The organism is Bacteroidota bacterium (assembly GCA_035506275.1).
Classification (GTDB): domain Bacteria; phylum Bacteroidota; class Ignavibacteria; order UBA10030; family UBA8401; genus JAGVPT01.
In genome coordinates this window covers 230,687-288,357 of record DATJPT010000008.1, presented here as the reverse complement: position 1 = coordinate 288,357, position 57,671 = coordinate 230,687, and the positions used below count along the sequence as shown (strand labels likewise).

At 53.0% G+C, this 57,671-nt stretch carries 41 protein-coding genes (2 of these 41 running past the window's edge); 37 read left to right on the top strand and 4 right to left on the bottom strand.

Going from position 1 to position 57,671, the window contains the following annotated elements; translation table 11 throughout:
* Positions 1 to 589: the 5' portion of an HAD family hydrolase gene (locus VMF88_06610; GenBank protein ID HTY10727.1), read on the bottom strand. The gene continues 17 nt to the left of window position 1, outside the view; the window shows 589 of its 606 coding nt (coding positions 1-589); the start codon lies at positions 587 to 589; its stop codon lies beyond the left edge, outside the window.
* A gap of 6 nt (positions 590 to 595) precedes the next feature.
* Positions 596 to 2,074, bottom strand: a complete 1,479-nt coding sequence (gene glgA, locus VMF88_06605; GenBank protein ID HTY10726.1) for a glycogen synthase GlgA — start codon at positions 2,072 to 2,074, stop codon at positions 596 to 598.
* Between the two features lie 419 nt (positions 2,075 to 2,493).
* Between glgA and porU the strand changes: the two genes are divergently transcribed.
* From porU to VMF88_06580, 5 genes are all read left to right on the top strand, one after another.
* Positions 2,494 to 6,543 (top strand): type IX secretion system sortase PorU, encoded by a 4,050-nt coding sequence (gene porU / locus VMF88_06600; GenBank protein ID HTY10725.1) that lies wholly within the window; start codon positions 2,494 to 2,496, stop codon positions 6,541 to 6,543.
* 81 nt (positions 6,544 to 6,624) lie between these two features.
* Positions 6,625 to 7,734 carry a PorV/PorQ family protein gene (locus tag VMF88_06595; GenBank protein ID HTY10724.1) on the top strand — a complete coding sequence of 370 codons (1,110 nt, stop codon included), beginning with the start codon at positions 6,625 to 6,627 and terminating at the stop codon, positions 7,732 to 7,734.
* A 55-nt stretch (positions 7,735 to 7,789) separates the two neighbouring features.
* The gene (locus tag VMF88_06590; GenBank protein ID HTY10723.1) at positions 7,790 to 10,876 is read left to right on the top strand and encodes a T9SS type A sorting domain-containing protein; all 3,087 of its coding nucleotides are present in this window, start codon (positions 7,790 to 7,792) and stop codon (positions 10,874 to 10,876) included.
* Positions 10,877 to 10,956: 80 nt separating this feature from the next.
* A complete protein-coding gene (locus VMF88_06585) occupies positions 10,957 to 14,052 on the top strand; it encodes a biopolymer transporter Tol (GenBank protein HTY10722.1) in 3,096 nt (1,031 codons plus the stop codon).
* A 53-nt stretch (positions 14,053 to 14,105) separates the two neighbouring features.
* Positions 14,106 to 14,996 (top strand): hypothetical protein, encoded by an 891-nt coding sequence (locus VMF88_06580; protein ID HTY10721.1) that lies wholly within the window; start codon positions 14,106 to 14,108, stop codon positions 14,994 to 14,996.
* A gap of 23 nt (positions 14,997 to 15,019) precedes the next feature.
* Here VMF88_06580 and lptG read toward each other — a convergent pair whose 3' ends face one another.
* Together lptG and VMF88_06570 are read right to left on the bottom strand one after the other, a co-directional pair.
* The gene (lptG, locus tag VMF88_06575; protein ID HTY10720.1) at positions 15,020 to 16,105 is read right to left on the bottom strand and encodes an LPS export ABC transporter permease LptG; all 1,086 of its coding nucleotides are present in this window, start codon (positions 16,103 to 16,105) and stop codon (positions 15,020 to 15,022) included.
* Between the two features lie 24 nt (positions 16,106 to 16,129).
* Positions 16,130 to 17,494 (bottom strand): LptF/LptG family permease, encoded by a 1,365-nt coding sequence (locus VMF88_06570; protein HTY10719.1) that lies wholly within the window; start codon positions 17,492 to 17,494, stop codon positions 16,130 to 16,132.
* A 257-nt stretch (positions 17,495 to 17,751) separates the two neighbouring features.
* Between VMF88_06570 and sprA the strand changes: the two genes are divergently transcribed.
* From sprA to VMF88_06410, 32 genes are all read left to right on the top strand, one after another.
* Positions 17,752 to 25,167: a cell surface protein SprA gene (gene sprA / locus VMF88_06565; protein ID HTY10718.1), complete on the top strand. Its 7,416-nt coding sequence runs from the start codon at positions 17,752 to 17,754 to the stop codon at positions 25,165 to 25,167.
* Between the two features lie 193 nt (positions 25,168 to 25,360).
* Positions 25,361 to 26,932, top strand: coding sequence for a bifunctional response regulator/alkaline phosphatase family protein (locus VMF88_06560; protein HTY10717.1), 1,572 nt, complete (start codon positions 25,361 to 25,363; stop codon positions 26,930 to 26,932).
* Positions 26,929 to 27,375, top strand: coding sequence for a tRNA (adenosine(37)-N6)-threonylcarbamoyltransferase complex ATPase subunit type 1 TsaE (gene tsaE / locus VMF88_06555; protein ID HTY10716.1), 447 nt, complete (start codon positions 26,929 to 26,931; stop codon positions 27,373 to 27,375). Before VMF88_06560 ends, tsaE begins: the two co-directional genes overlap by 4 nt.
* Positions 27,372 to 28,124 (top strand): tRNA (adenosine(37)-N6)-threonylcarbamoyltransferase complex dimerization subunit type 1 TsaB, encoded by a 753-nt coding sequence (tsaB, locus tag VMF88_06550; GenBank protein ID HTY10715.1) that lies wholly within the window; start codon positions 27,372 to 27,374, stop codon positions 28,122 to 28,124. The genes tsaE and tsaB overlap by 4 nt, the downstream gene beginning before the upstream one ends.
* A 3-nt stretch (positions 28,125 to 28,127) precedes the next feature.
* On the top strand, positions 28,128 to 28,970 hold the full coding sequence (gene accD / locus VMF88_06545) for an acetyl-CoA carboxylase, carboxyltransferase subunit beta (protein ID HTY10714.1): 843 nt from the start codon (positions 28,128 to 28,130) through the stop codon (positions 28,968 to 28,970).
* Entirely contained in the window at positions 28,967 to 29,821 is an 855-nt protein-coding gene (gene panC, locus VMF88_06540) for a pantoate--beta-alanine ligase (protein ID HTY10713.1), read from the top strand. Before accD ends, panC begins: the two co-directional genes overlap by 4 nt.
* A gap of 6 nt (positions 29,822 to 29,827) precedes the next feature.
* Positions 29,828 to 30,598, top strand: a complete 771-nt coding sequence (locus tag VMF88_06535) for a sugar phosphate nucleotidyltransferase (GenBank protein ID HTY10712.1) — start codon at positions 29,828 to 29,830, stop codon at positions 30,596 to 30,598.
* Between the two features lie 70 nt (positions 30,599 to 30,668).
* The gene (locus VMF88_06530; protein ID HTY10711.1) at positions 30,669 to 31,178 is read left to right on the top strand and encodes a hypothetical protein; all 510 of its coding nucleotides are present in this window, start codon (positions 30,669 to 30,671) and stop codon (positions 31,176 to 31,178) included.
* A 96-nt stretch (positions 31,179 to 31,274) separates the two neighbouring features.
* Positions 31,275 to 31,736 carry a LytR C-terminal domain-containing protein gene (locus VMF88_06525; GenBank protein ID HTY10710.1) on the top strand — a complete coding sequence of 154 codons (462 nt, stop codon included), beginning with the start codon at positions 31,275 to 31,277 and terminating at the stop codon, positions 31,734 to 31,736.
* Positions 31,737 to 31,769: 33 nt separating this feature from the next.
* Positions 31,770 to 32,174, top strand: a complete 405-nt coding sequence (gene rsfS / locus VMF88_06520; GenBank protein HTY10709.1) for a ribosome silencing factor — start codon at positions 31,770 to 31,772, stop codon at positions 32,172 to 32,174.
* Positions 32,171 to 33,820 carry an arginine--tRNA ligase gene (argS, locus tag VMF88_06515; protein HTY10708.1) on the top strand — a complete coding sequence of 550 codons (1,650 nt, stop codon included), beginning with the start codon at positions 32,171 to 32,173 and terminating at the stop codon, positions 33,818 to 33,820. Before rsfS ends, argS begins: the two co-directional genes overlap by 4 nt.
* Positions 33,821 to 34,079: 259 nt before the next feature.
* Entirely contained in the window at positions 34,080 to 34,556 is a 477-nt protein-coding gene (locus tag VMF88_06510; protein HTY10707.1) for a dTDP-4-dehydrorhamnose 3,5-epimerase family protein, read from the top strand.
* Positions 34,557 to 34,564: 8 nt separating this feature from the next.
* Positions 34,565 to 35,596 carry a dTDP-glucose 4,6-dehydratase gene (rfbB, locus tag VMF88_06505; GenBank protein HTY10706.1) on the top strand — a complete coding sequence of 344 codons (1,032 nt, stop codon included), beginning with the start codon at positions 34,565 to 34,567 and terminating at the stop codon, positions 35,594 to 35,596.
* A gap of 1 nt (position 35,597) precedes the next feature.
* Entirely contained in the window at positions 35,598 to 36,734 is a 1,137-nt protein-coding gene (gene wecB / locus VMF88_06500; protein HTY10705.1) for a UDP-N-acetylglucosamine 2-epimerase (non-hydrolyzing), read from the top strand.
* 11 nt (positions 36,735 to 36,745) lie between these two features.
* A complete protein-coding gene (locus VMF88_06495; protein HTY10704.1) occupies positions 36,746 to 38,437 on the top strand; it encodes a polysaccharide biosynthesis/export family protein in 1,692 nt (563 codons plus the stop codon).
* Positions 38,438 to 38,484: 47 nt separating this feature from the next.
* A complete protein-coding gene (locus tag VMF88_06490) occupies positions 38,485 to 39,645 on the top strand; it encodes a DegT/DnrJ/EryC1/StrS aminotransferase family protein (GenBank protein HTY10703.1) in 1,161 nt (386 codons plus the stop codon).
* Between the two features lie 60 nt (positions 39,646 to 39,705).
* Positions 39,706 to 40,869, top strand: a complete 1,164-nt coding sequence (locus VMF88_06485; protein ID HTY10702.1) for a Wzz/FepE/Etk N-terminal domain-containing protein — start codon at positions 39,706 to 39,708, stop codon at positions 40,867 to 40,869.
* Positions 40,870 to 40,898: 29 nt separating this feature from the next.
* Positions 40,899 to 41,564, top strand: a complete 666-nt coding sequence (locus VMF88_06480; GenBank protein ID HTY10701.1) for a class I SAM-dependent methyltransferase — start codon at positions 40,899 to 40,901, stop codon at positions 41,562 to 41,564.
* A 229-nt stretch (positions 41,565 to 41,793) separates the two neighbouring features.
* The gene (locus VMF88_06475; protein HTY10700.1) at positions 41,794 to 43,233 is read left to right on the top strand and encodes an MOP flippase family protein; all 1,440 of its coding nucleotides are present in this window, start codon (positions 41,794 to 41,796) and stop codon (positions 43,231 to 43,233) included.
* Positions 43,230 to 44,615, top strand: coding sequence for an O-antigen ligase family protein (locus tag VMF88_06470; protein ID HTY10699.1), 1,386 nt, complete (start codon positions 43,230 to 43,232; stop codon positions 44,613 to 44,615). Before VMF88_06475 ends, VMF88_06470 begins: the two co-directional genes overlap by 4 nt.
* Positions 44,608 to 45,759: a glycosyltransferase gene (locus VMF88_06465; protein HTY10698.1), complete on the top strand. Its 1,152-nt coding sequence runs from the start codon at positions 44,608 to 44,610 to the stop codon at positions 45,757 to 45,759. Before VMF88_06470 ends, VMF88_06465 begins: the two co-directional genes overlap by 8 nt.
* A 57-nt stretch (positions 45,760 to 45,816) precedes the next feature.
* On the top strand, positions 45,817 to 47,073 hold the full coding sequence (locus tag VMF88_06460) for a glycosyltransferase (GenBank protein ID HTY10697.1): 1,257 nt from the start codon (positions 45,817 to 45,819) through the stop codon (positions 47,071 to 47,073).
* A 39-nt stretch (positions 47,074 to 47,112) separates the two neighbouring features.
* Positions 47,113 to 48,006: a glycosyltransferase family 2 protein gene (locus tag VMF88_06455; protein ID HTY10696.1), complete on the top strand. Its 894-nt coding sequence runs from the start codon at positions 47,113 to 47,115 to the stop codon at positions 48,004 to 48,006.
* 15 nt (positions 48,007 to 48,021) lie between these two features.
* The gene (locus VMF88_06450; protein ID HTY10695.1) at positions 48,022 to 49,014 is read left to right on the top strand and encodes a glycosyltransferase family 2 protein; all 993 of its coding nucleotides are present in this window, start codon (positions 48,022 to 48,024) and stop codon (positions 49,012 to 49,014) included.
* On the top strand, positions 49,011 to 50,594 hold the full coding sequence (locus VMF88_06445) for a radical SAM protein (GenBank protein ID HTY10694.1): 1,584 nt from the start codon (positions 49,011 to 49,013) through the stop codon (positions 50,592 to 50,594). The genes VMF88_06450 and VMF88_06445 overlap by 4 nt, the downstream gene beginning before the upstream one ends.
* A gap of 156 nt (positions 50,595 to 50,750) precedes the next feature.
* Positions 50,751 to 51,914: a glycosyltransferase family 2 protein gene (locus VMF88_06440; protein ID HTY10693.1), complete on the top strand. Its 1,164-nt coding sequence runs from the start codon at positions 50,751 to 50,753 to the stop codon at positions 51,912 to 51,914.
* 28 nt (positions 51,915 to 51,942) lie between these two features.
* Positions 51,943 to 53,367: a sugar transferase gene (locus VMF88_06435; GenBank protein HTY10692.1), complete on the top strand. Its 1,425-nt coding sequence runs from the start codon at positions 51,943 to 51,945 to the stop codon at positions 53,365 to 53,367.
* Positions 53,368 to 53,383: 16 nt separating this feature from the next.
* Positions 53,384 to 54,100 (top strand): polyprenol monophosphomannose synthase, encoded by a 717-nt coding sequence (locus VMF88_06430; protein ID HTY10691.1) that lies wholly within the window; start codon positions 53,384 to 53,386, stop codon positions 54,098 to 54,100.
* 9 nt (positions 54,101 to 54,109) lie between these two features.
* Positions 54,110 to 56,122, top strand: coding sequence for a glycosyltransferase (locus VMF88_06425; protein ID HTY10690.1), 2,013 nt, complete (start codon positions 54,110 to 54,112; stop codon positions 56,120 to 56,122).
* Between the two features lie 16 nt (positions 56,123 to 56,138).
* Positions 56,139 to 57,089, top strand: a complete 951-nt coding sequence (locus VMF88_06420; GenBank protein HTY10689.1) for an acetyl-CoA carboxylase carboxyltransferase subunit alpha — start codon at positions 56,139 to 56,141, stop codon at positions 57,087 to 57,089.
* Between the two features lies 1 nt (position 57,090).
* Positions 57,091 to 57,549 (top strand): thioesterase family protein, encoded by a 459-nt coding sequence (locus tag VMF88_06415; protein HTY10688.1) that lies wholly within the window; start codon positions 57,091 to 57,093, stop codon positions 57,547 to 57,549.
* Positions 57,527 to 57,671, top strand: the 5' portion of a protein-coding gene (locus VMF88_06410) for a Trm112 family protein (GenBank protein HTY10687.1). 17 nt of this gene lie beyond the right edge of the window; 145 of the gene's 162 nt are visible here — the first part of the coding sequence; its start codon is at positions 57,527 to 57,529; its stop codon lies off the right edge, out of view. Before VMF88_06415 ends, VMF88_06410 begins: the two co-directional genes overlap by 23 nt.

The window sequence follows — 57,671 nt, the reverse complement described above, 5'->3', positions numbered from 1 at the left end:
GAGTGAATGAGCGGCTCCTGGCCGCAATTGTTTCCTTGACGTACTGGACGCCGTCAAACAGGTCGGGTGCGACGAAATCCGGCAGGTTTCGGCAGTTGGGAATGTCCTCGGCTCCGTATCCCGTCATCACCATCACGGTCCCGGCGCCGACCGCTTTACCGGCTCCGACGTCGACGCACCGGTCGCCGATGACAAAAGATCGGCGAAGGTCGATGCCGTACCTGTCGCGGGCTTGATGGAGCATTCCCGGTTTCGGCTTCCGGCAGTCGCAGACGACGTCGTATCGTTTGTCCGCTGCTCCCGGAAGGTGAGGGCAGTAAAAAAAATCGTCGACGGCCGCGCCTTCCTTCTTCAACAGCGCCTTGAGCGCTTCGTTGACCTCGTGCACCGCATCCTCGGAGAAGTATCCGCGCGCCACGCCCGACTGATTGGTAATGATGAAAACCTTCGCTCCCAGATCGTTGAGTTCTCGGATGGCTCGTGCGCTGCGGGGAATGAGGCGGAGCTGTTCTGCCGATGCGATGAATTTCTCTTCCACGTTGACGGTTCCGTCGCGATCGAGGAACACCGCAATATCGGATTGGGTCATCGGCGTTTATTGCTTGACAAGATTTCTATAGAGATTCGTATATTTCTTCGCCGACGATTCCCACGAAAAATCCTGCTGCATGCCGGTCCTCATAATCTTTTTCCACGCGGCGTCGTCCTGGTACACTTTCAATGCGCGATGGATCGTCTTGAGGAGCTCTTTCGAATCGTATTTTTTGAATTTGAACCCTGTGCCGCTGTTGCCGTCGAAATCCTGGATGGTATCCTCCAGGCCTCCGGTCGCGCGCACGACGGGGACCGTGCCGTATTTAAGGCTGTAGAGCTGGTTCAGCCCGCACGGCTCGTACCGTGAAGGCATCAGGTACATGTCGCAACCGGCCTCGATGAGATGCGCCAGCTCGTCGTTGTAGCCGATGTAAATTCCCATTTTCGACGAGAATTTCTTGTGCATCGATTCGAAGTAGTCCTGGTAACGTTTCTCACCGGCGGCCAGCATCACGAACTGAAGGTCGAGCTTCATCATCTCGTCGGCTATTTCTTTGATCAGGTCGAGCCCTTTTTGGTCGACGAGCCGGGAGATGATGCCGATGAGGGGGACATTCTCCTTGTAGCCGAGGCCGAATTTCGAAAGCAGCTCCCTCTTGTTGTCCGCCTTTCCTTCGAGCGTCCTGACGTCGAAACGCTTGACGATGTGCTCGTCGGTTTCGGGGTTCCAGATCGTGTAGTCGATGCCGTTGATGATGCCGTGCAGATGCGACTTTTTCTTCTGCAGGACCCCTTCGAGTCCGCAGCCGTATTCTTCGGAGGTGCAGATCTCTTCCGCGTACTTCTCGCTCACGGTGGTGATGACGTCGGAGTAGACCAGCCCCGCCTTCATGAAATTCAACTTCCCGTAAAACTCCACCCCCTCTTTCGTGAATTCCGATGCGGGGAGGCCCGTCTTATCGAACGACGGCGCTGGGAATGTTCCCTGGTAGGCGAGGTTGTGAATGGTGAACACGGTCTTCATGTGCTTGAAGAACGGGTCGTTGCTGTAGATCGTTTTGATGTATGCCGGAATAAGGCCGGTCTGCCAGTCGTTGCAGTGAATGATGTCCGGCTGCCATCCGAGGCGCTTCAATGTCTCAAGAACTCCCCGGCAAAAAAAGATGAAACGGACATCGTTGTCGGCATAGTCCTTTTTGCTGTCCGGGCTGGTGTAGATGCCGGGACGTTCGTATAATTCCTTGTTGGCTAGAAAATATACCTGGACTTTTGATTTGACGTTCGCGATGAACGACGAGTTGACGTTTGCGGCTTTGTATTCGCTCCCGATGGGGACTTCGATGTCTTTGAGGCGAATGACGTCGTGCAGCTTGAATTTCCGTTCGCTGATGGAACCGTACCGCGGCATGATGATGCGGATTTCGTGCCCCGAATCTTTGATGACCTGAGGAAGGGTCCCGGAGACGTCCGCCAGTCCCCCTGTTTTGGCAAATGGTTCGACTTCACTCGAGACGAAAAGAATATTGAGGGGTTTCGACATAGCTTCTTTGCTTGGGGATGAAACTGTGATCAATGCCTCCTAATTTACTAAAAATCCGGGCGATAAGCAATTCAAAATCCGGCGTTGCTCGCCTGGCGCAGTTCAATCGGGAATCTCATTCTCTTTTTGAAGAATGGTACAATTCGGGAACTTTTTCATTTCGTCCTTGCGAGTCGCTCTTTCACGATCAAATTTCTCCTTGACAATAGAGCGCGTCTTGGGTATATTTTACCAAACAAATAGCAGGAGCAGCTCGTATCGCAATTGTTAAGGGTTAGTAAAGAGTTTTAACGAAGTTTTTTGTTCCAAACCTTTGACGTTGAATACGGAGTTGCTTTTTTATTGTACCGAACGTCATTGGTGTGGACGAAAACCATGAGGTTCGGTTTTTTATTATAGGCCCGGAAGTGAAAAGGACGTTGCGAAAAATTCTCCTCTCGGTTGCGGCTTGTATGCCGATTGCGGCGCTGCAGGCAAACGGTGCATCCGGAATTTTTTCGGATGTGCGCGTCATCGAGTCGACGGCAGGGGGGATCACGCTGGAGTTTGTTCCCCGCTATACGGCGGGAGAGAAGATCCTCAGCGAGGGGAAGACGTTCCAAACGATCGAATTCCGGCAAAACTCCCGGCAGAGTTACGCCGATGCCGGCAAGCCGGACATCCGTTTCCGGACCATCGCGATCGGTCTTCCGGGCCGGAGGAATAACCGCGTGTCCGTTCTTAGTTCGGAATTCCAGAATGTCGCCGGCCTTTCGCTGGCGCCGGTGCCGGCGCTCTCACCTTCCCAGTCGAACCCGGCCGGAAAGAGCTACAAGCAGTCCGCTTCAGCGTTTGCATCCTATTCACCGCCGGCGCTCGCTCTCCTCGACAAGGTAGGGATGGTCAAAGGGACGTATGTCGGATACCTGAAAATATATCCCGTTCAGTACAGCGGCGAAGCGGGGACGATAAAGAAATATTCGCGGATCGTGGTGCGCGTGGAGTTCGGACCGCGGGAACGGACCACCGCTCCGGCGGCCGATGACGATTGGATGCGAGCTTCTCTATTGAACTATCCAGTGGTGAAACGCTCGCTCCAGGCAAGCGCTGCAGGAAAGATGAATGCGGCTTCAAACAGCGTGTTGTCGTCGGGGACATGGTATAAGCTCCAGATCTCAGGCGACGGAATGTACAAGATCGACGCGACATACCTGGCAGCGCTTGGCATCGACCGTACGGGCATTCCGTCGATACGGGATATCAAGATCTACGGCGGCAATGGTGTGACGCTCCCCGCCGACTTAACACAGCCGCGGGCGGCCGATCTGACACAGCTCCCGGTTCTTTACGTTGATGCTAACGGCAATGCGAAGTTCGATGCTGAGGATTACATTCTTTTTTACGGCCAGGGGGTGACCGGATGGACCTATGATCCGGTGGCGAAACAGTTTTCTCATTACATCAACCATTACACCAACAACAATGTCTACTTTCTTCAATACGCTCCCGGCACGGGGAACGGTCTGCAAATGGCGAACGAAGCCGAGCCAAGTTCCGGGACTCCCGTAACAACAGCAGTCGGGAAAGTGTTTTTTCAGGAAGAAAAGACCAATGTTGACGATTCAGGGCTTGAATGGTACAGCGCTCCGATGAACCCGAATGACTCGCGCGTCATCATCAACAAACTGGATGGCTACATCCCCGGCTCGATCATCAACTATAAGTATGAATTGCTTTCTCACGCGGATGTCACCGCTGTTTTTTCGATCCAGGAATCGGGAAACCAGATCGCTTCGGTGGTTATACCAGGCCAGGACGATGCAACGCTCGCTCTCGATATTTATGACTATGCTTTGAAAGGGGATGGAACGGGCTCGGCTGTGCTCCCCTCACCTTCGGCAGGAACAAGCAACCTCAAGATCGGCTATAGCGCCGCGGGAGCGGTAGCTACGGGATATATCAACTGGATTGAGTTGACGTATCAGCAGCAGCTCGCCGCAGTAGGCGATGCTCTTCTTTTTACGTCGCCCGATAATTCTGGTTCCGTGGAGTATGATCTCTCGGGGTATTCGTCAGCGCCATTTTCAGTTTTTGACATTACCGATTCTGTAAAACTGATGTCATCGCAGGCTCAGCAGATAGCCGGCACGTACCTTTTCAGGGATAATCTTACCGCGGGAAAAGTGAAACGGTACTGGGCAGGAACGACCGCCGCCTATAAGACTCCGTCCAGCTTCGTCCGGATTCCCAATACAAACCTTCGGGGCAATGTCGCAGGCGCCGATTTTGTCATCGTCACTCATCATGATTTCGTCTCTGAAGCCTTGAGGCTGAAGGCTCACAAAGAAGGCCTTCCGGGAGCCGACGCGCTGAAGACGTTCGTCGTCGAAGTCGATACTCTCTATAATGAGTTTGGAAACGGATTGCCCGATCCGGTTGCCATACGGGATTTTTTGGAATACGCAGTGAACAACTGGCAGCTGCCGCCGCGCTACGTCCTTTTTTTCGGAGATGCCTGCTTCGACTACAAGAATATTTTGAATCTTGACAGAAATTGGGTGCCGACGTACGAGACTCCGGAAACAGATTATCAGATCTATACCTACGGGTACGATGATTTTTATACGTACCTCGAGCCCGGGAATACGGCGACCGCCAGTATGCCGAGCGGGCGGCTTGCCGTGCGCAGTCTCGACGAGGCCCGGCTCACGGTCGATCGGATCATCCAATACGAATCCGCCCCCCCGCCCGGGACATGGAAGAATCTCATTACGATCGTGTCGGACGACCGGAACGTCGACGGCGCCCTCGATGATGCTCCGAACCCCGAGCAGGCGGATATCATCGCAGAAAACGATGTGCCAAAATCGTATGACCTGAAAAAGATCTATGAAGAGGCATATCCGACCGTGATCGCATCGACCGGGAGGACCAAGCCTGCAGTCCGCCAGGCTATCATTGATCAGATCAACCGCGGAACGCTCGTGATGAACTATACGGGGCACGGCAACCCGAAAGTATGGTCGCACGAGACCATCCTGACACGGGACGATGTCGGCACGCAGTTTTTCAACGCAAACATGCCGACCCTCTTTGTTGCGGCGACTTGCGATTGGGCCCGGTATGATGACGCCGCTTCGCAGAGCTCCGCCGAAGTGGCGATCGTGAATCCCAACGGGGGGGCGATCGGCGTGGTTGCTCCGGACAGGGAGGTATATTCTACTGAAAATTTCGAATTGAACGATCAGCTTTACCAGTATTATTTCCCCGCCGACCAGTACGCACGAACTCCCCGTTTGGGAGACGGGCTGTTGATGGCCAAAAACAATATTTTCAGCGATCTCGACAATTCCCGCAAGTACCATCTACTCGGCGACCCGACGCTTCGCCTGGCTGTCCCGCAGCTGGTGATGCAGATCGATTCGATCAACGGAAAGCCCGTTTCCGGCGCCGCCTTCGACACGCTCCAGGCGCTCAGCAAGGTGACCGTCACGGCGTCCGTGCGTGATGTCAACGGCATCATTCAGAATATCAACAGCGATTCTGCGCTTGTGAACATTTACGATGCGGAAGTATTGGATTCGGTCTTCGATAGCGGCGTTGTGGGCGGAGCATGGACACATAGTTTTGAGTTTCTGGTGCCGGGGCCGACAATCTATAAAGGGGAAAACACGATCCATAACGGGAGAGTGTCGGCAACGTTCATCATCCCCAAGGATATTTCGTACGAGAACAAGCAGGGAAAGGTTGCGGTCTATTTTTCCGGAAACGGAACTGACGGCCGCGGATATACAACACAGGTGATCGTCGGCGGCACGGCGGCCTCCGTTGCGAACGATACGCAGGGACCGACCGTCACTATTTATTTTGATACGCGCTCCTTCCGCTCCGGCGACCTCGTGACCGAGAGTCCGACGCTGATCGTCGATCTTTCCGACAGCAGCGGCATCAACGATGCGGGTAGCGGTGTCGGCCACGGTTTGGAGGCATGGCTTGACGGCGATACGAAAGGACTCGACCTGACCGACTACTACACCGGTGCGAGGGACAATTATCAGGCGGGCACGATCGTCTACCAGTTCAACGGGCTGGCGCCAGGAAAGCACACCCTTGCCGTCCGGGCCTGGGATGTCTATAATAATCCGACGACGAGCCAGGTGGATTTCTCTGTAGCCGCGAGCACATCCCTGGCGCTGGAGAATGTGTACAATATACCCGATCCCGTCCGGTCGACGACGACCTTTACGTTCCAGCATAATCAACTGACGCCGATCAACGTTGAAATAAAAATTTACACCGTGGCGGGACGGTTGATTCAAACGCTCTCGAGCAGCAACTATCCCGATCGGTTTGTCCAGATACCATGGGATTGCCGCGATCACGACGGCTCGAGAATTGCCAACGGAACGTACCTCTATAAAGTTGTCGCAAAAACCGTGGACGGAAAATTCGCGAGCGAGGCCCTCGGCAAAATGGCGATCGTGCGATAAACGTCGTGTGTTCCGAAAACGTTGAACCTCAGAGATAATTAGCGTACATTGCATTATTAAATTTTTGGAGGCTGTTCGAGCATGAAAACATTGGTGTTTGTATTGGCGGGAATTGCAATAGCTGCCGCGGGATCAGATATTGCGCGCGCTCAGGGGGGAACATCAGCAGTTCCGTTTCTTCTGATCTCTCCTAATTCCCGCGCGAGCGGGATGGGGGAAGCAGGTGCTGGGTTGGCGGACGATGCCGGCTCGGTGTACTGGAATCCGGCCGGGCTAGGGTTCCTTACCGGGAGCGAAGTCAGCATCACGCATGCGAACTGGCTTCCGCAATTCCATCTGGCCGACCTGTTCTACGACTATCTGAATTTCAGGCAGGACGTTCCGGAGTGGGGAGGGACGGTTGCAGCCAGCGTCACGTACTTGAATTTGGGAACATTCACGGTGACGAGCGAAGGAGGACCGACGCCTATCGGACAATTTAAGGCGTTTGAAGTTGCCGGAACGGTCGGATACGGTACCCTGCTTACCGACAATTGGGGGATCGGCCTGAACCTGAGGTTCATTAACAGCAGCCTCTCTCCGATCGGAGCAGGGTCCGAATCGGGGAACGGTGTTGCGTACGATATGAGCTTTGACATTGCAACGCTCTACAAGCCGCAGACGCTCGTCATTCCGTTCACGAACATCGACCTCGGCAGTGTCTTCAGCGTTGGAGCCAATCTCTCGAACCTCGGTCCGAAGGTGACCTACATCGACGCCGCCCAGGCCGACCCGCTGCCGACAACGCTCCGCCTCGGCTTCGGCATCACTCCGATCAAGGATGAGTTCAACAGCTTTGAGATCGCGATTGACTTCAGCAGGCTTCTTGTCCAACGGAACGGCATCTATTCGGACCCTCTTCCGAAATCCCTCATCACATCGTGGACGGTTCCCGGGTTGAGCGGCGTACTGCGCTCGACGCAAACCTCCGCCGGTTTTGAATACTGGTACAATAAACTCATCGCCCTGCGCATGGGGTACTTTTATGAGGATCCGGCTTACGGCAACAGAAAATTCATGACCTTCGGCGCCGGCATCCGCTACGACATCTACGGATTCGATTTCAGCTACGATTCCGCGTCCGATGCCGACAGCCCGCTCTCCGATACCTTGCGGTTTACTCTGCTCATTATTTGGGGGGCCGGGGATTAGTCTTGGTATAGCGTTGTCGCATGTTGTGCACATTTATTCTACGGACTAATCCATCATGGCGAAGTTCTGTCTCACCCTTGTCCTCGTAGTCACCGCTCTGTTTGAAAGTGTTGCTGCGCCCCGTCACGCCGTGCAGAAGATCACGCATCCGCTTCGCGCGGACGGAGGCGTTGTTCCCCAAGGGCGCGTTGCCGCTTTGAGATCTTTTCCCGATACGCTGAGAATTCTTGCCATCATGGTGCAGTTTCAGCAGGACAGCGATACGCTCACGACCGGGAACGGCCGGTTTGACCTCACGGCTGCGCCGCAGCGCATCATCGACGCCCCTCCGCGCGATTCATCGTATTTTGCGGACCACCTCCTCTTTGCGAAGAATTATTTTCCAAAAGCATCGAACGGCAGACAGAATGTCTCTACTACGGTCCTCGGAACGGTGCTGACCCTTTCGAAGCAGATGAAACAGTATGCCCCTCTGGCTTCGGGGGGATCGGGCGCAGATCTCCCCATGGGGGAGATGATCCAGGAGGCATGGGCCCTCGCCGATTCGGCGAACCCGGCGTTCCCGTTCGAAGAGTACGATCTGTTCGTGATCTTTCATGCCGGCGCCGGGCACGATGTCGATCTCCAATCGTCCATCGGTTATGACCCGACACCGTACGACCTTCCGTCGTTGTACTTCAGCCTCAGCGGACTGCAAAATCTCTTCGGCGCTTCTTTTGCGGGAGTGCCCTTGAAGAATCATCCCGCGTTTTTTATCACCAACTCGATCGTTCTTCCGGAGACGGAGAATAGAGTTCTGCCCGCTTCGACCGGCGGAAATTTCTTATACCAGCTCAGCATCAACGGATTGATCGTCGCAAATATTGCCAGCTACCTCGGGTTGCCCGACCTTTTCGATACGCAAACCGGCGGAACGGCGATCGGCCGTTTCGGCCTGATGGACGGTCAGGCGATTTTCAGTTTCTCGGGATTGTTCCCTCCCGAACCGTGCGCATGGGAGAAGATCTTTTTGGGATGGACCTCGCCGATCACGGTTCCCGCCGGGAGTTCGGCGCTTCGGGCTCCGGCAGGAGGACTATATCAGGCAGCCGAGGATACCATCTACAAGGTTCCGATCAGCGCTCAGGAATACTTTCTCGTCGAGAACCGGGACCGCGATGCGCATAAGAACGGGGAGACGCTGACGATCCGGTGGAACGGACAACAGTTCACGAAGACGTATTTGCAGGACGACGACGATTTCAACGCCTTCAACGTCGATTCTATTTACGGGACCGTGGTGGATGTCGATGAACTCGATTGGAGTCTTCCCGGGGCGGTCGGCTATCTCGGCGGAATCCTCATCTGGCACATCGACGAGACGGTCATCGACGCGAACCTTGCGACGAATACGATCAATGCCAACCCAACGCACCGGGGGGTCAATCTCGAAGAAGCGGACGGCTCGCAGGACATCGGCCAGTCATACGGGCTGCTGGACCCGGGAAGCGGCACCGAGGACGGCTCACCGATCGACTATTGGTTCAAAGGAAACAGCTCGCCGGTCTATACGAATCAATTCGGTGAAGCGACCCATCCGAATTCCCTCAGCAATTCGGGGGCGCGTTCTCACGTCACCCTGAATAATTTCAGCGACAACGGTCCGGTGATGACGTTCCAGTCGAATGTCGGAGACGCCGGAGTCTCGCTCCAGAAAATCATCAAGCGAAAGAATATCAACGCAGGTCAAAATGATGCTCCTTTTTTTGCCGACATCGATGGGAGCGGCTCTAACGAGTTGATCTATACCTCCGGCGATTCGGTTTATGTGCTCAAGAGCGATCTGACGCCGTACTTGAACAATCTTACAGGGCTTTATTTTCCGTCCGGCGGAAAATTTCAGCCTGCGCTCTCCCGAAGTTCTTCCGTGATCTCTTCGATCAGGGGGCTTGCGGTGAGCAGCGATAGCCTGTTCGCCGTTGTGGGAAGTCTCCATCCGAGTACGGACAGCATCGCCGCGATCTTGGAAAGCTTCTCGGCAAACAGTTTGATCTCGGCGCCGGTCAGCGTATCGTCGTCGAACGATGTCCACTTTTACGCGGGAGACCGAAGCGGGCAGTTTTATGATTTTTCGGCATTGGGCGGATTGGTCGAGCATCGCGTTGGATTCTCCCCGGTGGCATCCTTGTCGATCGCCCCGGGCCAGGCCTGGACGATCTCGTTGGGGGATTCGTTAATTGACGAGAGCGCCTCATCCCCCGTCCGCGGAAAAAATGTCGTCGCGCTCGGAAGCTGCAAATTGAACTCCGCATCTGCTGGCGTCTCAACCGTTGCCGTGTTTGATGACAACACATTTTCCGTCTTCGACGCTTCGACGCTGACGGCCTCCGGACCGTATCACGTCGGCGGGAATGTGACCGGCTCGTTTGCGATCGCCGACGTTAACGGCGATGGACAGGAAGACCTCCTGATCGGAGCCGACAACGGATTGTACGTCTACAATTGGAACGGCGTTCTTCTCGACAATTTTCCGCTGAAGGTGCTGGACGGTGGAAAAGTTTCAGGAAGTCCGATCGTTGCCGGTTTAGCCGGAAGCAGTTCTGTCGGAATTATTTTCGGAAGCTCGAACGGACAAATTTATGGATACGACGGGAGCGGAAAAGCCCTCAACGGATTTCCGCTGCAGGCCGGCGGGATCGTTTCCTCTCTCGCATCGTCCGGCAGCATGCTTGCCGCGGCCTCGGCCGATTCTTCCGTGTATGTATGGCGGGTTAACGGTGTTTTCGATTCCACGAAAGTCTTGTGGAAAGGATTCCTCGCCGACGAGCATCACTCGAACTATGCTCAAACCAATGCATCGCTTGTTTCACGGTCGGCTGAACTTCTTCCGGCGTCGCTGGCATACAATTGGCCCAATCCGGTCTACGACAAGACGACCAACATCCGCTATTACCTGAGCAAGCCCGCGGTCGTGGGAATAAAGATTTACAACATGGCCGGCGAGCTGGTGGACCAATTCTCCGGACCCGGCGCCGGCAACGTCGACAACGAGATTCAATGGAATGTGTCGAAGGTGCAGAGCGGAGTGTACTTTGCGCAGATCCGCGCGAATGCTTCGGGAGAACAAAAAAGCGTCGTCATTAAAATCGCCGTTGTGAAGTGATGATGACTAAAGCCCGAATCGAGGGAGCCGGAAAACAGCATGCGATCATCCATCTGCAAAATTCACGGAAGGCAAATCCCTTGCGACGAGACCTGCTGCGCCTCCTCCTCGCTGCCCTTGTCGCCGCTTCAATGCTTTCGATACCGCTCTCGGCTCAAGACGATTATTTCAATCACACAGAATTAAATTGGTACACGATCGAAACGCCCCATTTTTTTGTCCACTTTCACAACGGTGAGGAACGGAGCGCGCGGGTCGTCGCAAAGGTTGCGGAAGACATCTACGGACCGGTCACCAGCCTCTATCATCACGAACCGGACCAAAAGGTCAGCATCATTTTGAAAGACTACGACGATTATTCGAACGGCGAGTCGTATTTTTACGACAATAAGATCGAGCTTTGGGCGCCGCCGCTTGACTTCGATCTGCGGGGAACCCACAATTGGTTCCGCAACGTCGTCGCGCACGAGTTTACGCATATCGTCCAGATCCAGACGTCGATGAAGTTCGGGAGGCACGTTCCGGGAATCTATTTTCAGTGGCTCGGCTATGAAGCGGAGCGGCGGCAGGACGTTCTTTACGGATATCCGAACGTCATCGTCTCGTATCCTGTATCCGGCTTTATCGTTCCGAGCTGGTTTGCCGAAGGGGTGGCGCAATACAACCGTCCGGAATTGAGCTACGATTACTGGGATTCGCACCGCGACATGATCCTTCGCATGTACGCGCTGGACGGCAATATGCTCACATGGAGCGAGATGAGCGTGTTCGGAAAGACAAGTCTCGGCAACGAATCGTCCTACAATGCCGGCTTTTCGCTCGTAAAATATATATCGGAAACATACGGTCCCGATGCGATAGCGAGGATCGCCAAGAATCTTTCCAACCTTACGACAATGACGATCGACGGCGCCATCGAACGGGCGATCGGAAAAAGCGGCCAGGAACTTTACAACGAATGGCAGCGGCACGTCGTCTCCGACTATAAACAGCGGTCGGAACCGATCCTCCGCAACAGGGTGGAAGGGGAGACGATCGGCGCTGTCGGATTCGGGAATTTCTATCCGGCTTTTTCTCCCGACGGAAGAAAGATCGCGTACACGTCCAATAAGACCGCCGATTATTTCGGGCTTTCTTCTATTTATGTCTACGACCTTGACACAAAACAGGAAACAGAGATCGACGAAAAAGTTCTCTCCTCCGTCTCCTGGTCTCCCGACGGGAAAAAAATCTACTACTCAAGGATCACACGGCACAATCCCCATTGGTCGGCAGTCGGCGATCTGTACGTTTACGACCTTGACGGGAAAAAAGAGACCAGACTCACTCATGCGCTGCGCGCGTTGAATCCTTCTCTTTCACCGGACGGGAAAACGATCGTGTTTGTCACGGAAGGAGACGCCACGCTTAATCTCGCCCTCGTCGACAGCGACGGAAAGAATTTCCGGCTGTTGACGAATTTTAAGAACGGCGAGCAGGTGTTCACGCCGAAGTGGTCTCCCGACGGGACTGCCGTGGTGTGCGGGTATGCTTTCCGCGAGGCGCAGGATGTCGTCCGTATTACTGTCGCCGACGGTTCACTCGAAAAGATCCTGACCGGCAGCGAAGATCAAAGAAATCCGGCGTATTCGCCCGACGGGACGAAATTGTATTTTGCTTCGGACAAAACCGGTATCTTCAACATCTACGCCCTCGACCTGCAAACAAAATCGGTCGAACAGATCTCCAACGTCCTCGGCGGCGCATTCATGCCGTCGGTGAACAAGGAAGGGGATGTTGCCTTTGCTTCGTACACTTCTGGAGGGTTCAAGCTGAATCTCCTGCGGCCATCCTCGCCGCAGAACTTCGCCTCCAATAATTACGTCACCCCGGCAGCCGATCTTCCCATTCCGCCGGTACCGGCCGCCGCAGACAGCGGGGGATACTGGAGCGGTCTCCGCGCATACGACGATACCCAGCTTCCGCAGACCGCGTCGAGGCCGTACAAAAATATTTTTACAAGCTTGTCGATCGTCCCGTTTCTGCGGATCGATGAATACAGTACGGCGAACAAAGGGATCGATTACATCAAGCCGGGCTTCTACTTTACCTCGTCGGACGTTGTCGACAAGCTCGACATTTTCGGCGGAGCCGCCGCCAATCGCCTGCTTGAGCGCGATCTGTTCTTCATCTTTGACTACAGGGACAGAATTCCGGGGCTGTATCAGCTGGGACTTTCTCCGTCGGTCTCGCTCGAGCTCTACAATATCACACGAGAGGCCAAATCCGTTCCTGGAGTTTTCGGGCTTGATACGGTAAACTTCAACCCGAGCTACGGCCTGCTGGAATTCGATATCAATTTCAGGCAAAATCTCTTTTCCGAAGCGGACGTCGTAACGCTGGGATACTCTAACTCCCGGTACAACCAGGATATCGCCTCGACATTTTCACCCACCCTCAATGCCGACATTCCAGGTTCGACCGATTATTATTTTAAGGGGAACGACATTTCGCTGACGTGGGAATTCAAGGGGGTTGACCGCTCACGCGACCAGGAGATCAATCCGGTCGGACGGAAGATCTTCCTTCGCGCCGATTACGAACTGGACCATTTCAACTACAACAACGAATATGCGAATACCGAGACAGGTCTTTCCCCGGTACTTTCGCCGTTCAATTTTCCTAAAGCTGAAGTGAAATACAGCGAATACATTCAGCTGCCGGGGGGAAAGCACACGCTGACGCTCTCGCTTCATGGCGCAACGATCTTCGGCCCCCAGGTTCCCGACTTTTTCGATTTCTATGCAGGAGGATTGGTCGGTATGAAAGGGTATCCGTTCTACGCGCTCGGCGGCAACAGGATCGCGACGGCAAACGCGACGTACCGTTTTCCGTTGTGGGACAACATCGACTTCCGGTTTCTTCCGCTGTATTTTGACAAGCTTTACGCTTCGGTGCATTACGATTACGGCAATGCGTGGAACGGCGATGCCGACCTTGCTTCGTTCAAGCACGATGCCGGGTTTGAACTGAGGCTGGAATCGTATTCATTCTACGCTTACCCGACGCGGATATTTTTTAACGGATCGTACGGGTTCAATTCGTTCTCCATCATTGGCACCGACGGAAACCCGGTCCAGTACGGGAAAGAATGGCGGTTCTATTTCGGCGTTCTCTTTGACTTCGACCTTGATTGAAATTAGTGCCCGGAGAAGTTGCGGTTCACAGAAAATTTTCTGAGGAGTTGTTTATGCGTATCATAATGTTGCTCGCTATCTTCGTACTTCCGCTCGAGTCCTATGCCGGCGATGGCACACTGACGGGAAATGCCCGGATGGACCTGGTCGCGATGCCGCCGTCCGATTCGGTCCCTCAATCGAAGACAGTCATGGTGCAAAATACCGTTGACCGTTCGAGGCTGAAGAAGCCGATCCTCGCCGGAGCAATGTCGCTCCTGGTCCCGGGATCGGGAGAGTATTATTCAGAACGGTATCTTAAAACGGGAATATTTCTCGCTGTTGAAGCGGCTGCCTTGACGGCTGCGATTTACTACAACAACCGAGGGAACACGGCGACGACGAATTTTCAAAATTATGCTAACCAGCATTGGAGCGCCGTCAAATACGCAGAATGGATCAACGCGAACGGAACAAACTACGAGGAGTCCGGGACGACGTATCCGACCATTGACCCGACAGCACCGCAGCCCACCCTCTTTGCGGAGATCAACGCATGGGAAATACTTCCACATACTGTCGGTTTTTCGCATGAGTTGCCGACGTACAATACCCAGCAGTATTATGAACTGATAGGAAAATATTCTCAATTCAAGTACGGATGGGACACCTACGTCGACAAGAGCGGCAACCCGCTGGGGGACGATGGGTATGATCTCTCGTTCATCCCCCAGCAAATGCTGACGTACGCGCATAATCGCGGTGTCGCCAACGATTATTATTATACGGCCGCGACGGCGACAATTTTCGTTGTCGCAAATCATTTCATCAGCGCGATCGACGGCGCATGGTCCGCCTCCAATTACAATAAAGATGTGACGTCGTCCATCGGGATGCATTTGCAGGATGCAGGGGGAGGAGAGGTAGCCCTGGTGACAGAATTGACTGTGAAGATAAGCTTGTAGTCTTGGATCGCGTTCGCTCGGATTTATTTCTGGATCCGGACGATGTTCACAATGCCCCCTCCAAGGAAGATCAGATTAGCAAGCCAGGCGGTCAACAAGGGTTGAAGGTCGCCGTTATACCCGAATACCTGGCTTGTCTTCATGAAGATCAGATAGATGAAACAGACAGCGACAGAAATTCCAAACTGCACCGCTAACCCGCCCCGGCGCTTCCCAAAGGAGAACGGAACGCCAAACAACACCACAATAAAGCTCGCAAACGGGAATGACACTTTGCTATAGAAATCGACCTGCAACCGTGCGACGTCGGTCCCGGTCCGCTGCTGCCGTTCAATGAATTTTTTGAGCTCAAAATAATCCATCTCGTCCGGATTCTCCTCTTTTTTTACGATGTCGGCGGGAGCAAAGTGAAGCGTGTCGATGGTCAGCCTGTCGGCCGTGCTCAGCTGTTCTTTTCTTTGATCGAACGTGCGCCTGGTGACTCCATAGAGGGTCCACTTGCCCGTTGCAGTATCCCATCGGATTTGTCTCGCGTCGAGGCGCTGGGAAAGGCTGATGAGGTTCGTGTCGCTGAAATCCTGGATTGAGGTCCGGCCGCCTAAATTAGTGGCACGGTCGAAAAAATTGATCGAGACGATCCGTCGCGAACCGTCCTGCACATAGATATTGGACCGCGCTGTTGCTTCATAATTACGCTGGAGATAGACATGCTCGATGTTGAACTTGCGCTGGTTGGCATACGGAACGATCCATCCGTTGAAATAGACGGAGGCGACGCTGATGAGGAGCGCCAGGATCAGCATCGGCGCCATGAACCGGTACATGCTCACGCCGCTCGATTTCATTGCGGTCAGCTCGTTGTTGTTCGAGAGTTTTCCCGTCGTGAAGAGGCTTGAGAGCAGAATGGCGACGGGCGTCATCAGCTTGATCATTTCCGGCGTGAAGGCGATATAGTACTGGATGATGATCATCGCGTCCGCCTTCCGGTCGAGGAAATCGTCCAGCTTCTCCATCAGATCGATCACGATGAAGATGAACGTGAACGCGACGATCCCGAAAAGCGCGGTGAGGAGAAATTGCTTGATGATATATCGGTCGAGGAGTTTCATTGAGGGGCTAACAATGCATGGTCCTTACATTCCGCTGCGCAGCCGGCGCGGGATCAGCCGCTTCATCCAATCGAAGCGGAGCTCGACATTTTCTTTTGCGATCCTGTATGTGAGTACGACGCCGAGCGCTCCGATGACGATATTGGCGATCCACATCCCCAGCCACGGTTCGATGAGTTCCCTGTCGGCAAGTTTTTCGCCGCCGATGAGCGAGGCCCAGTACAGAAGGAAGAACCCGAGGCTCAGCGACGCTGCCACGCCGAACCCGCCGCGGCGCGACATCACGCCGAGTGGCGCGCCGACGAGGACAAAGACGAAACAGGCGACCGGAATCGAATATTTCTTATGGATCTCGACCCAATACTGCTTCATCGTCCGTTCAATGTACGAATAATTGGCCAGTTCGGCGTCGAGCCCGTTCCGCAGCATCATCAACTGGCTCGAAAGGTTGGTGAACGGTTCAATCGCCCGCCAGGAAGCGTAGGCGTCCGACTGTCTCGCGATGGTGCCGTTGAACACTTTTTGACGGAGGCCGTCGGTGAGGGCGTTGATGCGGCTGCGCGAGACATCCCCCTGCACCTTGAGGCTGTCGACGATGTACAGCATTTCGCCGGCGCTCATCTCGCGGTTGCCCCGGGTAAAAGTGTTTTCGCCGGAACGCTCGAAATCGAAGCCCTCGGCCTGTGTCGTGAGAACTTGCCGCTGAAATTTGATATTCCGGTAGGACATGTTGTCCGTCAGGTTGAGCTCGTGAATTTCGCCGTCATACAAGTCCATGATCAGTTTGCGGTAGTCGGCCGAAAAAGAGAGGGCGCCCCGTTTGGCGGTGATCACCACATTCTTGTTCGGGTCTGTGAAATCATAAATGATGACCCCCTCGAGGTTGTTCGATTCGGCAAAGGTCTTTCGGACGAGCATGCTGTAACCGGGGAGGTCCTGAGAGAAGAGACCCGGGACGAGCGTGAACGTCGGCTTCTTCCGCCGGATATCCATCGTCAGCGTTTTCAGCCGGTGGTTGGCCTCGGGAAGAACTTTGTTGTCGAATTGAACCATCAAATACGTCAGGATCCCCGCCACGATGAGCACCGGAAACATCATCCGATACAAGCTGACGCCGCTCGCTTTCATCGCAGTGATCTCGCTGTTCGCGGAAAGGCCGCCAAATGCCATGAGGGTTGCAACCAGGACCGCCATCGGCACGGCGAGGACGACGATCCAGGCCAGGTTGAGCACCATAAGTTCAATGATCACCGCTCCGCTCAATCCTTTTCCGGCAAGCTGATCCATGAACTTCATCATGAACTGAAGAACGAAAAGAAACATCAAGACGAAGAACGAACCGATGAACGGGGCGAAGTGTGCTTTCAGAATGTGGCGGAAGAGGATCATGATGCAATATACGAACTGCATCCGTTCGTATCAATTCAAATTACAAGAAACGGAAAATGGTCTGCCGTGTCGGCAGATTGCTTGCAAGTTTTTCATTTATTGTCTACTTTAGGTTACCATTCATCAGTGTCCATCCACATAATGGAGAGCAGTCAGCGGAATTTTGTTACCTGATCACTAAACTCCCGGCATGAGCGTTGGTTTGCTCGTGTTGATTATTCCGCCTTCGGGCAATTGACTGTATCTCTATTTCGTTAGTGAATCCAACGAGTACGTCCATATTTGCAAGGGCATCCTCTTTTCTGCGCGGGCACATCGTGTTGCTGGGCGTTAATCTCATTGCTCCGTGCGTTGTTATTTTGTTTTCCGGGTCCGCTGAGGTTGCATTTGCCCCCGCCCCTTTTCCGTACGCCGCTCCGGCAGCTGATTCGCTGAAAGGGACCGTGCCCCCCGCAGATTCAAAGGCCGTCAGCGATGGAGCGCATCCTGCATCCGCAAAAAAAGACACAGCCCTCAGCTCCTCCGTTTCGCCCGAGGTGCACAATACTTCGATCGCGGACTCTTCTGTTGTCGTGTCGTCAAGCGAGGATGCTGCGAGCGATTCCGTCGCATTCAGGCAGAATGTGACAGACATATTTTTCAAAGGGATCACCATCATTCCCGAGGGGGGAAAATTCTTGATCGATTCGGCAGAATCGTACGCCGATTCGCTCACCAACAAGAATTCTCTTCTGCTCAAGGAAGAAAATCAGGAAAATCCGTTCGTTTTTAAGATCGGCGTTCGCGATACCACGTGGTATCGGCTTCCGAAAAAGACAAGAGATTCGATCGCGCGCGCCGATTCGATCCGCAGGGTCCCGCGCGACTCTACGGCCCGCATTGCGCAGTTCCTGTACCACCGGACCGATGAACCGATGGTTTCCATTTTCGAGCAGCGCACCTACTCGATGTTCGGAAAGCCTCCGTCTCTTATCATACGGACCGTCGAGCTGGATTCCACCGGGCAGTATGTCATAGTCAGGGAACGGGTGAACGGGGGGGATGTCAAAATTCCGGAGAAGATGCCGCTTGACGAATACGTCAGGCTCCGGTACGCTTATGACATAGAACGGAGCATCGCCGACGAGGTCCATAAAGTCGGGACGTTGAAGAAGAAGAATGACCTGGGAGATGTGCTCGGCTCGATCACCAATATCGACATTCCGATCCCGGCGAACCCTGTCTTCAGCATTTTCGGTCCTCCGAAGATCAACCTCCATATTTCCGGCGCCGTCGATATCCACGCGGGCTTTACGAACACGACGACGGACCAGGTGACCCTGTCGGCGCTCGGCAATACGGTCAACCAGCCCGACTTTTCGCAGCAGGTGCAGATCAACGTAAGCGGCACGATCGGAGATAAGCTCAATATTCTTGCCGATTGGAATACACAGCGAACATTCGAGTACGAGAACCAGCTGAAAATCAAGTACACCGGGTATGACGATGAAATCGTGCAGAGTGTTGAAGCAGGAAACGTCTCGCTTGCGACGAACTCTTCATTCATTTCCAGCAGTTCGGCGCTGTTCGGCATCAAATCGACGTTTCAATTCGGTCCTCTGAAAATCATCGGCCTGGCCTCGCAGAAAAAGGGACAGATCCAGGAAAAGAATATCAGCGGCGGCAGCTCTGAAACCGATTTTACTCTCCATGCCTACAATTACAACACCGACCATTATTTTGTCGACACGAGCTATATTTCACAGTTCGAAAGTTATTTCGCGAACCGGCAAGGGCACCCTGGAACCACGATTATTGATCAGGAAGTCTGGATCACCAGCCCAAACCCCAATGATCCAACAGCGTTTGCGGGGCTTGCTTTCATTAATCTCCCTGCAACACTGCCGACTGATCAATCGATTTACGACGTGTACCGACAAGACACAGTAACGGTCCAGGGACAAACCGAAGCAGGTAAATGGCAGAAGCTCGTGCCGTCGAGAGACTTCACGATCAACCAGGGGGCCGGTTATATCACGATGAACAGGTCGGTGCAGGATAACCAGGCAATCGCCATCGCATATCGCGTTCAGAATCCGAGCGGCCATCAATTTGACGCTGTATATGGCACCTTCACCGGGACTGCCCAGCCGTCGAGTGTTCTTATCCTGAAACTTATAAAGCCCAGATCCCTCCAGCCGGTCTACACTCAGGCGTGGCGGCTCTTGATGAAGAACATTTATGCGTTGGGAGGACGCGACATCAAATCGGCGGGCTTCCAGCTCAACATCTATTATAACGTTCCCGGGCAGTCTCCTATCGACAATATCAACGGCACGAAGCTTCTCCAATTGTTTGGCTTTGATAACTATAAAAGCGATAACTCACCGGGTTCCGATAACGTCTTCGACTATATCCCTCCATGGACCGTCGACGAGACACGCGGCGAAATTATTTTTCAGTCAGTGGAGCCGTTTCTGGGTACACGTCCAGATACTTCCGGGGGAAGGCCCCTTTACGGAGGCTTGAAAGAGGCCTTCGATAAGTACAAAATCAATATATCTCCCGATTCATTCAGCTATCCCGACGTTTACGACAACACTCCATATCTAGCGACGCAGAACAACCTTCGCGACCGGTTCACGATCGTAGGAAAAACGACCGCCGGGAGTTCCAACACGATCAACCTCGGCTTCAATATCGTCGAGAACAGCGTTCAGGTACTTCTCAACTGCCAGCCGCTGGCGGTGAACGTCGACTACACCGTCGACTATATTACCGGCCAGGTCATCATCAAGAACCAGGCTGCCCTTGTTCCCGGAGCCAATCTTCAAGTGAAATTCGAGCAGAACGATCTTTTCCAGATCGCATCGAAGACGCTGCTCGGAACGCGGGCTGAGTTAAAGCTTTCGGACAAAACGGGGCTCGGGTTCACGCTCATGAACCTAAACCAGCAGACGCTCAGCGAAAAAGTCCGCCTCGGCGAGGAACCGACCAATAACACGATCTACGGATTCGACGGACAAACCGGCGGCAACCTCGATTTTCTGACCAAGGCCATCGATGCGCTTCCGTTCGTTTCAACGAAGGCCAAGTCGGAATTCACGCTGCGCGGCGAGATGGCATTCATGTCCCCGGATGCGAATACTCAAAAGAGCACGATCGGCATCGACCAGGGGAAGTCGATCGCTTACGTCGACGATTTCGAAGGGGCCAAGAAGACGATCCCGTTCGGCGTCAGCTACGGGACGTGGCATTACTTGAGTCCGCCGGGATACATCGAGGGAGTTGATACGGACCTAACCCGTGTCGTGTCAGACGGGGAGAAGATGTTCTCCAAAGCAAAGACGTACTGGTACACGATCCCCAACAATGTAGCCGTGACGTCGATCTGGCCGTACAAATCAGTGGCGCAGGCCGACCAATACACTTCGGTGTTCTATGTCGACTACAACCCGAGGGACCGGGGAGAATACAATTATTCAATGAACCTCGATTCGACGCTTCTTCGCAATCCCGAGAGAAACTGGGGAGGGATGCAGAGGTTGTTGGCATCGGGAGTTGTCGATCTGGTACAGGAGAACATCAACTACATTGAGATCTGGGTGAAGATTGACAACAAAGTGCCGCTTGATACTGCCAGTAACAGAATATTCATCGATCTGGGGGCGCTCAACGAAGATGTTATTCCGGACGATCCAGGGACCACGCTTGGAGGGATCCACACGGAAGATAACCCTACAGTTCCCACCGGCGTGGTGAGCGCTGCCGAGGACGTCGGCCTCGATCGTTTAAGCGATGATGGTGAAAGAAGTCAGTACGCTGCATTTATTGCAGCGAACAAGAGCTCATTCCCGAACCTCAACGATGATCCGTCCGGAGATGACTATGTTGCTCCGAGTACGACTAACGGTAGTGGAGATTACAGTCACATTGATGGAACAGAGAATAACCTCCAAAGCGAGAATGGCCGAACCCCGGACACAGACGACCTGAATCATAATAATTACCTGGATAAAACCAACAGCTATTTCGAATATCAGTTAAACCTCGATACATCGAGGACGGCATCTGGCGCATACGCGAACCCGCAGCTCGTCGGCGGCGGATCGAACGGATGGTACGAATATCGCATTCCGCTCATCAATTGGACGAACAAGATCGGTTCTCCCGATTTCTCGCTCGTCGAGTATGCAAGAATGTGGTTCACCGGCTTTAAGCAGGAAATCCGTCTCGGTATCGCGCAGTTTGACCTTGTGGGAAACCAATGGAAAGAGCTCGTGCAGCACGACAGCACGTTCTCTCTCGCCGTCGTCAATATCGAAGACAACCCGGCGGAATATATCAGCCCCCCCGGCGTCTCCCGTGCACGCGACCTGACAAAACCCGATGAGCAGGTGTTCGAGAACGAACAGGCCCTTGCGCTGAATATTCACAACCTGACGCCGGGAAGCACACGGCAGGCGATCAAACAGTTCAATACCAAACCCCTCGATATGTTCAGCTACCGAGAGCTCAAGATGTTCGTCAGGGGGGATCCGAGTTTCCGTGCGAGCGTCACGAATCCGAGCGCGAAATTATTTCTCCGGTTGGGAGCAGACAGTCTCAACTATTACGAGTACAAAGAACCGATAATGCCGGCGGACCGAAGCATCACCACCCCGCGTGCCGGACAGGAAGCGAATGTCTGGAGCCCTCAGAATAACATCGATATCGTCTTTTCCGAACTGGCGGCGATCAAACAAGGAAGGGATTCGGCGCAGATCAACAGAGTTGTTTCGAAATATGCCCATCCGGGGAGCGGAGACAGCGCCACCTACAGCGTGCTCGGCAACCCAACGTTGACAAACATTCAGTTTATATCCATCGGTATAGAAAACCCGGACACCATCCTCGCCCCGCGGTCGACGATCGATTCCGCGACAGTATGGGTGAACGAACTTCGTCTGGTCGACGTGGACAACAGCAAAGGACGCGCGTACAGTGTCAGCGGCAGCGTGAAACTGGCCGACATCGGTTCGGTCTCCTTCTCGTACACCGACATCGACCCGAATTTCCACCAGCTGGAATCGCAGTTCGGAAGCCGCACCACGACGCGCAACTGGGGGATCAACTCGAGCTTTGCTCTTGACAGATTTCTGCCTCCGACCTGGACAGGGACGTCGCTTCCGTTCTCATTTTCTCATACCGAGGGGAGCACATCGCCGAAATATTTGCCCGGGTCGGATGTGGACGTCGCCTCCGCCGCTCAGCGTGAATACGAGTTAACCGGTCTGCGGGCGGCACAGCAAAAACTTATTTTCGAATCACAGACGCTGACGACCAGCAGCACGTACGCGATGCCGACATTCAAGATCGTGATACCGTCGGAGCGGTGGTACATCAGGGATTTTTTCGACAAGCTGGTCTACGGTTTTTCCTACAACAATTCGTTGACACGGAGCCCGACCGTCGAGTATCAGACACAATGGGGATGGACCTCTCATCTCGGATACGCTTACACGACGGACCCGAACGATTTTATTACGCCGCTTTCGGGTTTCGGCAGCGCATTTTTATTGAGCGGGCTAAAGGATTTTCGTCTTTATTATCCGATCCAAAACATCAACCTCACCTATGACATGGCGCGCTCGCAGGTTCACCAGTTGACACGCGGCGCATCTGAAGAAAGCCCGCCGAACCGGAACTTCTCGGCAAACCGCACATTTTCCTTTGCGTGGAAGCTGACTGAGAACGGATTGATCAATCTCTCCGGCACCTATTCGCTGAGCGTCGCCAGCACGATGGTCTCCCTGGAAACGGACACGCTGGGAAATCAAAGGCCGTTCACCTCCATTCTCCGCAGCCTTTTTTTCCAGGACCAGCTCATAGGCTTCGGGCATGACATATCATACGGTCAGAATATCGACGTTCAGACTCACCCGAGAATAATGGAACTCCTTAGCCTCAATAAATATGTCACGATGACGGCGCATTACAGCGTCGGATATCACTGGCAGAACAGCCTGCAGTTAAATGACCTGGGGAAAGGGGCTGGATGGGCGAATTCGATATCGCTTTCTTCCGAGGTCAGCCTGAAACAATTTGTCGAGACATGGTTCCCGACCCAAAAGGGGGGCACTGAAACACAAGGAGGCTCAACGGTCAATCGTTCCCGTCTCGCGGGACGAGGCCGCGGGCATCAGGATGATGAGGAGTTGAAGGACCTCAACAACCCCCCGGCTCCGCAGCAATCCGACACGGCGAAAGTGGGGAATCAATCCGCATCCAGGGATTCAACAAAATCCCGCGACTCGACGCTTGCGGTGCAAGAGACAAAAGGCAAATCGGCGTTCTCGGCGAAAGAGAACCTTCTGGAATTTGCCAGGATCCTCATCAAGACTCCGTTTTTGGATTACGACAAGATAAACGTTTCGTTCGACCAGTCGAACAGCGCAACGAACGGAGGGATTCCGGGAAGGCCGGGGTTTGCCAACCTGTTCGGGAGGCCGTTGTTCTTCATCGACAGCAAATCCGAGTACGGTCCGACTGCCGCATACCAGCTCGGCTTCGTCTCCGACCCGACGGCAAATATCACCGGCGTTCACGGGCAGGGCGCTTTTCCTTACTTCGGTTTTTCGACCAACACGGGACTTCGCGCGCCGAACGGGCAGCTCAACGATTCCTATACAGAGGACAACAAGATCAGTCTGCGCACGACCCGGGATCTCTGGACCGGTGCCCATGTCGACCTGACCTGGAACGTCGACTGGAAATATTCGAGGAATGAGACGATCACCACCGATTCGCTCGGGAGGATATACCAGGTCAGCACGGCGACGACCGGGAGCGTTGAGCGTTCGTTCTTCACGCTCCCGCCGGTGTTCGTCCTCTCGGCGTTTAAGAGCGGCATCACGGAAGTGAGCAAAGAGTTCGCAGCGCTCGAAGACAACACGAGCGATACCCGCATCAACGACGAAAAATTATCGCAGGCGTTCGAGAACGGTTTTGAATCGGTGCCGCTCTTCCGAAAGCTGCTCGGAGAGTTCATGCCGCGGTTCAACTACTCTTTCCATTGGGACGGGTTGGAACAGCTCTCGATCTTCAAAAGTTATGCGAGCCATGTGAGCCTCGACCACGCGTACAGCTCGACGTACCAGACGTCGTTCCACGGCAACCTGTCGGGCGGCGACGAGATCGTTGATGCCCAGCATATCGGGTATCAGTTTTCTCCGCTGCTCGGACTCAGCGTTACGTTCAAAGAGCTGTTCAAAGGGAATGTCAGCGCCAACATTCGGTACAACACGACGGAGTCGTATGATCTTATTCCGTCCGCCCAGAACATCGTCGAGAACGGTACGAAGGAAATTTCGATCACCGGGAGCTTCGGACGGACCGGATTCGAAATTCCGTTCTTCGGGCTCTCTCTTTCGAACGACATCGATATCAGCCTGAACTACACTTACTCCGACAATTCCCGCGTGACGTATACCGCGCTTCCGGCCGGGACCGGCTCCGGGCTCGACGGAGGCGTACCGGGTGACGGGTCGTCGCGCAGCGTTACCGAGCCGCGCATCCGCTACGTGCTCAGTTCGCGGGTGACCGCTTCGCTCTTTTACCGGTACACGAAAGTGACTCCCGATGCAGGGGGCTCGACCATCCCCGGCTCGACGACAAACGAGGGAGGATTGGACGTTCACATCTCGATCCAGTAAGAGGGGATGATGGGCAGCCGATCGGTTGCGGGCTGCTTTAGAAAGTCGAGCCGTCGGGAAGGACGATCTCGCTGCTTTGCTCAGAATAATACCGGGTATTGAACTGATATGAACCACAGCAGCCCGCTGTTCGCTCCGTCTACCAAATTGACTCTCGCTGCTTCAATTAGTATTTTAACCTCTGGAAAATTTTATGGAACAGGAAAAAAAAGGGAACATTCTCTGGGTCGATGACGAGATCGAGCTCCTCCGGTCGCATGTTCTATTCCTCAAAGAAAAAGGATACGCCGTGGAAACCGCGACGAACGGGGAAGATGCGATCGAGCTCGTCCGCAACCGCCCATTCGACCTGGTGTTCCTCGACGAGATGATGGCCGGCAAAGGCGGGCTCGAAACGCTTGCCGAAATCAAGGATGTCTCTCCTTCGCTTCCGGTCGTGATGATCACCAAGAACGAAGCCGAATCGCTGATGGAAGACGCTATCGGCGGAAAAATTTCGGATTACCTGACAAAGCCGGTCAATCCAAGCCAGATCCTCCTCGCCTGCAAGAAATTTCTCGAGGGGAAGAAGATCCAGAGCGAGCAGGTCTCCAAGGATTACGTTGAGGAATTTAATTCTATTTCACGGGCGCTGCTCAACCCGCTGACCTACGAGGGATGGGTCGATCTATACGTTAAACTGGTTTCGTGGGAAATGGAGCTCGATCTTCACCCGACGCTCGGTCTTCACCAGATGTTGAACGACCAGAAACGGGAATGCAACGCGGAGTTTTCTAAATTCATCGAGCGGAACTATCCCGACTGGCTGCAGCAGAAGGGAAAGGCGCCTGCGCTCTCGGTCGATGTGGTCGACCGCTACCTGATACCGCGGCTGAATGAGGGGAAGTCCGTTTTCTTTTTTGTCATCGATTGTATGCGGCTCGATCAATGGCTCGTGATGGAGAAATATCTCCGGGATTACTACACGATGGAAAAGGAATACTATTATTCCATCCTCCCGACGGCCACCCCCTATTCGAGGAACGCGATCTTCAGCGGCCTCTTCCCGGCGGAGATCGAGCAGCGATTTCCCGAGATCTGGCAGCAGGGGGAAGACGACGAGAACAGCCACAACCGGTACGAACGGCAGCTGCTGGATAAACTGCTCGAACGGCGCCGCATCGAACTGAAACCGGAACCGAAGTACATCAAGATCCTGGACGGCGAATTCGGCAGGCAGACGGAAAATAACATTCTGTCGTACGCATCGAACAAGCTGACGTCGATCGTCGTCAATTTTGTCGACATGCTCGCGCACGGCAGGTCCGATTCGGCGCTGCTCAAAGAGATCGCCCCCGATGAGCCGGCGTACCGCTCGCTCACCGATTCGTGGTTCAGGCATTCGTCGCTGTTCGGCATGCTCCAGACATTAGCGTCGAAAAAGGACGTGAAGATCGTCATCACCACCGATCACGGAAGCGTCCGCTGTCTGCGCGGTTCGAAGGTGATCGGGGACAGAGAGGCATCCACCAATCTCCGCTATAAATTCGGGAGGAACCTCAAGGCGGACGACAAGCAGTCCGTCTTTATAAAGAATGCCCAGGATTATAAGCTTCCGCGGCGCGGAGTCACGATCAACTATATCATCGCAAAAGAAGACTACTATTTCGTGTACCCGACCGATTACCACAAGTATCTCAATCAATACCGGGACAGCTTTCAGCACGGCGGCATCTCGATGGAGGAGGTCATCCTTCCGGTGATAACGCTGGAGCCGAGGCAGTGACCGCGGTCGTGAATAATTCCGTCACCACGCACAGCGCGGACGAAACCCTCCAGCTCGGCAAGGCATTCGCTGCATCGCTCCGCCGGAGCGACGTTGTTGCGCTGTACGGCGATCTGGGGAGCGGAAAAACACAATTTGCAAAAGGCGTCTGCCTCGGACTCGGCATTCAACGCCATGTCGTGAGCCCGACGTTCACGATCCTGAACGAATATGCCGAAGGGAAATTCCCGGTCTATCATTTCGATTTCTACCGCCTTCGCTCGCTGACCGAACTTGCAGAAGTCGGGTTTGATGAATATCTTTTCGGCGACGGCGTCTGTCTCTTGGAATGGGCGAACCTGGTCGAGCAGGCGCTTCCGGCGGAACGCTATGACGTCACGCTGAACCCGGGAGAAGATCGGAACCAAAGGATCATTCACATCGCCAGGGGAACGCAAAAATGATCATCGCGATCGAAACGGCTACCGATGTGTGCGGGACGGCATTGGTGCATAACGGGGCGGTTGTCGCTCAGCGGACCATTCGCGAAAAGAACGTTCACTCGGAGCGGTTGCTGCCGATGGTCGATGAGCTGCTGCGCGAAGCGTCGGTGGCATTGACCGATCTCGACGCGATCTGCATTTCGATCGGCCCCGGTTCGTTCACGGGATTGCGGATCGGGCTGAGCACGGCAAAGGGGCTTGCGGTGGCGAGCTCCACACCGGTCGTTGCCGTGCCAACGCTGGACGCTCTTGCGTACGAATATTTCAGGAACGCTCCTCATCCGGCGTCCGGAATCGTTGCTCCCCTTATCGATGCCAAACGGGACGAGGCATTTTATTCATTCTATGAATTGCACTCAACGGGAGTTCGCCGTCTCAGAGACTACGGTATAGAACCGGTCGCAAATATTTTTGAAGAAGCTTCACGGTACCGTTCGGTTGTTTTTGCGGGCGATGGTGCACGCAAGATGCAGCCGATGACGGGGGCGAACGCCCAGTACGCCTGCATGCCGGAAACAGTCTGCAATCCGGCCGCAGTGGGGATCATCGGCGAGAAAGGTGGAAAAGCGCTCTCTGCCGAACAGCTGTCAACGTTAGAACCGCTCTATCTGAGGGAGTTCGTGACGACCGTTCCGGGCAACTCACGGGGCCGGGGAACGCGCGCCGCCTCTTCAGCACAGCCAACGACTGCTCATTTATTTAAAGGATAGAACATGGCCTGGTTTCGACGATCAAAAGAAAGTATTTCTTCGGAATCGCAAAAAAAGGATACGCCGGAAGGTCTGTGGAGGAAGTGCGAATCGTGCGGTGAGATCGTCCACAAAAAGGTTCTCGAACAGAACCTCTGGGTTTGTGCAAAGTGCAATTTTCATTTCCGCATCGGAAGCAGGGAATATTTTTCACTTCTGCTCGATGAGGGGAGTTTCAGAGAATTGGACAGGAAGATGACGTCGAAAGACCCCCTGAACTTTACCGACACGAAACGCTACAAGGACCGTGTCAAAGACACGATCAGGAAATCGGGACTCAACGACGCCGTCCGAAGCGGAACCGGAAAAATCAAAAAGAGAGATGTTGTTATCGCGTGCATGGACTTTGCGTTCATCGGCGGCAGCATGGGTTCAGTTGTCGGAGAAAAGATCAGCCGTGCTGCGGATAAAGCGTTGAAGTCAAGATCCCCGCTGATCGTCATCTCATCAAGCGGCGGAGCGAGGATGATGGAAGCGGCTTATTCGCTGATGCAGATGGCGAAGACGAGCGCAAAGCTGGCCCGCCTCTCGGATGCGCACATCCCGTACATATCGCTCATGACGGACCCGACCACAGGAGGAGTGACCGCAAGTTATGCGATGCTCGGCGATATTCATATCGCGGAACCCGGTGCGTTGATCGGGTTTGCCGGTCCGCGTGTGATCAAGCAAACGATCGGAAAGGATCTCCCCCCGGGATTTCAGAAAGCTGAGTTTGTGCAGGAAAAGGGGTTTATCGATCTGGTGGTGAACAGAAAGGATCTGCGGGAGACGATCTCCAAGCTGCTTGAAATGATCGCCGCATGAAGACCATTGTATCCCTTGCCGAGATGCAGCAGTTCTCCGAGAAAACGAGGCTTGGGAAAAAAGTGATCGGCCTCGTTCCCACGATGGGATATCTGCACAAGGGGCACCTCAGCCTTATCGCGCGGGCAAAACGCTCGTGCGATGTCGTGATCGTTTCCATTTTTGTGAACCCTGCCCAGTTTTCCCCTCAGGAGGATTTTGCCCGGTACCCTCGCGACATGGCCCGCGATGCGCGGCTGTGCAAGTCGGCGGGAGCGTCCGTTCTCTTCGCCCCCCGCGAAGGGGAAATGTACCCGGAAGGATATTCCACCTACGTCAGCCTCGAACAGCTTTCTTCGACGCTGGAGGGAAAATTCAGGCCGACGCATTTCCGCGGAGTGGCAACCGTCGTAACGAAACTTTTTTCGCTGACAAAGCCGCATAAAGCATTCTTCGGCCAGAAAGATGCGCAGCAATGCGTCGTCGTCAAAAGGATGGTGAAGGACCTGAATTTGGGCATCGAGGTCGTCGTTTCGCCGATCGTGCGGGAAAAGGATGGTCTTGCCATGAGCTCGCGCAACGTTTATTTGTCCGAAGCCGAGCGTGGTGAGGCGTTGGTCCTGTATGCTTCACTTTGCCATGCCCGGGAACTGGTCGCTGAGGGGGAGAGGGATGCCGGAAGAATTGCAGCCGCGATGAGGCAGATGATCGAACGGAGACCCTCAGCGAAAATAGACTATGTCGCCGTCGTCGATGCTGAGTCGCTTGCCGACGTCGGCACCCTTGAGCGCGGCCGCCGGGTTCTTGTCGCTTTGGCGGTCCGCTTCGGCGCAACGCGGCTCATCGATAACACTCTCGTCAAGATACGTTGAGGACAAATGGAAAATAGATTTGCTACGGTCATCATGGCTGCGGGGAAGGGGACCCGCATGAAAAATTCTGAGAAGGCAAAGGTGATGTTCGAAGTCGCCGGCAAGCCGATGATTCATCACGTGGTCGAACTGGCCGTTGCGCTGCATTCATCCCGTGTTATCGCGATCGTCGGGCATTACCGAGAAGCTGTCATTGAGTATTTGCGCCGCGATGCCCCTACCGTCGAATTTGCGGTTCAAGACCCCCAGCTCGGCACCGGACATGCCGTGATGCAGGCAAAGGATTCGCTGCTGAATTTCAACGGAGACGTTTTGGTTCTGTCGGGTGATGTTCCCCTTCTGCATGTATCGACGATTCGGAGCCTGATCTCATTCCATCATGAAAAAGAAGCGGTCGCCACCATCCTTACCGCCGACCTTGCCGATCCGACGGGATATGGAAGAGTGCTTCGAGGCAGTGGCGATAATGTCACCGGGATCGTTGAACATAAAGATGCAACGGAAGAGGAGCGAAACGTCAAGGAGATTAATTCGGGGATATATATCTTCGACAACCTCCATTTGTTCGATGCACTCGCTCATATCACGACCAACAACGTTCAGCATGAGTATTATCTCACGGACGTTTTCAATTATTTCTGGAAACACGGGATGAAAGTTGCGGCGAAAAAAGCTGTTGATTTTGACGAAGTCCGGGGGGTGAATACCGTGGAGCAATTGGAGGAAGCAGACCGAATCCTGAGGAAAAGGAACTCCACCTCCGCCCCGCATGTTTAAGTAGATGAATATATTGACAATTACTCCGTTTTTGTTTATTATCACTTGAGGAGACCAAGAAGGAGTCGTTATGAGGAGCAGAGTTCGATTTGTCGCAGCGTGGCTGTTCGCTCTTACCCTGATCAGTTCGGCCTGCGCATTTTCGCAGTTCAAAAGAACCGCGGAGGATGAGCCGAAGGTCTCTGATTCGTTCATCCGCCCTGAAACTGATGCCGACTTATTGAGTTTCTTTAACCCGGATAATTTTAAGATGCGGCAGAGCTTTTCGATGAACTATATGACGATGGGCGGTCAGGGGCTTTCGCTGGCGATGTACACCAACAGCATGATGTATAAGTTCTCCAATAACCTCGATGCGCGGGTCGACGTCAGTCTTCAAAGCTCGCCGTTCAGTACGTTTGACCAGCGTCTTCAGAGCAGCTTGACCGGGGTGTACCTGAATCGGGCAGAGATCAACTACCACCCGTCCGACAATATGCTGCTCCGCCTTTCGTACCAGAAAGTGCCTTTAGGGATGTACGGAATGTTCTCGCCGTACGCAGGCTTTTATCACGGAATGGGGTCCGACGAGGGATATTGAAGCCAACCAGATATGCTATGGTATTTTGCGTGAATAACCGAGGCGGCGCGGGACGCATCCTCGGTTATTTTTTTGTCCCCGGGTAAGCGGAGTGCTATGACCGAAAAAGAAACATCACGTTCGTCAAAAAAAATTGCTCTTAATCTTCTCCTCGCCGCAGTTTCCGCCTTTGTTCTTTATCAGGTGTACGCAATCAGCTTTCCTTCAGATCACAATGGCAATCGCAGCCGCGAGGCTGGCACCACCGCTTCGCCGGCAAAGAATATCGTCCAGATCGATGTCCTGAACGGCTGCGGCGTTTCGGGGACCGGGCAGAAAGTGACTAGCTTTCTTCGCGCTTCCGGATACGACGTCGTCGATATGGGCAACTATAAAACATTTGACGTCAAGCAGTCGATGGTCGTCGACCGGTGCGGGAACGCGGACATTGCAAAAAAAATCGCCTCGGATCTTGGGATCGATCCGGCAAATGTGATCCAACAAATAAGCCCGGAGTATTTCGTCACCGCCTCCGTGGTTCTTGGAAAGGATTTTAAGACCCTGCGCGCATGGAAATGACCGCACGCCATCATTCACAACAAGAAAGGGACGATGTTGACCTCAAAAGCACTCGCTAAGAAGATAGCCGCCTTCGCATTGTTGAAGAAGGCGCAGAATGTTGTTCTCCTCGATCTGCGGAAGCTCACATCGATGTCGGATTTCTTTGTCATCTGCTCGGCGGATTCCGACACGCACGTCCGGGCTATCGCCGATGGCATCCGTGACGGCGCAATGGGCGCCGGCGAAAAGATCTGGCACGATGAGGGACATGGAGAATCGACCTGGGTGCTGCTGGATTTCGTGAACGTCGTTGTGCACGTGTTTCACAAAGAGACGCGCTCCTTCTATAACTTAGAGAAGCTCTGGGGGGACGCAAAATTCGAATACATTGAAGACAAACCTGCCGCAGTTCAACCTAGGAAAAAGGCTCTGCTGAAAAAGACCGCCCATCAATGAAAGAGTATCTGCACCGCGCTGTTGCCGGCGCGCTCGCTTCGCTTGAGTACCCCGCCGCCGTGATCTTTTTTGAGAAACCGAAAGTTGCTGCTCATGGCGACCTGACCACGAACGTCGCGATGGCTATTGCAAAATCGGCAGGAAAAAATCCCCGCCAGATCGCCCAGTCGATCGTGGGAAAACTCGACTTGGATCCATCGAAGATAGCGTCCACGGAGATTGCCGGCCCCGGTTTCATCAATTTCCGCTTCACCGACTCGTATGTTATCGACAGCGCAAAAGCGATCCTGCAGCTCGGCGCTGCCTTCGGAAAGTCCGACATCGCCCATGGTCAGAAGACGAACATTGAATGGGTGAGCGCAAATCCGACCGGCCCTCTTCACAGCGGCCACGGGCGCCAGGTGATTCTCGGCGCGACGATCGCGAACCTGCTTGAATGGACGGGCCACGCGGTGACTCGTGAATATTATTTCAACAACGCCGGCAACCAGATGCGGACCCTCGGCGAAAGCGTCTACGCCCGTTACCGCCAATCCCTGGGAGATGATTATCCTTTTCCCGCCGGAGGCTACCAGGGGGATTACATCACTGAGATCGCGCTGGAAATTAAGAACGAGAAAGGGGAGAGTTTACGCGAGGCCGGCCAGGAGAGGGCGTACTTCAAGCAAAAAGCCGAGGCCTGGTGTTTTGACAAGATCAAGAAAACTCTGGCAAGGCTCGGCGTTCAACACGACGTATTCTATAATGAAGACTCCCTCTATTCTTCCGGCAAGATTAAGGAGGTGGTCGAGGAGTTCCGCTCGCGGGGACTGGCGTACGACAGCGAAGGGGCGGTGTGGTTCAAAGCGACTGCGGTCGGTCTGGACCAGGACCGCGTCATTGTCAAGAGAACGGGGGAGCCTACATACCGGCTGCCGGACATTGCGTATCACCGGGAGAAATTCCGGAGAGGGTTCGACCTTGTCGTCGATATTTTCGGCGCCGACCATATCGCGACGATACCGGATGTCCTCGCGGGGGTCAAGGCTCTCGGCTTCGACACGAACAAGGTCAAGGTCATCATCCATCAGATGGTCTCGTTCGTGGACGGCAAAGAGGTGGTGAAGATGTCGAAGCGGAACGCGAACGTGTACACGCTCGATGATCTGATCGATGAGGTCGGCACGGATGCCGTTCACTACTTTTTCGTCATGCGCAGCGCGAACACTCATTTGGAATTCGACGTCGCCCTCGCGAAGGAACAATCCGAGCAGAATCCTGTCTACTATCTTCAATACGCCCACGCACGCATCGCCAGCATTCTGAGGTTCGCGGTCGAGCAGGGTGTTCGGGTGGACGATCTCGCGTACCTTTTCGGCACCACGCGCTTCGAGCTGATCACTGAGAAAGAGGAAATCGGCCTTCTAAAGCTGTTGCTGGAGTTTCCGGAAGTGATCGTCAATTGTGCGGAGGCATACGAGCCGCATCGGTTGACGACCTATCTTCGGGAGGTGGCGGAGGCCTTTCATCGCTTCTACCACGAGCATCGTGTGATCGGCGACAACAAGGAATTGATGCAGGCGAGACTTGCGGTATGCCAGATGGCCCGCATTGTCATCGCAAACGGATGTGCCGTGCTGGGCGTCTCGGCCCCTCAAAAAATGTAGGTTGATTCTTTCAAAACCGTTCTCTATATTTTTGCAGCAACAGCTAACACAAAAGGAAAAAATCCCATCTCTTTTGCTACTCTAGCGTTCAGCCTTTCTTTTCTGAAGTAAGCGCGAGCGGTTTCTGCGCTTGGATTTCACGATCGCATTATCGTTTAACGACTTAGCGCCGTTGTTCGTTGATTTTGCTCGACGAGTTTTGTAAATTACAATTTACGTTTCAATCACCATGAGATCCTTTTGAAAAAGGGACACGACAATGACGTTTCAAGATGGAAAAATTCATGATGTCGTCATCCGCGACCTGAAGAAGTTCGTCGACGACCGGGGATGGCTGTCAGAGCTCTTCAGGGAAGACGAGATCGACCGGCAATTCATGCCGGTGATGTCGTACATCTCAGTCACACACCCGGGAGTGGCGCGCGGTCCGCACGAACACACAGGCCAGGCAGACCTTTTCGCATTTGTCGGTCCCTCAAATTTCAAGGTCTATGTGTGGGACAGCAGGAAAGATTCGCCGACGTATCTTCGTAAATTCTCGTTCATCGCCGGCGAGGACGCACCGAAGTCCGTTATCATTCCCCCAGGAGTCGTTCACGCATACAAGAATGTCGGGACGTCGGACGGCACCGTCATTAATTTGCCGAACCGCCTTTTTGCCGGCTACGGGAAGAAAGAACCGGTTGATGAAATTCGTCATGAAAACCGTACAGAGACAATTTTTCAACTAGACTGATCGGTCGGATGAAAAATATTCTGGTCACAGGAGGGGCAGGATTCATCGGCAGCAATTTCATCCGGTATCTGCTGCAGCGGTATCGCGAGTACCGCGTCATCAATTACGATGCGCTGACGTACGCGGGGAACCTGGAGAACCTGTCCGGAGTCGATCTAAGCCCTCGTTATATTTTTGTGAACGCCGATATCTGCGACGACGCAGCGGTTGAAAGAGTTCTTCGTGATTATCGCGTGGACGCCGTCGTCCATTTCGCGGCTGAGTCTCACGTCGATCGGAGCATTCTCGGCCCGTCGGTCTTTGTGCGCACGAATGTTCTGGGAACGAGCATGCTCCTCGAGGCCGCGCGGCAGGCTGGCATTCAGCGGTTCATCCATGTCTCGACTGATGAAGTGTACGGTTCGCTCGAAGCAACGGGCAAGTTCACCGAGGCGACGCCGCTCCATCCGAACAGCCCCTATTCCGCGAGCAAAGCCTCGTCCGATTTGATCGCTCTCTCATATTTTAGAACCTACGGCACCCCCGTTATCGTCACCCGCTGTTCGAACAATTACGGGCCGTACCAGTTTCCCGAAAAATTGATACCCCTGATGATTGCCAATGCGCTGAACGATAAACCCCTTCCGGTCTACGGCGACGGGCTCAACGTTCGCGATTGGCTGTACGTCGAGGACCATTGTTCCGCGCTCGACGTCGTCCTGCACAAGGGAAAAGAAGGGGAAGTGTACAACATTGGCGGCGACAACGAGCAAGCGAACATTGAAATTGTCAAGCTGATCCTAACGGAATTAGACAAGCCGCATTCATTGATAACGTTCGTGAAGGACAGGCCGGGCCACGACCGCCGGTATGCGATCGATGCCGCGAAAATAGAAAAAGAACTGGGATGGAAGCCGTCGCATACCTTCGAAAAAGGCATTCGCGAGACGATCCGTTGGTACCGCAGCAATAGAGAATGGTGGCAAAGAATCCTGACCGGAGAATACCAGCGGTATTATGCGGCCCAGTACTCCGACCGTTTGAAGAAGGAACCGGCCTGACATGAGCGCTCCAAGCCGTGCGTACAAAATCATCAGCGTGGTCGGTGCGCGTCCCAACTTCATGAAGGTGGCACCCCTTCACAAAGCTTTCAAGCAGTATCCGTCGGTGCAGCATCGCATCGTCCACACCGGCCAGCATTACGATGCCAACATGTCCAAAGTGTTCTTTGAAGATCTGGAGCTCCCGCGTCCCGATGTGTATCTGGGCATCGGGTCAGGATCGCAGGCCGAGCAAACGGCGAAGGTCATGATCGAGTTTGAGAAGGTTGTTCTTGGGGAAAAGCCCGATCTGGTAGTCGTTGTGGGAGACGTTAATTCTACCGTGGCATGTACGCTCGTGTGCGCCAAGCTCCTTATTCCCGTCGCCCATGTCGAGGCAGGGCTCCGCAGTTTTGACCGGACGATGCCCGAAGAAATCAATCGCCTTCTTACCGACGCAATTGCGGACTTTCTTTTTGTCTCGGAGCGGAGCGGATTGGACAATTTGAAGAGGGAAGGGGTTGCCGATTCGAAGGTGTACTTTGTCGGCAACATCATGATCGATTCCCTTGTCCATTATCGAGAGACATCGCGCCGCTCCGTCATAAAGAAAACTCTCGGCGTTGAAGGAAAAAAATACGTGCTCGTCACCCTGCACAGGCCGAGCAACGTCGACGTTCGGACGAATCTCTCCAACATCCTCTCAATGCTGGAAAGCATTGCGCGGGCGCAGCCGGTGATTTTTCCTGTACATCCCCGGACGAGGAAGATGATCGATGAGTTCGACCTGAGGAAGACATTCGCGAAGAATTCAAACATTATCCTTTGCGACCCCCTCGGTTATTTGGATTTCTTGTGTTTGCTGGAATCTGCGGCCCTTGCGATCACCGATTCGGGGGGCATTCAGGAAGAGACGACATACCTCGGCGTTCCGTGTCTGACGATGCGGGAGAATACGGAGCGGCCATCGACGGTTTCGGAGGGGACGAATACGTTGATGGGGTTCGATTATGAGAAAACCGCGACGGAAGCCGGTGCTGTTTTTCGGGGAACGGTCAAGAAGGGAAAGATTCCTGAGCTATGGGACGGAAAGACGGCGGAAAGAATCGCGAAAATCATGGCGGATGAACTTCTTTCAATCAATCGACGAAAATCATAACGATGTTATCTATGATCAATAAATTTCTTTTGGTGCTCTCGATAACCTGCATTTTGTCAGCATCGATCTTTGCGCAGCTGAATTTGAACGAGAAAAAAGACGATTCGTTCTCGCAAAGAGAGCAGCTTCAGACCCAGACTCAATACCAGCAGAATCTGCAGAATGTCAAGATGGCGGTCATGGACGGACCGGTGGATCCCAAAGAATACATCGTTGGCCCCGGAGATGTGTACAGCGTCAATGTGTGGATCAGTCCGCCGCTGAATTTGCTCCTGACCATCACTCCGGAAGGCTCGGTTGTTATACCGACAGTCGGAGAAATTTCGGTAGCAGGCTTGCCGCTTGATGAAGCCAAGAAAAAAGTTGTCGCTGAAATTCATAAAAAGTATATCAGCGGGGCCGCGACGTTTACGCTCGTTAATCCGAGGATGCTCGCCGTGCGGGTCACGGGATTTGGATTGATCGAGAATACAGTGTACGTGTTGGCGACGGAGAGAGCACAGGACGCGATCGCTCTCGCAAAGAATCAGACCGACGAAGCCCTGAAGGCGATGAGCGAAGCCAACGTCGCCTCGAAGACTATTAAACTGTCCAACGATGAGGTACGAAAATTATCCGCAGAAGGCTCGACGCGAAAAGTGACGGTGCGGCATAAAGACGGGACGGAGTCTCCGGCGGATATTGAGAAGTACATCGCAACAAAGGACTGGCGTTGTGACCCGCTCCTTCGGGACGGCGATGTCGTCATCGTGCCGGAAAAAAATGATACAAGGAATTTTGTCGGCGTTTTCGGAGCGGTCAACAGCGACGGAGATTACGAGTTCGTTGACGGCGACAGTTTGCTGACGCTGCTGTTGATCGCGCGGGGATGCTCGCCGCTTGCCGACAGCGCCAACGTCATTATCTCGCGGACAGATGTGGAAGGGAATACGCTGCAGTCGATCGCTGTCGACCTGAGAGCGATTGCAGCCGGGACGTCCGCCAACGTGCCGCTGCGGCGGGGAGACAGGATTCTTGTCAAGCAGAAAACGGAGCTGCAGCATGATTATCGCGTGAACATCGAAGGGGAAATTACCTACCCTGGAAGCTACCCGATTACCAGAGATTCGACCACGTTGTCGGAGGTCGTTCAATGGGCCGGCGGGTTTACCTCGAACGCATCGCTGGAAGGTTCGCGCATTCTCCGGAATACAAAAAAAACTCCAGTCGATAATTCTCGCGGAAAGACTTCCCAGGAAGACAGCACGTATTTTCGCATCGAGAATGAACTCCTTCTGAATGGCGAGCTCGTTGTCGCCGATTTCGCCGGCCTCTTTAATAAGAACGACAAGAGCAAAGACGTCTATCTTCGGGACGGAGATCGAATCATTATCGCTCCGAAGGCGGGGACGGTCTACGTCTTCGGCCAGGTTATCCGGCCCGGCCATGTCGCGTTCAGCAGAAACCAGAGCTATAAATACTATATCGAACAGGCCGGCGGGCTCGCAGACGATGCCGTCAGCGGAGATATTCATATCATCAAGGCAAGTTCAAAGCAATGGCTTTCCCCGAGCGAGACAACAGTTGAAGAGGGGGATTATATCTGGGTTCCTAAGGAGCCATACCGGTCGTTCAGCTATTACATGCAGATCTATGGACAATTGTTCAGCATCATAGGGACGATTGTCACTGCCGCAGTGCTCGTTGTGCAATTGAAGAAATAGAAGGATACGGCGGCAGGAATTGCTGTCCGCTATCCCAGGAGTTATTCATGCGTAGTTCTTTCTTAGTGTTCGGCAGTCCGCGTATCGAGGAAGATGAAATTGCGGAAGTCGTTGATTCATTGCGCTCCGCGTGGCTTGGTACCGGTCCTAAAGTTGCAAGATTCGAGGCGATGTTCCGGGAGTATGTTGGGTCGCGCTACGCCGTGGCCGTTCATTCGTGTACTGCCGCTCTTCACCTTTCTCTTGTCGCTTCGCACGTCAAGGCAGGAGATGAAGTGATTACCACGCCGATGACGTTTGCAGCCACGGCGAATGCCATCCTACACACCGGCGCCCTTCCGGTTTTCGCCGATATCGACCGCGCCACCTTGAACATTGACCCTCAGCAGATCAAGAAGAAATTGACGCATGCAACAAAGGCGATCTTGCCCGTGCATTTTGCCGGGCGGGCTTGCGACATGAAGTCGATCATGGCGATTGCGAACGACGCCAAAGCGATCGTCATCAACGATGCAGCCCACGCTATCGAGACGGAATATTGCGGAAAGAAAATCAGTCACTACGGAGCAATGGCCGCCTACAGTTTTTATGCGACCAAAAATATTACCACGGGTGAGGGGGGCATGGTTGCCACCGACGATAAGGAGATCGCCGACAAAATAAAAATGTACGCTCTTCACGGCATGACGAAAGATGCCTGGCAGCGTTACTCGGATGCCGGCTTCAAACACTATGAAGTAGTTTTTCCAGGATTTAAGTATAACATGATGGACCTCCAGGCGGCTATCGGCATTCGCCAACTGCCGAAGATCGAAGCTTACTCCAGGCGGCGGAAAGAGATCTGGGATCGGTACAACGACGCCTTTAAGGGTCTTCCGGTCACCCTGCCCTCTCCGGTTGAACCGAATACTCGCCATGCCTACCACCTGTACACCTTGCTCCTCAATTTGGAAGACCTAACAATTACGCGCGATCAATTTATGGAGCTCTTGTTTAAGCAGAATATTGGGACCGGCGTTCACTACACCGCGCTGCACTTGCACCCATACTATCGCGAACGATTCGGGTACAAAAAGGGAGATTTTCCAAACACCGAGTACGTTGCAGATCGCACCGTCTCGATCCCCTTTTCAGCAAAACTCACGGAAGAAGATGTTAAAGATGTGATAGAAGCTGTGACGGCGATTCTTAACACTCATTCCTCGTAAGGTCGCACCGAGCGGCAAGAACGTTCCCTGAAAATGAATCATTGTCGATAAGGATTATGAATGGCTGAAACTCATGAATCGGAATTTGTCGACTACCTCGTGCTGGTCGTCAAATGGAAAAAAGTTCTGGTTTCTCTGGCAGTTGGATTGATGCTCTTCTCATATTTGATGGTCTATCTCTTTGTCGATCCACAATATGATTCAAGCGCAATTATCTTGCCGACAGAATCGCAACAGAATGGGATCTCTAATCTCATGAAAAACATCGGCACGCTGCCGATGGGACTTGGAGGGATTGGAACTTCAACGCGTGCCGTTGATATGGATCTCTACTCGACCATACTGGGCAGCCGGGCGATGCTCGAGAAAATCGTAATGAAATTTGACCTGTTGAACGACTATCACCTTACAAGCATGGAGAAGGCAGTTGAGGTATTGCGTACAAAAATAAAGAAACGGGTCACTGATGAAAATGCTTACGAAATTATCGTCCGAGCCAGCTCGCCACGGAAATCGGCTGACATGGCAAATTATATTTTGGAAGAGCTGAACAGGGATGTTGTCGAACTTAACGTCGCGAAATCCCGGGACAATCGAATCTTTTTAGAGCAGCGGTACAGTGAAATGACTAAGAACCTCCGCCTTGCTGAAGATTCACTCCAATTCTACCAGGAAAATACCGGTATGCTCGAAGCCATAGAGCAATCGAAGCTCATTATTAGCGCGTATTCGTCCCTGGAAGCCGACCTCATCTCGAAACAAATGGAGCTTGCCATTCTCGAAAAGACTCAATCGAAGGAGTCGCCCCAACTCGAAAGCGTTCGGCTGCAAGTCAACGAGTATGAAAAGAAACTCAACGCCATGAAGACCGGAAGCGAAGGGAATGGTGTTATCCTCGCGCTTGATTCACTCCCGTCCGCTGCTAAACAGTATTTTCGCCATTTCCGCGACGTTGAAATCTACTCGAAGATACTGGAATTTTTGGTTCCAATGTACGAACAATCGAGATTTGACGAGCAGAAGAATACCCCTGTTCTGCAAGTGATCGATTTTCCGGTGGTTCCGGAGAAGAAATCGTATCCGCCCCGCTTTCTGTTCAGCTTAATCATTACGGTTGTTGGTCTGCTCATCGCCTTTTTTTATATTCTGTTGAACGAAAATTCCGAGTGGAAAAATTCGGAAAAAATGAAATTCATCAGGTCAAACATATTCAAGTGGAAATAGTCTGCGAATGTTCTTTGTTGCAAAAAGCGATGCGCAATTTTGTTTTTAGTTTGCTGAATACGATACGCGACATTCCGTATCTGCGCGGGTGGAGAAGAGGAGGGATCAGTTATTGGAAATGGAGAGCCCGCAAATTCGGAGCCCACTCCGTGCTGAACCTGGGGCACGGAACGATCGAATTTGAAAAAGTCACGGAACAGCAAAAACTGCAACTCTATCCGTGGTTTCGCAGGCAGCTCACAGGGAAGGAACGATTGGTGATGGATTTTGGATGCGGCCCAGGACGCTTTACTGGCGACTTAGCTGAGATGATTCATGGGAACGCCGTTGGCATCGACCCGATTCGTGATCTGCTTGCACAGGCGCCTGCACGCTCCGGCGTCGAATACAAACAGATGGAACAAGGCACGATTCCGCTTGTGGATGGTTCGGTCGATGTGGCGTGGGTATGTTTGGTTCTCGGAGGCATTCAAGGAAACGAATTGGTTCGCGCCGTTCGCGAGATCGAAAGAGTTCTGAAACCTGACGGGTTGTTGTTCCTCGTTGAAAATACGAGCGATAAAGAAGATGGACCATATTGGAAATTCAGGACTGTCTCTCAGTACACTGCCATGTTCCCCGGCAGAAATCTCGTTCATCTTCATGACTATGAAGACTTAGGAGAAAGAATTTCAATCCTGTCAGGAAGGCATTGAAAAATCCCGTTCATGCGTACTCGGCGTGATCACGTTCGGCCTTCCCGCCTCCAGTTCAATAGGAATCGTCACGATTGGATGTGCCAGTGAAATCACCGGTTGATGCGGGACAATCGAAGATCATCCTGCGTCCCTCTATCCGGCGTGCCCGTAGTATTCTGCTGGCAGGGGCCGAGAATGAAATCGCTTCTGCGACACGCGCCATCAGCATAGCAAGAAGGCTTTAAGCATGCCGTTGTTACCCTCTATTCTCACTGGAGTAAAATGGTCGTCTATCTCGCAATTCGGCAGGCAGATCCTCCAGCTTGTTACGACGATCGTACTAGCTCGCACGCTGGCCCCTTCAGATTTCGGGTTGATGAGCATGGCGATGGTAGTGGTCGGTTTCCTCAATGTGTTTAGGGACTTAGGCACATCCTCAGCGATCATTCAGCGCAACGAGATTTCCGGTACATTATTATCGGGGATCTTTTGGTTAAACGTGATCTTCGGGATAGTCGTGATGTCGCTGGTGTTCGTCCTCGCTCCTCTGTTTGCATCTTTTTATGGGGAGGCAAGGTTAGTGCCGATCCTCAAAGCGCTTTCGGCGTCGTTTTTTATTTCAAGTATTGGGATATCCCACCAGGCGCTCTTGGAACGCGAGCTTCAGTTTGAAAAGCTGGCGAAGGCGGAAATCTCTTCGACACTTTTCGGAGCGGTTGTGGGGATCACGCTTGCCATCCGCGGAGCGGGAGTATGGAGCCTCGTCGCCCAAGCTTTGTCGACTGCCCTGTTGTCTTCGACATTGCTATCGCTGGTACTAAGCCGCTGGAAGCCGAGACTGGTTTTTAGCGTGGCGGAGATAAAAAGCGTGGCCCGTTTCAGCCTCAACCTCTCTGGCTTCAATATGACGAACTATTTTATTCGCAATGCAGACTCACTTCTCATCGGAAAATACCTCGGGGCTCAGGACCTAGGATATTATGTCCTTGCATACCGTATCGTCCTGTACCCTTGGCAAAATGTGACGTCAGTGATCTCGAGAGTAATGTTCCCTGTGTACTCAAAGCTAAACCAAGACAACATGACGTTTCGGAGAGCTTATCTCAACGTTGCATCAACGATCGCTGCGATTGCATTTCCAATGATGCTCGGGCTCATCGGCGTAAGCAGTCCACTCGTCCATGTCTTTTTTGGGGACCAATGGAGGACCGTGAGTTCGCTGATCGTTATTTTAGCGCCGATCGGTCTTCTGCAATCCATCGATTCAACAACGGGGTCGATCTATCTGGCGAAGAGCCGGACAGACTGGATGTTCCGCTGGGGAATCGCCACGGGTATTTCAGGCGTCGCGGCCTTTGTGATCGGTCTGCATTGGGGCGTGATCGGGGTTGCAACAGGCTATTTGATTGCGAGCTTGATTTGGTTGTATCCAGGTCTTGCAATCCCGTTCAGCCTGATTGGATTGAGTATTCTCGAACTCCTGAAAAAAGTATGGAGGCCTTTTTCTTGCGCTGCACTCATGCTTGCCGTTATCTTCGCGTTAAAGGCATCCTGCGGCGATTGGTTGACACCGGTTGAGACACTGATCGGATTGCTTCTTTCCGGTATATCGGTCTATCTCCTCTGCAGCCTCGTACTAAACCGCGAATCCATGAAATCAATTATTTCATACATTCGCCAGGCATGATTGCAGCTCATGACAAAGTGATGGTATTTCGATTCGACAAGAAGATCGTAGCCGCTCTATCGTGTTTCATGCTGTTCGTCACTGCTGCCGTATTCGTCAACTTTGAGTATACAGCGCTGTCTGCTGCGGTCGTCTTTTTTATCGTGCTTGCGTTCATCCACTCTTCACCGAATATCTTCTTCATAGGGATTTCGACCCTCACCTTTTGCGTTTTGTGGAATGCGTACACGGACGCTCCGTTCATGCCCTTTATTCAGGATGTTTTCCTAGGCGTCTCCGTTTTTCTCTTTGTGGCACACGTTGTTGAAGGGCGAGGGGCCAAACTTCACTGGAGCGGGCTCTCCAAAGGCATGGGTCTGTTCCTTTTGATGACCTTGCTCGCGGCCGTGATCGGATATACCCTCGGGCGCCCTTTGAATGTGCTGGTTCTGGAATGGCACATGCTTCTTTACTTCGCGTTTTATTTTATTGTCCTCGTCGAGTTGCAGGAGGACCAAAATGCCAAGCTTCTCCTGAAGTTTGTTTTTGGGGGCGGAGTGATCGCATGTATTCAATATATCGGCATTTTGGTTGCAGCGGGAAAATTCAGTAGAATTGCGACGTATCATGCCGATATGTATCCCATGCTTCTTACGCTGCTTGCAGCGCTTATTGTTTATACCCCCAAAAGGAATCTGAAAGTCATCGCGGGGGGAATCTGCGTTCTTCTCCTTTCAGGACTTATCATTTCGCTGACGCGCGCAGAGTGGGCGGCCTCCGCACTTTCGTTGACCATCCTCGGATTTTTTCTTGTGAAGGATAAAAAGGTCCAACCGAAATACATCCTTCTGCTTGGGGCACTCGTTTTGTTCGTATCTGCGATAGTTCTTGTTTTTGCTCCGGACACCCTGACCAGCCTTACGGAATCTCGCTCGACTCAGCAAATTACACAGAGGGCAGAAAGTTTTTCAAAGACCGGTCAGGATGTTTCGCTGATGATGCGCGTTGAGCTTGATCTCGCCGCAATTCAGCGTATCCGTCAATTCCCAATCCTCGGTGCGGGATTAGGGGATAAGGTCGCTTACAAGTTTTTTAGCAACTTGAGCGTTTGGAGCCTGGACACGTCGCACCTGACGATGTTGTGGAAAATGGGAATCGTCGGATTCACGGTCTATGTCGCTCTTCTCATCCTTGTCTTGAGGCGGGCGTATTTTCTTTTTCGGAACACGAAAGAGCCGTTTTTCAAATGGTATTCGGCCGGTTTTTTTTCCGGATTCTGCGGACTTATCCTGTTGTCTTTTTTTAGCGCCTCCCTAACGAAGTACAACCTGAATCTCGTGTGGGCGATCATGATAGCGACCGTTGAATTTGGTGCCCTTCGGATTGGAACAGAACATGGATAGTGCGCCGAAGCCCGTCATCGTTCATCTTGTTACCCCCTATTTGTTCCTCACCGGTTCCTGGATCTATTCTCAATTGACCGGACTGGAGCATTTCCGCAACGTCGTGTTTTCACAACGTTCCGAGCACCGGGATCGGTTCCCGTTCAAAGACGTCTTCACGCCAGACGATTTTTCCATGCCCGAGCAGTTGGTCAATAGAGCATGGCGGCGTGCAACCGACCGTTACGGCCTTTTTTTTGAAAAGACAGTTCGAGAACTGAAGCCGTCGCTGTTCCAGGCCCATCTCGGATATGAAGGAGCCCGCTGGCTCGGCTTTGTCGAGCGGATGGGCTTGCCGTTGTTTACGACATTTTATGGAGTCGATGCTTCCAAACTGGGAAAAATACCGTCGTGGCAAAAAAGGTATGAGGGGCTCTTTGATTATGGTACCGCCTTCCTTGCGGAAGGGAGTTTCTTAAAAAGACAATTGGTCGATCTTGGATGTCCCAGCGACAAGATCATTATTCAACATCTTGGGGTTGAACTCAAAAAATACCCGCAAAAACAATTCGAAGGACGGAAAGCAAAACGGAGGCTCATTCTTCTCCAGGTTTCATCGTTTCGAGAAAAAAAAGGGATCCAATATTCTCTGGAAGCTGTGGCGCTTCTGCGGAAGGCCGGTTGCGAAGTTGAATTTCGTCTGATCGGCTCCGGCGACGAGCCGGAAGCCGAAGAGCGAATTCGATCATTGGTCCTCCGGCTGAATATCGGAGATTGTGTCTCCCTTCTGGGCCCTCGAGGCCATCACGAAACTATAGAAGAAATGGTCAAGGCGGATATTTTCCTCCATCCAAGCGTGACCGCAGCCGACGGGGACAATGAAGGGGGTGCGCCGGTCGGGATCATTGAAGCGAGTGCAGTGGGACTTCCTGTTGTTTCTACCGTGCACGCAGATATTCCCGAGGTGGTTCTCGACCGGGTCACAGGATCCCTGGTTCCGGAAAGAGATAGCGTAAAACTCGCCGAAGAACTCTCGCGCCTCATTCAGGCGCCTGAAACCATGGCGGCGTTCGGCAAGGCCGGCAGAGAGCACATCGCTGAAAACTATAACCTTACGACTCAGCTACAAAAGCTGGAAAACATTTACGCATCATATCTCCGATGATGCTATCGGCCCGGAGGGTGTCTCATTAACGCACTTGAAAAATCCCGCACCATTCTGTTGATAGCCCCATTTTGGACCAACCCTTTCCACGTCGGGGTCTATCGGATGGAGCGGTTTATCAGATGGCTGAGCAAGGAAGGGAACCGGATTGTCCTTCTCAGTGCGGGGGTGAGAGATAACGTGCAGGAACAGCCGTGGGGCGTTGAAATAACGCTCAAGGATCCCTTGAAAATGTCCGGTAAATACACAGACCACAAAGACGGACGGAAGGATAAATATCGCTACCTGCGGCGGGCATGGCGTTTTTTTTCCTATGTCTCAATAATCCCCGATCAAACTATTTTTTGGGCCATGAGGATTAAGAGGAACTCGATCGTGAAAGAACACCTTCGCGATGTGGCCCTCGTGCTCTCCTCAAGTCCCCCTGAGTCGTCTCACGTCGCATCTCTTGAAATATCGCGCACATGTGGTGCGCCCCTGATCATCGATTTGCGCGACGGCTGGCTTGACGAACCCTTGCGCCCGATTGTCGATCAATTGTGGTTGCGAAGGTTTCTTGAGAGCCGGCTGGAAGAAAAGATCATCGCCAAAGCCGACGCAATTCTTGTGACGTCGGAGCGATGGAAGGAACAATTGGGGGAGCGATACCCTCATGCTTCGGCAAAAACGACGGTTCTTACGAACGGTTATCCAGTGGCCAACGACCGTGTGAAAAACAGCACGGCGAAGATCCCTGGTTCGAAGGCTATTACGCTGGTGCATTCGGGACAATTCTATGCGTCAAGCCGCACACGGAAAATTGGATCTCTTCTAGATCCGATTCTCGGAGGAGGACAGCATGGCGGGGTGGCTCGGAAGATTGACATTAGGCTCCTTGGAAATTTAGAACCCCCTGACCTCAACGAATTTGACCGATGGAAGGAAAAAATCGCCGGCCTCGGATGGACCCTGTCCCATGTTCCCCGGGTCCCGCGCAGCGCAGCGCTGGAAATGATCCAGGAGGCCAACGGCCTGCTGTTGCTCTCCGCGTCAAACGCGGCGATACCGAGCAAGCTATTTGAGTACATTGCTGCATTAAAACCGATTCTGGCGGTAACGCCCCGGGGAAGTGCGGTGTGGAAATTATGCGGGCGAATTCCTCAGGTCTATCTGTTCGACAGCTTCTCCGGCAAGGAAAAGGACTATTCTACGGTGACAGAATTTCTCAGCGCATGCCGGTCGGGGAATTATCAAACAGACGTTCCAATAGAATTTAGCGATGAATATTTGTCAAGAATATTCAACGGTGTGGTGGATGGAATTCGAAGGCACTGAACTCATGGCCCTCGCGCTGCTGCGAAGATGACCGGACCTATGACAAAGGAGAAGCTTAAATACGTCATTGTGTTGGTGAATTACAATAACTGGTCTGATACAGTCGAATGTGTCCGGTCATTGGGACAAGGAGGCGTCGGGGATGATAGTATCCTCATTATTGAAAACGGATCGACCGACAATTCATTCGATAAATTGTCGGAATGTCTTTCCAGCGTGAAGGTCCTTCACAACGATCATAACCTCGGTTTTTCCGGGGCCAACAACATTGGCATTCGCTATGCGGCCGATCGCTCTGCCGAGTACGTCATTTTATTAAATAACGATACGCTGGTTGAACAGAATGCGATTGTAACCCTTCTCCGGCAAATGGACCATCACACCAATGCCTCCATCGGCACCGGGCTGATTACATATTACCCCGAAAAGAAAAAAATTTGGTACGCGGGCGGAAAACTTGTTGGGTGGAGAGGGCTGGCTGTTCACCGATATAGAGACGAATCAGTCGATGTCGGCTCGGCGAAGAAAGAACCCGAATTCGTGACATTCGCAAGCGGATGTTATCTCTGTCTCAGAGTCGCGGACCTGCCCAGGCTGGGATTCCTGGATGAGAGGTTTTTTCTGTATCTTGAAGATATCGAATACTCGGCCAGGGCGGTTAAAAATGGTCTGAGACTCCTGTATGTTCCGTCTTCCGTCATTTATCATAAGTGCAGGGGAGAGCGCTTGTTGAAGGCTCAAACGCTGTATTATGCCGTACGAAATAGGAACTTGCTCATCGATACTTCATTTCCGTTGATCGCCAAATGCTATTTCTATTTTGTGATAAGGTTGAAAATGACGGTGTGGTACTTCACGGACAGAATGCTGTATGAGGCGTCGCGGAAAGGGCTGAGAGATTTCAAAAAGAATATTGTTGGTCAATATCAGTAGAAGCCGGAGAGGTCTTTGGTTCTGTCTATTATTATAGTCAACTACAATTCAAAGCCAGTATTGAGACGATGCCTGCACTCGATCCTTGAATGTCAGCTTCCATTTCCTTATGAAGTCTTTATCATCGACAACGCCTCCGACGAAAGCATCAGCGACCTCAAGGATGAATTCCAGGCCTTCGTCTTTGTTTTTAATCCGGCGAATATTGGTTTCGCGGGAGCCTGCAACGCAGGGATTCTCCAATCCTCCGGGACATATGTTCTGCTTTTGAACCCCGATACCGTTCTCAACCCCGGTTCGCTTCCCCCGATGATAGAATATTTAGAGGAGCACAGGGATGTCGCCGTGTCAGGCTGCAAGATCTTTGATTCACTGGGAGGCATCGAACATTCTACCCACTCTTTTCCGACGCTGACAAAGGAGTTCTTTCACGCTAACGAATTTCTTAAATCACTGGTGCGCTATGATAGCGTCGTCGGTGGGTTGTTACGGAGATTTATTCCGGCCAAATCGCTCAACAGCTATAGCGATCATTCAAGCATCATGGAAGTCGACCATGTTACCGGCGCATGTATGATGGTGCGGAGAGCGGCAATCGACAGGGTGGGGCTTCTTGATGAGGCGTTTTTTCTCTACAATGAAGAGGTTGAATGGAGTTACAGGATGAAATGTGCGGGCTACAAGACCGTGTTTCTTCCCGGATCTTCGATCATTCATCATTTCGGATACTCTACAAAACAACGGGTCCAAAAGCAGACGGCGAACAGGCTTCTGGTCGAGCGGTATCGTGGGATGTTTTACTTCTTTCAAAAGCATTACGGATTTGCAAAATTGATGTTATTACGGTTAATTGTGATACAGGGCTTTACTTTGAGGCTCTTCCTTGCCTATATTAAAAGAATAAGCCATTCCGGACTTAGCCCTTTTCTGGTGCAGGAAATTCAATGTCTAAGGAGCATTATCGAGCTGGCGTTTGCCAATAATTTTGATTGGAGAAAAGAGCGATGAATATAGCGTTCATTAACCCCCCATTTCACCCGAAATACTCCCGCGGTTCGCGAAGTCCGGCGGTCACAAAAAGCGGAACGGTATACTACCCGATCTGGCTGGCACTAGCCGCCGGGGTAGCGGAGAAACGCGGACATTCCATAACGCTGATCGACGCGCCGGCGGAGATCATTTCAGCCGAGCAGGTCATCGAACGCCTTCATCAATTCCGGCCGGGGCTTGCGGTCGTAGAGACCAGTACGGGGAGTATCTCGAGCGATATACGCTTCGCCGAACAGTTGAAACAAACGTTCCCTTCGATTTTTGTCTGCCTCGTCGGGAATCACGCAACGGCCCTTCACGAAGAAGTGCTGAACCAGTACCCGGTGGCCGATGCCGTTGCCCGAAACGAATACGAAGAAACGATCGTCGAATTAGCCGGTGTCCTCTCCGGCGGGGGAGCGCTGGAAAAAGTGACGTCCCTCACCTGGCGCGACGGAGGATCTGTTCGCTCGAACCCTCAACGGCCCGCCAATCAGAAGCTTGATGATATGCCGTTTGCCAGCGAGATATTCAAAAGATTTTGCAAACCGCGCGACTACTTTTTTGCGGCCGGCCGATATCCGCAAATGATGGTGTATACCGGAAGAGGCTGTCCGTACCTTTGCACGTATTGCGTTTATCCCCAGAACTTTTACGGCCACACGTACATCCATCGTTCCCCCGAAAGCATCGCGGCCGAATTCCGGTACATTGAACAAAACTTTCCCGAGGTCGTCGAAGTCACGATCGAGGACGATACGTTTACCGTCTATAAAAAGCATACGATCGACGTTTGCAAACTGCTGATCGCGCAGAAGAACACGCTGACATGGACATGCAACGTCCGCGCGGACCTCGATGAAGAGACGATGCGATGGATGAAGAGGGCGAATTGCCGGCTGGTCATCGTCGGCTTTGAAAGCGGCTCGAATGAGATCCTGAAACTGATGAAAAAAGGGGTCAGCGTCGAGCAATTCAAGGCTGCGGAAAATGCCAAGAAAACCGGTCTGCTGATCCACGCGTGTTACATGATGGGAAACAGGGGGGAAACGCTCGAGACAATGTACGAGACCCTCAACCTGGCAAAAAAATTGAATACAGACACTGCGCAGTTCTTCCCGCTGATGATTTATCCAGGTACCGAAGCGTACGAGTGGGCGAAAAAGGAAAACCTGATCGATGCAAAATCATTCGACGAGTGGCTTACGCCGGAAGGGCTCCACAACACTGTCGTGCGGACCCACGACCTCACCGCTCAGGAAATCGTAGATTTCTGTAATTACGCGCGCAGGGAATACTATCTTCGGCCGGCCTATATGTTCATGAAGCTGAAATCGGTGCTGAGGAATCCGGCAGAGCTGAGAAGGACCCTCAAGGCGTTCTTGTCATTCTATAAGTACCTGTTCGGCGGCAGCCACAAAGAGAACAAGAATAAATTTGAAACAAAATTGGCCGCTGGTTCGGTCCAAAGAAAGAATATTGATGTTCCTTCTTTCGGAGTGAAGCACGGACAGGCTGCTGCGCCGGGTCGCATGCCGGCGGACGTTGAAGCCCGGTAAACCGCGGTCAGGGACCATTTGTCGGATGTGAATCCAGGCACGAGGCACTGGGCCGCCCGTCGTTTCGTGATGGTATGATGCTGCGAAAAGATAGTGGGGATTGATTACGCTTGACGATTCGAATTTTGATGATCGTGTCATAATTGCGCCGCATAAATGTTTGTTGATTCTCTCTTCAGTATTCTTTTCATCGCACTCCTGTTCCTTGCATTTCACACGTATGTATTTTATCCGGTCATCATGAAAGCCATCGCTTCATTTCGGCCGCCGGTCGCCGACATCCAGAATGTTCCGCCGGTGTCGATCTTGATTTCAGCCTTCAATGAAGAAAAGGTGATCGCTGATCGCATCGAAAACATTGCCGCACTGGACTACGATTTTACGAAGCTCGAATTGCTGATCGGCTCCGATCAATCATCGGACGGAACGAATGAGATCCTCCTTCAACTGAAGAAAAAGTATTCGTGGCTGAACGTGTTCTTCTTTGACCAGCGCCGCGGCAAGGCCGCCGTGCTGAGCGACCTCATGAACTCAGCCCGTTACGAGCTTCTGGTCTTTACCGATGCGAATTCCGAATTTGAACGATCTGCCGTCAAGAGGCTTGTGCAGGGGTTTGCAGATCAAGACGTTGGAGGAGTCTGCGGGCGTTTGATCCTGCGCGAGACCAACCAGCATCGGTTCAAAAGCATTGAAGAGAAGAAATACTGGGAATACGAAACGTTCATAAAGAAGTCTGAAGGGAAATGCGGAATCCTGATAGGGGCGAACGGCGGTATTTTTGCGGTGCGGAAGTCGCTGTTTCAGTCTTTTCCTCCGGCAGCCGTCACCGACGATCTCTACATCACGCTGTCCGTGCTGATGAAGGGTCGAAAATTCATTTATGAAGAACATGCGATCGCGTCCGAGGACCTCCCCGAAGAGCTCTTTTCGGAATTCAGGAGGAAGATCAGGTTCGCAGCAACAAACTACCAGACCCTTGCCTACGTCAAGGGCCTGTTCTTCAACAGAAATGTACTTTTATCGTTCGCGTTTTGGTCCCACAAAATCATCCGATGGTTTTTTCCCTTTATTCTCGTCGGTCTGATGGCAACGAACATCGCTCTGAGATCGGAATCGGAATTTTATTCGGTTATGCTCGATGCCCAGTTGATCTTCTATGGAATAGGGCTTATCGGATATCTTTTTTCACTTGTTAAGATCAGGATCTCGATTTTTTCGGGGATCTATTTTTTTATTCTCTCAAATGCAGCTCTTCTGATCGGCTTCGTTCGGTTCGCGCAGGGCAGGCAATCGACAATCTGGCAATCGACGCCGCGCTGAACAGCATACTGTGGTTCGCTACCATTTGATGGCAGACGCAATGATTACCGGCACTACCAGAAGGATCTTGGGGAGATTTGCGCACGTTGCGTTCGACCTTGTTTCTTTCGCTCTCGCATTCTCGGTTTTTTACAGCTTGCGCGTCAACAGCGGAATTTTCAGGGTTGCCGTCGTGCCGGATTTCTGGCTGCCGATGATTGCGATCGGCATTTTTTGGTTCGTGGTTTTCTTCTTTTTCGGACTCTATCGCCCCTGGCGGGCCAAATCGCGGCTGGATGAATTTATTTCGGTCGTCAAGGCGATTTCCTTCGGCTGTTTCCTTCTTGTCTTCGTCTTTCTGATAGACGATACAAGCATCGGAGCGCGTGTTGTCTTTCGCTCGGTGATTTTGGTCTACTGGGGTTTGATGATCGTCTTTGTGGGGCTTGGCAGGATGATCTTCCTGAGCATGCGCAGGAGGCTTCTGGCCGCCGGTATCGGCCTTCGCAATACGCTCATCGTTGGATGGAATGAAAAAGGGAAATCTCTCTACGACCTTGTCCTGCAGCACCCGGCGCTCGGATACCGCGTCGTCGGTTTTGTTCGCCTTGATAAACGCAACCGCGCCGGGGAGTACGGAGGTATTCATTGCCTCGGAACGAGCGATGAACTCCCTTCGCTCATTCAACGGTTTGCCGTCAGGGACATTCTCTTTGCTCTCGAGTCTGCCGATCACGGTAAACTGCTGGACGTCATCTCCCGGTGCAACGGACACGACATTAGCATGAAGATCCTCCCCGACATGTACGACATCATCAGCGGACAGGCGAGGACCAACCAGCTTTACGGCTTCCCGCTCATCGAAATCTCTCCGGAGATCATGCAGCCGTGGGAGCAGAGCATGAAACGGCTGACGGATATTTTCGCCGCCCTGTTCGTGCTCGTGTTCTCTTCGCCGTTGTGGGTGCTCATTTCAATTGCGATCAAATTGGATACGCCCGGGCCCGTCGTCTACAGCCAGGAACGCGTCGGGAAGGACGGAAAGATCTTTAAGATGCATAAATTCCGTTCGATGCGGGCTGATGCGGAGAAAGAGACTGGACCGGTCTGGGCGCCAAAGCACGATGACCGCGTGACCAAGGTAGGGAGATTCCTGAGGAATTCCCGCCTCGATGAAATCCCGCAGTTCATCAACGTCCTGGACGGCGACATGAGTCTCGTGGGGCCCCGGCCCGAACGGCCGTACTTCGTTGATAAACTCTCCAAGGAAATTCCGTTGTACCACCGCCGGCTGAAGGTCCGTCCCGGCATCACCGGCTGGGCGCAGATCAAACAGGGGTATGATAGGACGATCGACGACGTGAAATCAAAAGTACGGTACGACCTTTTCTACATCGAGAATATGTCGTTCCGGATGGACATTAAGATAATTTTATATACATTCTATGTTATGCTGATGGGGAAAGGCCATTAACTCTGAACCCTCGCGAATGCCTAAAGCGCTTGTCATAACGCCGACGTACAACGAAGCCGTCAACCTTCCGAACCTCATCCCGCAGGTGCTTCACCAGTCCACGGATATCGAGATTCTGATCATCGACGACAATTCCCCCGACGGTACGGCCGCGATCGTTAAAGAGTTCCAGCAAAAAAATCCGCGCGTGCATCTCATCGAACGTCCGCGGAAGATGGGGCTCGGGACCGCCTACGTGGCCGGGTTCAAGTTCGCGATCGAGCATCAGTACGATTATGTCTTCGAGATGGATGCCGATTTCTCGCACAATCCCAAAGAGCTCCTTAATTTTCTCGTGAAGATCCAGGAATACGACCTGGTCATCGGCTCCCGCTACATTCGCGGCGTGAGCGTGGTCTACTGGCCGTTCCGGCGGCTGCTGCTCAGCTATTTTGCCAATTTGTACACGCGGGTGATCACGGGACTGCCGGTGAAGGATGCCACCGCCGGTTTCAAATGCTACAGGCGCACGGTGCTCGAGAACATCAATCTCGACGAAATCCGGTCGAACGGCTATGCCTTCCAGATCGAAATGAACTACAAGGCATGGAGGAAGGGTTTTCGCCTCTGCGAAATCCCGATCATTTTCGTCGACCGCGACCGGGGCGTTTCAAAGATGTCGAAGAACATCGTCTACGAAGCCGCGTTTATGGTGTGGAAGCTCAAGCTCCGCAGCATGTTCAATCTGTTGTAACCTCTCGCCATGGATGTCTCAATTATTATCGTCAACTATAACGTTCGCGACTTTCTGAACAACGCGCTCGTTTCTGTGAGCAAAGCGCTGGAAGGACTGAAGGGAGAAGTGTTCGTCGTCGATAACGCATCCGACGACGGCAGCTGCGACCTTGTCCGTCAATCGTTTCCGCACGTTCGTTTGATCGCGAACACGACGAACGTCGGCTTTGCCAAAGCGAACAATCAAGCTCTCGCTCTGGCTTCGGGGAAATATCTCCTTCTCTTGAACCCCGATACGATCGTCCAGGAAGACACCTTTCGCACGCTGATAGATTTTTTTGAAGCGAATGAAGATGTCGGTATGGCCGGCTGCAAGATCCTGAACCCCGACGGATCGCTGCAGCTCGCCTGCCGGAGGAGTTTTCCGTCGCCCTGGGTCGCGTTTACAAAAGTTTCCGGGTTAAGTTCGATCTTCAGCGGATCTAAGATCTTTGGAAAGTATAATCTGACCTACCTGAGTCCCGACGAAAGTACCGAGGTCGACGCCATCAGCGGTTCCTGCATGATGATCCGCCGCACCGCGTACGAACAGATCGGCGGCCTCGACGAGAGCTTTTTCATGTACGGCGAGGATCTTGACTGGTGCTACCGCGTTCAGCAGGCCGGCTGGAAAGTGTTCTATGTCGCCGAGACGAAAATTATCCATTACAAAGGGGAGAGCACGCGCCGCAGCGACATCGACGAGTTGAGCATTTTTTACAAGGCGATGAGGCTTTTCGTACGCAAGCATCATCGGGGATCGGTTCTGTTCGAATCGGTCATTGAGATGGGCATCGACGCCCGCCGGTTTCTCGCGGCGGTGGTGCGGTACGGCAAACCATTCCTTGTTTCTATTTTCGATTTTTGCGTGGTGCTTGGGACGATCCTCGTCGCTGCCGACATCCGTTCCGGAACATTTTTCTCCTTCCCTGCCTATGCCTATCCGTGGGCCCTTATCGTTCCGGCCTCCGTCGTTGTCGTTTCATTGTACGCCGCCGGGGCCTATACCATCAGGAAGCTCTCGCTCTCGCACTCGTTCAGCGCGGTCTTCTTTGCGTTTGTGATCATCTCGGCGCTCACGGCATTCGTCAAAGATTTTGCATTCAGCCGAATGGTGATGGTGGTATCGGGAGCGCTGAGCGTTTTCTTGATCCCGGGATGGCGCCTCGCGATCAGGTTGACGGGAACAGGAAGTTCTTTTTCGCGGAAAACGCTCTTCGGCAGAAGGACCCTCATTGTCGGAGCGGGTCCAACAGGGCAGGAGGTCTTAAAGAAATTGCGCAGCAGACCGGGAGACGGCTACGACGTCGTCGGCTTTATCGACGTGAACCGGCAACGGCTCAACCAGAAGATCCTCGACGTCGAGATCCTCGGCAGCGTCGACACGATCGGGAAGGTGATCAACGATCACAGGATCGACGACGTGATCTTTTCGGCGGATGCGATCCCGTACTCGACCATTCTCTCGGTGATCAGCAAGAGCAGGAACCGGATGGTCGAATTTAAGCTTGTGCCGAATTCCCTTGAGGTCATCATCGGCAAGTCCCGCATCGACCAGCTGGACGAAATACCGTTCATCGAGCTTCAATACAATATCGACAAGCCGATGCACCGGTTCACGAAGCGCGCGGTCGATATTGTTGCCGCGCTTTTCCTTTTGATTTTATGCGCTCCTTTTGTATCTTTAGGCCGTCTCCTGTTTCGCTCTCAGCCGTCCGCGTTTTCATCAGCAATGTTGGCGATGCCGAAAGTGCTCCGCGGTTCGATGTCCATCATCGGGCGTCCAGCCGGCGGCGCTCCTTCCCGCGCACCGTCCGCTCACAACGGAATTTACCTCGGGAAGCCGGGTGTGACCGGCATCGTGCAGATTCACGCGGACCGGTCCATGACCGCCGAAGAGCAGGAGCAGTACGAATTGTATTATGCAAAGAACCAATCGTTGATGCTGGATTTTGAGATCATCGTGAAAGCAGTGGTGAACTCTTTCCGGCATAGTGTCTAATCATACCGGAGCGTGCATGGGAAAAGCTGTGTTGGATTTTGAAAAACCGATTGTGGAGCTTGAGCAGAAGATTGACGAAATGAGGAAGCTGTCCGACAACCTCGACATCGCAGACGAAATCACAACCCTGGAGAAAAAAGTGAGCCAGCTTCGCGAAAACGTTTTTTCGAACCTCACGCGGTGGCAAAGAGTTCAGCTCGCGCGCCATCCCGAGCGGCCGTATACGCTCGATTATATCGGCATGATGACCACGGGGTTTATCGAGCTGCATGGAGACCGGCTCTTCGGCGACGACAAATCGATCGTCGGCGGCTTTTGCAAGCTCGAGGACGACACCGTCATGATCATCGGCCACCAAAAGGGGCGGGACACAAAGTCGAACCTGTTCAGAAATTTCGGCATGCCGCAGCCGGAAGGCTACCGCAAAGCGCTTCGCTTGATGAAGCTCGCGGCGAAATTCGGCAAGCCCGTCATCACGCTGCTCGACACGCCGGGAGCGTATCCGGGCATCGAAGCCGAAGAGCGCGGCCAGGCTGAAGCGATCGCGCGCAATCTTTTTGAGATGTCGCACCTTCCCGTCCCGATCATCGTCGTGGTGATCGGCGAAGGGGCTTCGGGAGGGGCGCTTGGAATTGGCGTCGGCGACAGGATCCTGATGCTTGAGAATACCTGGTATTCTGTCATCGCACCGGAATCGTGCTCTAGCATCCTCTGGAGAAGCTGGGAATATAAAGAGCAGGCGGCCGAAGCGCTCCGTCTCACAGCCCGCGATCTTTATGAGCAGAAGATCATCGATAAGATCGTTCCCGAGCCTCCGGGAGGAGCGCACCGCAATCCGCAGCAGACAGCGCAGATATTGAAGGATACGCTCGTCGAGGAATTGCGTCCGCTGAAAAAAATGAAGACTGAAAAGCTCATCGAGAAGAGGATAGAGAAGTTCAGCGCGATGGGAGCCTGGAACGAGTAAAATGCCGATCACCTTTACCACCGACGTTCGTGTCCGGTACGCCGACACGGACCAAATGAAATTCGTCTACTACGGAAAATTCTTCGAGTACTTTGAACAGGGGAGGTCCGACCTGCTCCGGGACATCGGAATGCCGTACCCCGAAATCGAAGGCATCGGCATTTATCTCCCCGTTATCGAAGCCGGCGCAAAATACAAACGCTCCGCCCGGTACGACGACCTCCTTCATATCGAAACTTCTCTCAACGAAATTCCCATCGCGCGGGTAAGGATCGAATACCGGGTAATCAGAGAAGGAGAGAAGGAGCCGATCGCCGAAGGGTTTACCGTGCACAGCTTTATCAATGCTCAGACCGGAAAACCGACGCGCGCACCGATGAAATTCGTGGAAGTTCTCGAAGAAGCGTTTAAACGAAACAAGCAGAAAGGAGTCCCCAATGGTAAAACAGGAATTGCTTGAGATCCTTTGCTGCCCGAAATGCAAAGGGGGACTCGACTACAAGCCGGCGGCAAATACGCTGACGTGTAAAAAGTGCGGCCGGATCTACGAAGTCAAAGACGATATTCCGATCATGCTGGTGA

Bases quoted from the DNA above. Each gene is read 5' to 3' on its own strand.
- glgA (HTY10726.1), bottom strand. From the start codon at position 2,074: ATGTCGAAACCCCTCAATATTCTTTTCGTCTCGAGTGAAGTCGAACCA.
- VMF88_06595 (HTY10724.1), top strand. From the start codon at position 6,625: ATGAAAACATTGGTGTTTGTATTGGCGGGAATTGCAATAGCTGCCGCG.
- VMF88_06590 (HTY10723.1), top strand. From the start codon at position 7,790: ATGGCGAAGTTCTGTCTCACCCTTGTCCTCGTAGTCACCGCTCTGTTT.
- VMF88_06580 (HTY10721.1), top strand. From the start codon at position 14,106: ATGCGTATCATAATGTTGCTCGCTATCTTCGTACTTCCGCTCGAGTCC.
- lptG (HTY10720.1), bottom strand. From the start codon at position 16,105: ATGAAACTCCTCGACCGATATATCATCAAGCAATTTCTCCTCACCGCG.
- VMF88_06570 (HTY10719.1), bottom strand. From the start codon at position 17,494: ATGATCCTCTTCCGCCACATTCTGAAAGCACACTTCGCCCCGTTCATC.
- VMF88_06560 (HTY10717.1), top strand. From the start codon at position 25,361: ATGGAACAGGAAAAAAAAGGGAACATTCTCTGGGTCGATGACGAGATC.
- tsaB (HTY10715.1), top strand. From the start codon at position 27,372: ATGATCATCGCGATCGAAACGGCTACCGATGTGTGCGGGACGGCATTG.
- accD (HTY10714.1), top strand. From the start codon at position 28,128: ATGGCCTGGTTTCGACGATCAAAAGAAAGTATTTCTTCGGAATCGCAA.
- panC (HTY10713.1), top strand. From the start codon at position 28,967: ATGAAGACCATTGTATCCCTTGCCGAGATGCAGCAGTTCTCCGAGAAA.
- VMF88_06535 (HTY10712.1), top strand. From the start codon at position 29,828: ATGGAAAATAGATTTGCTACGGTCATCATGGCTGCGGGGAAGGGGACC.
- VMF88_06530 (HTY10711.1), top strand. From the start codon at position 30,669: ATGAGGAGCAGAGTTCGATTTGTCGCAGCGTGGCTGTTCGCTCTTACC.
- VMF88_06525 (HTY10710.1), top strand. From the start codon at position 31,275: ATGACCGAAAAAGAAACATCACGTTCGTCAAAAAAAATTGCTCTTAAT.
- rsfS (HTY10709.1), top strand. From the start codon at position 31,770: ATGTTGACCTCAAAAGCACTCGCTAAGAAGATAGCCGCCTTCGCATTG.
- argS (HTY10708.1), top strand. From the start codon at position 32,171: ATGAAAGAGTATCTGCACCGCGCTGTTGCCGGCGCGCTCGCTTCGCTT.
- VMF88_06510 (HTY10707.1), top strand. From the start codon at position 34,080: ATGACGTTTCAAGATGGAAAAATTCATGATGTCGTCATCCGCGACCTG.
- rfbB (HTY10706.1), top strand. From the start codon at position 34,565: ATGAAAAATATTCTGGTCACAGGAGGGGCAGGATTCATCGGCAGCAAT.
- wecB (HTY10705.1), top strand. From the start codon at position 35,598: ATGAGCGCTCCAAGCCGTGCGTACAAAATCATCAGCGTGGTCGGTGCG.
- VMF88_06495 (HTY10704.1), top strand. From the start codon at position 36,746: ATGATCAATAAATTTCTTTTGGTGCTCTCGATAACCTGCATTTTGTCA.
- VMF88_06490 (HTY10703.1), top strand. From the start codon at position 38,485: ATGCGTAGTTCTTTCTTAGTGTTCGGCAGTCCGCGTATCGAGGAAGAT.
- VMF88_06485 (HTY10702.1), top strand. From the start codon at position 39,706: ATGGCTGAAACTCATGAATCGGAATTTGTCGACTACCTCGTGCTGGTC.
- VMF88_06480 (HTY10701.1), top strand. From the start codon at position 40,899: ATGCGCAATTTTGTTTTTAGTTTGCTGAATACGATACGCGACATTCCG.
- VMF88_06475 (HTY10700.1), top strand. From the start codon at position 41,794: ATGCCGTTGTTACCCTCTATTCTCACTGGAGTAAAATGGTCGTCTATC.
- VMF88_06470 (HTY10699.1), top strand. From the start codon at position 43,230: ATGATTGCAGCTCATGACAAAGTGATGGTATTTCGATTCGACAAGAAG.
- VMF88_06465 (HTY10698.1), top strand. From the start codon at position 44,608: ATGGATAGTGCGCCGAAGCCCGTCATCGTTCATCTTGTTACCCCCTAT.
- VMF88_06455 (HTY10696.1), top strand. From the start codon at position 47,113: ATGACAAAGGAGAAGCTTAAATACGTCATTGTGTTGGTGAATTACAAT.
- VMF88_06445 (HTY10694.1), top strand. From the start codon at position 49,011: ATGAATATAGCGTTCATTAACCCCCCATTTCACCCGAAATACTCCCGC.
- VMF88_06440 (HTY10693.1), top strand. From the start codon at position 50,751: ATGTTTGTTGATTCTCTCTTCAGTATTCTTTTCATCGCACTCCTGTTC.
- VMF88_06435 (HTY10692.1), top strand. From the start codon at position 51,943: ATGGCAGACGCAATGATTACCGGCACTACCAGAAGGATCTTGGGGAGA.
- VMF88_06430 (HTY10691.1), top strand. From the start codon at position 53,384: ATGCCTAAAGCGCTTGTCATAACGCCGACGTACAACGAAGCCGTCAAC.
- VMF88_06425 (HTY10690.1), top strand. From the start codon at position 54,110: ATGGATGTCTCAATTATTATCGTCAACTATAACGTTCGCGACTTTCTG.
- VMF88_06420 (HTY10689.1), top strand. From the start codon at position 56,139: ATGGGAAAAGCTGTGTTGGATTTTGAAAAACCGATTGTGGAGCTTGAG.
- VMF88_06415 (HTY10688.1), top strand. From the start codon at position 57,091: ATGCCGATCACCTTTACCACCGACGTTCGTGTCCGGTACGCCGACACG.